This window comes from Variovorax sp. dw_954, assembly GCF_018449755.1.
GTDB lineage: Bacteria > Pseudomonadota > Gammaproteobacteria > Burkholderiales > Burkholderiaceae_C > Variovorax.
In genome coordinates, this window is record NZ_JAAVVD010000026.1 from 54,964 (window position 1) to 112,634 (window position 57,671).

Here is a 57,671-nt window from a genome sequence, read left to right on the forward strand (position 1 = left end):
GCCGGCGGCACCACCGATGCGGCCACGGCCCGCATCTGGCAGTGGACCATCAGCAAGTGGAAGAACATGGGCCTGAACTCGGCGCAGGCCGAGGCGCAGGCCGCCGACGACAACGAGCGCGTGATCGCGCGGATCATGGCCCGCTACGAGGAGCGGCTGGCGGCCTACCAGAGCGTCGACTTCGACGACCTCATCGGCATGCCGCTGAAGTTGCTGAAGGACCACGACGACGTGCGCGCCAAGTGGCAGGCCGCGCTGGGCCACGTGCTGGTCGACGAATACCAGGACACCAACGCCACGCAGTACGAGGTGCTGAAGGCGCTGGTCGGCGAGCGCGGCCGCTTCACCGCCGTGGGCGACGACGACCAGTCGATCTACGGCTGGCGCGGCGCGACACTCGACAACCTCAAGAAGCTGCCGGTCGACTTCCCCAACCTGAAGGTCATCAAGCTCGAGCAGAACTACCGCAGCACCAGCGCCATCCTTCGCGCGGCCAACAACGTGATCGGGCCGAACCCCAAGCTGTTCCCCAAGACGCTGTTCAGCGAACTGGGCGAAGGCGAGCCGGTGCGCATCGTCGATGCCGACAGCGAGGCGCACGAGGCCGAGCGCGCCGTGGCCCGCATCCAGGGCCTGCGCGAGACTTCGCAGCACAAGGAGTTCCGCGACTTCGCGATCCTCTACCGCGCCAACCACCAGGCCCGCGTATTCGAGCAGGCGCTGCGCAAGGCGCAGATTCCGTACAAGGTGTCGGGCGGGCAGAGCTTCTTCGACCGTGCCGAGATCAAGGACCTGTGCGGCTGGTTCCGCCTCTGGGTGAACCAGGACGACGACCCGGCCTTCCTGCGCGCCGTGACCACGCCCAAGCGCGGCATCGGCCACCAGACACTGCAGGCGCTGGGCGTGTTCGCGTCGCAATACAAGATCAGCCTGTTCGAGGCGCTGTTCAGTTCCTCGCTGCCGAGCGTGATGGCGAAGCGCGCGCTCGAAGGCCTGCATGAGTTCGGCCGCTACATCAACGAGCTCGAGTACAAGGCCCGCCACACGCACGGCGCCGAGGACTCTCGCGCCTTCATGATGGAGTGGCTGAAGGAGATCGACTACGAGAAGCATCTCTACGACGGCGAGGACAGCGAACAGGCCGCTGCCGCGCGCTGGACCAACGTGCTGGAGTTCGTCGACTGGATGACGCAGCGTGCCGGTGGCACCATCGACGACAGCAGCGGCGCCAATGTCGTGAGCGAGCGCAAGAGCCTGCTGGAAGTGGCGCAGACGATCTCGCTGCTGTCGACCATCAGCGAGCGCGAGCAGGACCAGAACGTGGTCACGCTGTCCACGCTGCATGCGTCCAAGGGTCTCGAATGGCCGCACGTGATGCTGATCGGCGTGACCGAAGGGCTGCTGCCCTTCAAGCTCGACGACGACAACGGCCGGCAGGAAAAGATCAGCGACGACACGTTGACACGGCTTCAGGAAGAACGCCGCCTCATGTACGTGGGCATCACGCGCGCACAGCGCACGCTGGCCGTAAGCTGGACCAAGAAGCGCAAGAAGGGCCGCGAGATGGTGCAGGCCATCCCGAGCCGCTTCATCGCCGAGATGGCGCTCGACAAGACCACCGCCAAGGAAGACCCGCGGGAAAAGCTCAAGGCCCTGCGCGCCGAATTCGCCAAGCGCGCGGCGGATGGCGCCGCAGCGTCGGCTGCCGCCGCCGCGCCATGACCGGCGTGCGTTGGTTGGCGATCCTCGCGATCGCCTGCGCTGGATGGACCGGCGCGGCGGCACAGGTCGATGCGCCGATGCCGTCGGCACCCATTCCCCCCATGTGTCCCCCGGACACGCAATCACTGCCGCTCGAAGCCCTGTTCGGCCGCTGGGAGCTGAGTATCGACGGCCAGCCCGGCACAGCCATCGTCGAGATGGCGCGGCACCCCGACTACGCCGGCGTACGCGGAACCGTCACGCGCGAAGGCAACCCGACGCTGTCGCAGATCGCCGGCGACATCGACGACGAGGGCATCCTGAGCATCGACCAGTCAGACGATGGCCACACCATCAACGCGGTGTGGTCCGGCAGCATGAAGCCCGGGTCGTGTGGGAAAGTGTTCGAAGGGACGTGGCGCAAGTCCGCCGACGAGAGCAGCACGCATTTCGTGCTGCGCAAGCTTTCATCCGCGCGTGGCAACACGTCGCCTTCGACTCAACAATGACCAAGCCTTCAATGGCCCTGCCCGCGTTCTTCGCGGTGCTGGGCCTCAGCTCTATTTCATCGCAGGCCGCAGAGCAACCGCCCAGCCCCCTGTCTGAATCGCAATTGACCTGGCAGGCCTGCCAGCGCCTGGCCAACAACAACGACGCGCGCCTGGCCTGCTTCGACCGCTGGGCCCAGCAGCAGACGCTGCCGGCCGCGGCCGTGCCCGCCGCGCCACCGGTGCTCGAGGCCACGCAGCCCGCGCCGGTCGATGCCAGCGTGCCGGCCACCCGCGTGGTCAGCGTGTCCTCCGAGGAAGGCTGTCGCGACCGGCAGTACTCGACCTTGTCGCGCTTCTGGGAACTGGAGAAGGGCTCGGATTGCGGCACCTTCACCTTTCGCGGCTACCGGCCGCTCGATGTGTCCTTGGCCATCGCCGACGGCAAGCCCAAGATTCCCACATCGCCGGCCGAGGGCCACACCGGCACCTTCGTCCCCTACCAGGCGCAGGAAATGCGCATCGGCCTGTCGATGCGGACCAAGCTGGCGCAGGGCCTGCTCACCGGCAACGATCCCGAGAAGAAGGACTCGCTGTGGTTCGCCTACTCGCAGCAGTCGACCTGGCAGGTGTTCAATGCCGACATCTCGCGCCCCTTCCGCACCACCGACCACGAGCCCGAGATGATGTACGTCTATCCCACCGACGTGGCCTTGCCCGGCGGCTGGCGCTGGCGCTATGCGGGGCTGGGCCTCGCGCACAACTCGAACGGCCAGAGCCTGCCCCTGTCGCGCAGCTGGAACCGCTACTACCTGATGGCGGGCGTGGAGCTGGACCAACGCTTCACCCTCACCGGCCGCATCTGGAAGCGCATCAACGAAAGCGTCGCCACCGACGACAACCCTGACATCGAGGACTACATCGGCCGCGCCGAGCTCACTGGCAGCTGGAACATCAACCGCGACAACCTGGTGTCGGCCACGCTGCGCAACAACCTGCGCAGCGACGGCAAGGGCTCGATCCGGCTCGAATGGTTCAAGGTGATCGGCGACCCGGCCAAGAGCAACCTGCGCTTCCATACGCAACTGTTCCACGGCTATGGCGACACGCTGGTGGACTACAACCGCAAGCGCACGGTGTTGAGCGTGGGGTTGAGCCTGGTGGATTTCTAGGTGTAGGGGGCTCGCCTTTCGGTCTACCCTCCGCAGGGGACGCTACGCTTTTCGGCAAATTGCCAAGTGCCGGGGGGCCCGCTAACGTGGCGTCGCCAGACGAGGGAGGCCAACCCGGTCCCGGAGGGTCCCATGCCCCTGTTTCTCATCGAGCGCAACTTCGCCGAGCAGCTCGAACTCGACGTCGATGGCGTCACCGCGATCACCAAGATCAATGGCGAGGAAGGCGTGAACTGGCTGTTCTCGTTCCTGAGCGCGGACAAGCGCAAGTCCTATTGCCTGTACGAGGCCACCAGTCCGGAAGCGATCCGTGATGCGGCGCGGCGCGCGAACGTGCCCGCCGACGTGATCATCGAGGTCTCGCAATTCCATCCGGAGCGGATGCTCGCGGCAGCGGCCTGAGCAGTCCGATAGTTCGCTCGACCGCCCCCGGTGGTCAGAACTGACTATTCCGGCGCTGCGGCGTGATGCGTACAACGGGAGCGTGGTCCAGCGTTCAGACGAACGCGCCATCTACCGGAGAAACATCATGCTCAACCCCGAGTCCATCGCCCAGTTTTCCGCCACGCTGCGCGGACGCGTCGTGCAGGCCGGCGACGCCGACTATGACGAATCGCGCAAGGTCTACAACGCGATGATCGATCGCACCCCGCGCCTGATCGTGCAATGCCGCGATGTGGCGGATGTCATCCACAGCGTCAACTTCGCGCGCGACCATGCGCTGCTGCTGGCGGTGCGCGGCGGCGCGCACAACGGCGGCGGGCTCGGCACCTGCGACGACGGGCTGGTCATCGACCTGTCGGGGCTCAAGGGCATCCGCGTCGATCCGCAGGCGCGCACCGTGCGCGTCGAAGGCGGCTGCACCTGGGGCGACGTGGACCATGCGACGCACGCCTTCGGCATGGCCACGCCCTGCGGGATCATCAGCACGACCGGCGTCGGCGGGCTCACGCTGGGCGGCGGCATCGGGCACCTGTCGCGCAAGTGCGGGCTCACCATCGACAACCTGCTCGAGGCCGACGTGGTGCTGGCCGACGGCTCGCTGGTCACGGCCAACGCCGAATCGCATCCCGACCTGTACTGGGCGCTGCGCGGCGGCGGCGGCAACTTCGGCGTGGTGACCTCCTTCGTGTTCCGGCTGCATCCGGTGTCGATGGTGGTCGCGGGGCCGACCTTCTGGGACCTGGACAAATCGGCCGAAGTGCTGCGCTGGTATCGGGACTTCATCACAAAGGCGCCGGAAGACCTCAACGGGTTCTTTGCCTTCACCTCGGTGCCGCCGGTCCCGCCATTCCCCGAGGCGTTGCACGGGCGGCCGGTGTGCGGCGTGATCTGGTGCTACACCGGTCCGCTCGAACAGGCCGACGCGGTGTTCAAGCCGGTGGCCGAGTTCAATTCCCCCTTGCTACACGGCGTGCAACCGATGCCCTTCCCCGCATTGAACGGCGCCTTCGACGGGCTCTATCCGCCAGGCCACCAGTGGTACTGGCGCGCCGACTTCGTCAACGAGCTGTCGGACGCGGCCATTGCCGAGCATGCGCGTTGGGGCGCGCAGATGCCTACGGGACAGTCGACCATGCACCTCTACCCGATCGACGGCGCGGCGCATCGGGCAAAGTCGTCGGACACGCCCTTCGCCTACCGCCATGCCAACTGGGCCGAGGTGGTCGTCGGCGTCAGCCCCGACCCGCAGGACGCGCCGAAGATCACCGCCTGGACCAAGAACTACTTCGACGCGCTGCATCCCTACTCGGCCGGCGGCGCCTACGTGAACATGATGATGGACGAGGGCGACGAGCGCATCCGCGCGGCCTACCGCGACAACTATCCGCGGCTGGCGCAGATCAAGCGCCGCTATGACCCGGAGAACCTGTTCCGGGTGAACCAGAACATCCATCCCGCCGAGGAGGCCGTGGCCGAGGCTACTCATTGAGCAAGCCCTCCCGACGCGCAAACGCAGCCGCCTCCGTCCGGTTGGCCGTATAGGTCTTCTCGAGGATGCTGCGCACATGGTTGGCCACGGTGTTCGGGCTGATCTGCAGCACCTGGCCGATCTCGCGGTTGTTGCGGCCCATGGCGATCAGCCGCAGTACGCCGACCTCGCGTTCGGTCAGGCCGCAGGGCAAGGTGGGCGGCGGCGCGGCGATGGTGGCCGCCAATGCTGCAATGCGCTGCTTCAGCGCCTGCATGCCGAGCACGGTGGTCTCGGCCTGTGCCTCAGCCAGCAGCGCGAGGGCGCGGTCGGTGTCGCCGGCCAGCGCCCGCCGGTGCAGCATGACCGCGTACGCAAAGCGGCTGTGCGCGAGCCAGGTGCGCGAGCCGGTCTGGCTGTCCATCGCCAGCGCGGCCTCGAAGTGGCGCTGCGCCACCACCCATTGCCGCATCACCATGGCCAGCCCGCCGAGCAGGCGGTCGGCCGAGCCGAGGCAGGGCCCGCCCGAGTCGGCCACCAGGTTGGCGCCGGCATAGCCCTTCAACACCGGGTACAGCACCGCGGCGCGCGCGGCGTCGCCGAGGTAGACGCACACCTCGGCCGCGAACATCATCACCGTCATCGTGCTGGCATCGATCGCACTCGTCAGCGCGCGGTCCCAGGGCAGGCTTTCGAACTGCGCCTCGCATTCGGCGCGCATGTCGAGCTCGGCATACAGCACGGCCAGGCCGGGCACCCAGGTCTGCGCCTGGGGCGTGGTGCGCACGAAGTGCTGCAACAGCGGCAAGGTCTCGCGCAGGCGGCCTTGCTCGCGGCGCAGGCAGAACATCTGCATCCCGTAGACGCCGACTGCCAGTGCCTCGTTGGCGCGGCGGCCGATCGCCAGCGCCTTGCCGGCCCAGGCTTCGGCATCGGCAAAGCGCCCTTCGCTGATGGCGATCACGCCTTCGACGTAGTTGCAGATCGCCTGCTCGTGCAGCGCCCCCGTTGCCTGCGCCCTGCGCAGGCCATGCGCCCGCACGCGGGCCAGCGTTGCCACGTCGCCGATGCGGATGAGGTCCATCAGGAAGTACGGCAGAAGGCGCAGCAGGTGGCGCGGCAGGTTCAGGCTGTCGGCGATGCCCCAGGCCTCGCTGGCAGCGGCCAGGTGTTCGCGCAACTGGTCGGGCCAATAGACGCCCGCGGCGATCGAGGTCAGGGCCAGGCACAGGCCCTGCCGGTCGCCGATCTGCCGCGCGAGCGCCACGGCGCGGCGGTGCGCGTCTTTGGCCTCGTCGGCGAGGTTGCAGTAGACGTAGGCGCGGCACAGGTGCGCCAGCAGTTCGACGCGCAGGGGGTCGTCGGCACGGTGCAGCGCGAGCGCCTCCAGCAGCAGCGTTACCGACAGTTCGCCCGATCGCGCGGACTCGACGTTGCTGAGCTCGAAGCCCATGGCCGCCTGCGCGAACAGCGTGGCGAGGCCATGGCCGCGCGCCAGGCCGGCGGCCTCCAGGCAGGCGGCACGCGCGGGCTCGCCGGCGCCGAGCAGCATCTCGACCTCCGCCAGCTTCAGCAACAGGCCGCAACGCTCGGCCGCGTCCTTGCCGAAGTGCTGCTGTTGCAGGTGAAGGGCCAGCCGGTAGAGGCGAGCGGCTTCCTCGAAGGCGAGCAGCTGCGCCGCATGTTCGGCCGACTGCCGGGCATAGGCGAGCGCCTTTGCGGCGGCGCCCGGTCCGGCTTCGCTGAAGTGGTAGGCCAGTTGCGGCAACACCGCCGGGCGGTCGGCGCCGTCCCGCGCTTCCAGGATCTCCGCGATGCGCAGGTGCAGCCGCGCACGGCGCAGGCCGAGCATCTCGTCGTAGATGCATTCGCGGATCAGGGCATGGCTGAAGCGGAACCGCCGGGACTGCGGCACCGGCTCGATGAGGTGCACGGCCAGGGCCTCTTCCAACGCCACGAGCACCTCGTCCTCGGACTTGTCGGTGTCGAGTCCGGCCAGCAGGTCGAGTTCGAAGACGCGGCCAATGCAGGCGGCGATGGAGAGCAGCCTGGATGCCGGCACGCTGAGGCGGTTCAGGCGCTTGCCGATCACCTCCCGCACGCCGGTGGGAATCTTCTGCAGCAGCTCGGCCATCGACCCGGGGGCATGCGGCGTGCGCGTCTCGGTCATGAAGCGCATCGTCTCTTCGAGAAACAGCGGATGCCCCTCGGTGCGCGCGTGGATGGCGTCCGCCAGCTGCGCGCCGGCCAGGCCGCCGCTCGCCGCCGCGATGAACTCCTGCGTCTCGCGCTCGCTCAGGCCGGCCAGCTCGATGCGGCGCAGCACCGGCGAGCGCGTGAGTTCCCCGAGCGTGTCGAACAGCGGATGCTGGCGCGACAGCTCGGTGTCGCGGTAAGTGCCGATCAGCAGCAGCGCGCTGTCCTCCAGTTCCGCCGCGAGGAAGGCGAACAGGCGCAGCGAGGTCGCATCGGCCCAGTGCAGGTCCTCGAAGATCAGCACCTGCGGCATGCGCCGGGCCGCGCGCCGCCAGAAGCCGGCCACGGCGTCGAACAGCTGGAAGCGCGACTGCGCGGTGTCGAGCGCCTCGGCATGGGCCGCGGCGGGCCGCAACGGCACGGACTCGGCCACTTCCGGCACGATGCTGACGATGTCGGGCAGGCCGGCGCCGAGCGTCTCGGCCGGGCGCGGATCGCCGCCGGCGCGCAGGTAGCCACGGATCAACTGGCGCCAGGGCCAGTACGGCGGCGCGCCGGGCTCCTCGAGGCAGCGCCCCCACAGCACCGACACGCCCTGCGCTTCCGCGCGCGCGGCCATCTCCTGCGCCAGGCGCGTCTTGCCCATGCCGCCGGAGCCGGCCAGCAGCACCACCTGCCCCTGTCCGCGGCGCGCGCTGTCGAGCGCCTTGGCAAGCTGCGCGATTTCCTGGCTGCGGCCCACGAACAGGGCGGCGGCGCGGGGCGGCGGGCGCTGCGCAAGCGGTGGCGCTTCCCCGGCTGCGACCCGGGCCGGGTCCGCAGCGGCATCGACCGTTCCCAGCGCGACGGCATACGCATGGACCGGCATGGCGATGTTCTTGAGCTGCTGCTCCCCCCGGTCCCTGAAGCGCGCATCGACCCGACCCAGCACCACCCCACGCACGGCCTCCGACACCGTGATGCCGCCAGGGTCCGCCAGCGCCTGCAGCCGCGCGGCGACGTTGACGCCGTCGCCATAGACCGTTCCGTCCGCCTTCTCGACCACGTCGCCCAGGTGCACGCCGATGCGAAAGCGCATGCGCCGGTCTTCCGCCACAGGCTGCGTCGCCAGCGCCAGCGCCTGCTGCACTGCCAGCGCGGCATCGACCGCGGCGGTGGCCGCATCGAACACCGCGAGCACCGAGTCGCCCGCCATGTCGACGACGCGCCCATGGTGCGCGCCGACGTGCTGCCGGAACAGCGCGCGTGCCGCATCGAGTGCCGCGACGGTGGCGCCCTCGTCCATCGCCATCAGGCGCGAGAACCCCACGGCGTCGGCCGCGAGGATGGCTGTGAGCCTGTGCTTGACGGGGGGATCGGTCATGGCATCGGCGGCGACTCCGCATTGGCATGGCCATGGGATAGGTCCGGGTGCGGGCGCAGGGCCAGTATCAGCATCCACACCCTCACGGTCAAACGTCCGCCTGTGGCACATTTGAAGTGCTCAACGAGGAACTCGCATGGCCATGCCTGACCTGTACGCGCTTGCCACCAATAGCCTGGAGACCGCGCTCGCCACCACCTCGGGCACCATCGCGCTCTTCGCGGCGGGCATCGCCGGGCTGCTGGTGGTGGTCAGCTCCTTCGTGAAAACCATGATCCCGCTGCGCTACCTGGCCGTGGCGGGTAATGTCGGCTTCCTGGTCTACGGGGCGCTGCACCCGGCCTTCATCATGATCCTGCTGCACGGCGCGTTGCTGCCGATCAACATCTGGCGCCTCGCTGAAATGGCGCGGCTCACGCGGCAGGTGACGAAGGCGGCCGAGCAGAGCGACCTCTCTGGCGTCTGGCTGCGGCCCTACATGCGCAAGCAGCGCCTGCGCGCGGGACAGGTGCTGTTCCGCAAGGGCGACGAGGCCTCGCACCTGTACTTTCTGGCCGACGGCCGCATGGAGTTCGTCGAGATCCGTCAGGAGATGGAGCCCGGCCGGCTGTTCGGCGAGATCGCCTTCTTCGCGCCCGACAAGCGCCGCACGCTGACGGCGCGCTGCGTCACCAAGTGCACGGTGCTGCGCATCGACGAGCACACCTTCCGGGAGCTGTACTTCCAGAACCCGGCCTTCGGCTTCCAGGTCGTGTCGCTGGTGGCCGGCCGCCTGATCGCCGACCGGCAGCGGCTGGAAGCGATGGTCGCGGCCAGCACCCGGCCGGCGGGGCTGGCGGCGGAAGGCAGCGTGCAGTGAGCGAGCTCAGTGCAGCAGCGTGCGTGCCGCCTCGATGATGGACTCTTCCGACGACAGCTTGCCGATGCCGGCCAGCCCTTCGTCCTGGCACTCGATGCAGGCCCAGCGCACGATGCCCTCGCGGTCGATCATGAACAGCGCCTTCAGTTGCGGCCATTGCCGATCGACATCGCTCTGGTCGCTCGGCGTGGGGACGTAGCCGTCGATCCGGTCCATCGCCTTGGCGGCAGCCACGATGGGCATCGGCTCGGGAAGGTCGCCAAAGGGATTGACGATGATCTGCTCCAGCGCTTCCAGCATCTCCGGGCTCGGCTCGGGCTTGGGCACGCCGAAGGCGCGGTGCGTCGACAGGAAGGGGTCGGACGCGAGGCGCAGCCTGGTGGGCCGGAACTTGAAGTACATGCGCGCGTTTTCGGGGTCGGTGGCGACGACGGCCAGGCTTTCGACGCCCAGCGCCTTCAGCTTGCCTTCGTAGCCGCTGATCTGGGCCAGTTGTCGTCGGCAGAACGGGCACCACAGGCCGACCATGAGCGCGAGGAACACCGGGCTGCGCCCACGGTAGTCGGCCAGTGAAATGGTGTCGGAGCCGGCCACTGCCGGGAGCGAGAAATCGGGCGCCGGCTGGCCCGGCCCCACGGGATGCGTCATTGCAGCAGTCATGTCGACTCCTTTGGCAAATTCGGCAGAGAAATGTCAGCAGAGGAACGGAAGCACCATCAGCGCGTCGGGCTCCAGGCCGGCGCGTTCGCAGACCGCCTGGGCCTTCTGGAACCAGCCCTCGGCCTGGGCCGGGCGTCCCGCGTCGAGGTACAGGGTAGCCAATCCATCGTAGCAAGGGAAGAGCAATTGCGGCTCGTCGATCTGCTCGGCCAATTGCAACGCTTCCGTATAAGACGTGAACGCCTTCGCCGAGTCGCCGTGGCACTGGTAGATCTGGCCCAGCACGATCAGCGGAACGGCCAGGTGGTCGAGCAGGCCGAGGCGGCGGTCCAGGCTGGCGGCGGCGCGCGCGGCCTCGATGCCCTCGTCCTCGCAGCGGTTGGTCAGCGCGCAATAGGCGACGGCCAAGTTGGCATACAGGCGCGACTGGAAGCCGAGGTCGCCGACCTTCTTCGCGGTCGCGAGGCCGCGCAGGCAGGTGTCGATGCTGCGCTGCGGGTCCAGCGTCGCATAGAGCACGCCGAGGTTGGTGTAGCCGCGGCAGGCGGCCTGCAGCAGGTTGTGGGCCTCCGCCTGCGCGACGCTGAGCTCGATCTGTTCCACGGCTTCCGCCTGCCGGCCGAGCCGCGCGAGCGTGACGCCCAGCGTATTGCAGGCCGCGGCACGGACCACGATCGCTTCGCGCGTGCGGCCCGCGCCGTCGGTGTCGGCGTCGGCGGGAACCTCGCCCAGCGCGCGTTGCGCGAGCGTGAGGGCGGTGGCGTTGTCGCCGGCGCGGAAGGCGAGGCGGCCCATCTCCTGGAACAGGTGAGCGCGCTCGATGGGGTCGCCGCCCTCGCCCAGGCGCGCCAGGCCGGCGCTGAAACAGGCGCCGGCGCGTTCGCGTTCGCCGGCCTCCCAGTGCAGGCCGCCGATCTTGCGCAGGACGCGCGCAGTGCGCACGGGTTCATCGTGTGCCTCGATGGCCAGCCTGACCGCGTCGTAGTGCGCCAGCCCTTCGCTGCGCCGGCCCTGCAGGCCGAACAGGTCGCCCAGGCGTTCGCGCGCATCGAGCTGGGCGGCCTCGATCTCCGCGATGGCCTGCGGCGTTTCCGGCAGCGCATCGGCGAGGGTGGACAAGGCGCGCTCGTAGTGGCGCAGCGCATCGTCGTTGGCATACACGCCGCGCGCCCAGTCGCCCGCCGCCAGCAGGTAGTGCGCGCCGCGGGCCTTGTCCGGCGACAGGCTCCAGTGATGGCCGAGCGCCTCCAGTTCGGCGAGCCGGCGCGGGCTGCTGCTGCGTGCTTCATCACGGGCGCCCGTCGTGGCATCGGCGTCTTGTTCCGCCGCGATGCGGGTCTCGGCTTCGAGCGCGCGGCCGGCGCGGTGATGCAGTTCGGTGCGCCGCGTGAGCAAGAGGTTCTGATAGGCCACGTCATGCAGCAGCGCGTGGGTGAAGCGCCAGTCCGCGGCCTCCGTCGCGCCGGCGCGGACCAGGTCGGCGGCGGCGAGCCGGGCCAGCGCCGCATCGATGAACGCCGGTTCGCTGGCGATGTGCCGCAACAGCGCGGGGCTGAACCGGGCGCCCAGCACTGCGGCCTCCTGCAAGGCGTGGCGATCTTCCGCGCCGAGCCGGTCGATGCGCGACAGCAGCAGGCCGTAGAGCGTCTGCGGCACGTCGACCGCCTCGTGCGCCGCCTCGCAGACCCACCGGTCGCCCTGGCGCGCCAGCACGCCAGCACCGGCCAGGCTGCGGACGATCTCCTCGACAAACAGCGGATTGCCACCAGCGCGCGCCGCGACCAGCTCGCGCACCGCCGCCAGGTCGTCGCCCGCCGGGGCGCCGAGCAGATGGTTCACCAGTTCGCGCGCCTCGTCGTCGCGCAGCGGGCCGAGTTCGACCGCTGATGGCTCGGCCCGCACGGCATGCAGCGCTCGCGCGTCGGGGCGCTGCGCGACCAGCAGCATCAGCGGCCGGTCGACGAAGTGGTCCACGACTTCGCGCAGCAGGCCGAGCGATGCGGCATCGGCCCATTGCAGGTCGTCGATCACGAGCAGGAGCGGCTGCGCCGACAGCCGCCGTTCGATCAAGGCGCGCGCGGCCAGCGAGATCTGGCGCTGCAACTGCTCGGGCTCGATGTCGGGCGGGCGGCCTTCCTGGATGCCGAGCAGGTAATGGATGACCTGCGCGACTGCTGCGGCCTCGTCGGCATCGGCGCCGAGGGCCAGCAAGCCTTCCTGCAGCTTGCGCCGGGCCACGTCCAGCGAATCGCCGGCCTCCACGCGGTAGGCATCGCGGAACAATGCGCCAAAGGCGCCGTAGGTCGGTTCGCCCAGTGGCGAGCAGGTGGTTCGGCGCACACCTGTGGCGGCCAGGCGCGGGTCATCCGCGAGCCGCGCGAACAGTTCGGCGAGCAGTCGGGACTTGCCGGCCCCCGCCTCACCGGTGAGCGTCACCAGTTGCGCCCGGCCCTGCTGCATGCGGTCGAACGCGGCCAGCAGGCCTTCGATGGCATCGCCGCGCCCGACCATCGGCGCGGCCAGGCCCAGGTCGGCCAGGCCGCGTGCGGAGGCCTCGTCCTTGCGCAGGCCGACCAGTCGATACACCCGCATCGGCTGCGCCTTGCCGCGCAGCGCCAGTTCGGCGGGCGCGTCGAAGTCGAAGCGGTGCCGCACCATGGCTTGCGTCGCCTCCGACACCAGCACCGTACCGGGCTCCGCGGCCGTGAGCAGGCGCGATGCGGTGTTGACCGTGTCGCCGGTCACGGCATAGGTGCCGCCCGCACCGCTGCCCAGGCTGCCGGCGACCACGGCGCCGGTGTGCACGCCGATGTGCAGCGTCACGCCACGGCCCAGTCGCGCGGCCCAGCGCTGGCTCAGGCGCTCCACCCCCTGCAGCATTTCCTGCGCGGCCTCGATGGCGCGCAGCGGGTCGTCCTCGTGCGCGCGCGGCGCGCCGAACACGGCCATCACCGCATCGCCGACGAACTTCTCGACGAAGCCGTCGTAGTGGGCGATGGCCTGGGCCATCGTCTCGAACAAGGCGTTCTGGAAGCTGCGCACGGTCTCGGGGTCGAGCCGCTCGGCCAGGGAGGTGAAGCCGGTGAGGTCGGCAAAGAGGATGGTGACCTGGCGGCGGTCGGCCTCGTGGTCGGCGGTCTCGGTCGCTGGCGCTGCTGCGGGCGTTGTCGTAATTGCTGCTGGCGATGGCGGTGGTGCGACCAGCGGCGCGGCGTTGGACTCGCGTCGCGCACCGCAGCGCGGACAGAACGCGAAGTCCGGGTCGCATGCGCAACCGCACGCCGGGCACAGACACGCCAGCCGACGGCCGCAGCGCGGGCAGAAGGAAGCGTCAGGCGGCGCCTGGGCACCGCAGCCGGTACAGGTCTGGGTCATCGTGCGTTCGTGCCCCGATGCTGCGCCGTTTCCGCCAGCCGCGCCATGGGGCCGGCCGCCAGCCAACAGACGCCAACGTCGCGCGCAAGGGGTTCCGCTGCGCCGGTGCGCGGTTTACATTCGGTCATGCAGCCCGGCGCCTACCTCTCCCAATTGCTGAAGACGCAATTGCAAGCAGGGGCAGCGGAACAGACCTCCTGGCGCGAAGCATTCCCCGCCGTGGTCCTGCTGGTCGACATCGCCGGGTCGTCGCCGCTGACCGAGCGCTTCGAGGCGGAGGGCCCGCATGGCGCCGAGCGCCTCAACACCGTGCTCGATCGCTACTTCGGCGAGGTCTTCGACATCGTGGCCGCGTACGGCGGCGACGTGGTGCAGGTCGAAGGCGATGCGGTGCTGGCCGTCTGGCGCGATGACCCAGTGTCGGACGACCCTGCGAGCCGGGCGGCCCGCGCGGCGATCGCGCTACGGGACGCGTTCGACGGACGGCCGCTCATGTTCGATGTGGTGCTGCGTCACCGCATCGCGCTGGCGGCGGGGCCGATCACGGCCATCGGCTTCCAGAACCAGGGCGAGCGCGGCTTCCTCCTGGTCACCGGCGCGCCGATCCACGAGCTCGCGACGCTCGCGCATGCCGGCGACCCCGGCGAAATCGTCATGACCGAGGGCTTTGCCGAGCGCGTCGGCCCGATCGCGAGCACCGAAAGGAAGGGGAATACGTTCCGGCGTCTCGTCTCGTTGCGAAACGCCGTGGCGACGATTGGCATGCCGTCCGCCGGTTGCGACGAGCCGGTGGACGCACGCGCCCACCGCTACGTGCCGCGCGTCGTCATGGAGCGCGCCGCCGCTTCCGAAGCAGGCTGGATGGCGGAGTTCCGCATGCTCAGCATCGTCTATACGCATCTGAGCGACCTGGACCTGGGCGCCGAAGACTTCGCCGACCGCATTCGCCAGGCGATCGACGCGATGCAGTCCGCCATCGACCCGCTGCGGGCCGGGGTGTTCGAGCTGGCCGTCGGCGACAAGGGCGTGATCGTGCTGGTCGCCTGCGGATTGCCCGGGCAGGCACGCGAGAACGATGCCTCACGTGCGCTCGAAGTCGCGCGCCGCATCCACGACGGCCTGCACGCGCAGGGCCACGCATCATCGATCGGCGTTTCCACGGGGCGCGCCTTCTGCGGCGACGTGGGCAGCCGCACGCGGCGGCACTTCCTGGTCAACGGACCCTTGATGTATCGCGGCGCGCGGCTCATGCAGGGCGCCCAGGGCGGCATCTTGGTCGACGACGCGACCGTGCGTGCGGCCGCCTCCGCCTCGCACTTCCGCTTCGCCACGCCGCTGCCCGTCGTCATCAAGGGCATGCGCGAACCACTGATGGCGCACCGTTTCAACCCAGGCCCCGATGCGGGCGCACCGCAAGCGCGCGGACCGAAGTGGCTGCATGGCCGCGACAGCGAGGTCCATGCCTTCGACCGGGCGCTCGATGGCTTGGCGCAAGGCCAGGGCGCCGTAGTCGCGATCGAGGCGGAGTCCGGTGGCGGCAAGTCGCACCTCCTGCGACAGGTTGAAATGGCTGCGCGCGCGCGTGGCTTCAACGTCATCCTCGCGACGGCCTCGGCGTTCCAGACGCTCGAGGCGTACGCGGCGTGCCGCGCCCTGGTGAAACGCCTTTTATGGAAGCAGGGCGACCCACCCGATGCGCCGCCTGTGCTGCTGCAGGAGCGGCTGGCCGAGGCGCTGCGCGGCGACCCCTCGGAAGCCAGAGTCGCGCTGATGGAAGACATCCTGCCGCTGCATTTCGAGGACGACGGACTGGCGGCCCATATCAGCGGCCAGGCCCGGCTCGCCGGCCTGGAGGACCTGCTCGCCGCGCTCCTGCTCCGCGCAGCGGCCGACGCCCCGCTCGTGCTGGCCGTCGATGACCTGCACTGGATCGACCAGCCCTCGGCGCAATTGATGCTCGGCTTGTGCAAGCGCTTGCCCCAACTGCTGTGGGTCCTGGCATCGCGTCCGCTGGATGGCAGCGCCGCACCGCACGGCGTGCAACTGTTCGAGCTCGCGCGCCCGCGGCTTTCGCTCTCGCGACTGCCGATGGATTCGATCCAGGCCATCGTCGCCGACCTGCTCGGCGTGCCCGTGGTCGCGAAGCGGCTCGTCGAGTTCATCCACCGGCGTTGCGAGGGCCTGCCTTTCCACGCGGTGCAGCTGACGCTGGCCTTGCTGGAGCGCGGCGTGCTGGCGGTCAGGGACGGCAAGATCCGGATCGTGGAGTCGGACCTCGAATCGGACATCGTTCCGACGAACGTGCGGGACCTGGTCGTCAGCCGGCTCGACGGCCTGGCCCCCTCCCACCTGATGACGGCCAAGGTCGCCAGCGTCATCGGCCGCTCGGTGTCGGTCGAGGTGGTGCGGGCGATCTATCCGCTTCCGGTAGAGGACGCCGGGATCGACGCCATGCTGAAGGACCTGGTGACGGCCGCCATCCTCGAACCCGACGCGCAGTCCGTCGGCGCCTATGTCTTCCACCACGCCATCATCCAGGAGGTCACCTACGACCTGCTGACCCTGCGGCAACGCCAGCCGCTGCACCGGCAACTGGCCGAGTTCATCGAGCAACGCCATGCCGGCGAACTCCCACCGCATTTCGCCGAACTGGCCCACCACTGGGAGCACGCCACCCAGTTCGACACGGCCATCCGCTACCGCCAGCTGGCGGCCACCTTCGCCATCGAGCGCAGCGCCAACCATGATGCGTTGAACCACGTCGGCCACCTGCAGCGCGTGGCCGCGCAGGCCCGCATCGTCCTGCCGGCGCAGCAGGAGGCCGAGCTCGCGCGACTGCAGGGCGACGCCTGCCACGAACTCTCGCGCTTCGAGGAGGCCCACAGCTGGTTCGGCGTGTGCGCAACGCTCAACGAGATCCGCGTGCCTGCCAGTCGCGCGGCCGTGACGGCCAGCCTGGCCGTGGAAGCCACGCGCCAGTTGCTCCATCGCTCGGGCCTGATGCGGCGACACAAGGACGAGGAGGCCCGCGCACGAGACCGGCTGAGCGCGCACATCTTCACCCGTCGCGCCGAACGCGCCTACTTCCGGGGCGATGCGATCGGCCTGCTGCACGACACCCTGACATCGCTGAACCGTGCCGAGCGAGCGGCATCGGTCGGCGAGATGGTCGAGGGATTCGGCGGACTGGCCATCGGCTTCGGCACCGCCGGGTTCCACCGCGTCGCCGGCTTCTACGGGCGGAGGTCCATCGCACTCGCGGAACAGGCCGGGTCGCTGCACGACCAGGGCTTCGCGCACCTGCTGTCCGCGGTCTATACCTTCCAGGCCGGGCATTGGGCAGAGATGGATCGTCACTGCGACGCGGGTGCGTCGATCTACCAACGCATCGGCGACCGCTTCCGCTTCCAGTCGTGCCGCGTCATCCAGGCATACAGCGACCTGCTGCGCGGTGACTATGCGAAGGCGGCGGCGACGCTGCGCTCCTTCGGCGAAGAGGCCGAGCAGGTCGAGAACGTGCCGGTGCGCGCCTGGGTGCTGTGCGGAGTGGCATTGATCGACATGCTGTCCGGCAGCGATCCGGTCCAGGCCCTGCGCCGCATCGCGCTGGTGCGCGACGAGGCCCTGCATCGCGCCGAACGACTGCTGTGCGATGGCATCGAGGCCGCAGCGCACCTGCAGGCCGGCAATGCCGTGCAGGCCCTGCGCGCCGCCACGACGGCGCTCGACAACATGCTGGAGAGCGCGCCGACGATGGGCATCGCCCTGCTCAGCGTGGCGGCCGTGGCCGAGGTCCACCTGGCATTGGCCCAGGGCCCGGCGCAAGCCCACGTTGCCTTGAACACGCGCATGGACCCGGCACGCATCGCCTGCCGCGCGGCTTCTCGCTTCGCCAGCAAGATCGTGATCTTCAAGCCCCGCGAAAGGCTGCTGCGGGGCCGCCTGGCGCTCGCGTCGGGGCAGCCGGACGAGGCGGCCGCGCACTGGCACAAGGGCATCCGCGAGGCCGTCGATTTCTCGCTGCCGCTGGAGGAAGCGCTGTGCCGCCTGGCGCTGGCCGGCGTGGAGAAATCGCCGACGCAGCAGCGCGAACACCAGCAACGCGGCGGGGCAATCCTGGAGAGGCTGGGCGCCAACCCCTGGACGCTCGGGCCGCTGCTGCCGGCGTCAAACGACGGCAAGACCTCCGCACTGCGCGGCGCACTCGAATCGCAAACTCAACCACAAGGGCATGCATGACGACCCCGAAGAAGATTGCCATCCTCGGAGGCGGCATGGCCGGCCTCAGCGCCGCGTGGGAACTCACGCGCACGCCTGAATTGCGTGGTCTCCACGAGGTCACGCTGTACCAGATGGGCTGGCGGCTGGGCGGCAAGGCGGCCAGCGGGCGCGACGCGCTCGGCCGCAATCTCGAGCACGGCCTGCACGTCTGGTTCGGCTGCTATGCCAACGTCTTCCACATGGTCCAGGAGATCTACGCGAACCGCACGCCGCCGCCGGGTTGCCCGCTGCAGCATTGGACCGACGTGGCCAAGCCGCAGCTCTACACGCCGATCGGCGTCAGGACCGCGAGCGGCTTCAGCTACTTTCCGCTGACCTGGCCGACCAACCAGGGCACGCCGGGCCAGGGCGGTGTCGACATGACGCCGGCCGAAGCCTGGACCACGATGTGGAACCTGTTCGTGCTGGTCGTGAAGAATGTGATCCACGGCCTCGGGGCTGCGCCTGTCGCCGCAGCGCCTGTTGCTGCAGCGCCCGCCACCGCAGCGCCTGCAGGGCCGGCCGCGCAGCCACTGCCGAGCGGCTTTGCCGCATCGACGCTCGCGCAACTGGCCGGAACCGAGTTGGAACGCGCGAAGGAACTGTTCTTCGGCTCGCATGCGGCGGGGATGGCGCTGCATGAACTCGTCGATGCCGGCAACCTGTGGATGAAAGCGCTGCTCGCCGAGCCGGCGCTGGTCGATGCACGGCAGGTCGCGGACCTGCTGGACCTGCACCGCCAGATGCAGGCAAGCTTCCACGACGCCGTCGTGCGCGCCGGCCCCGCCGTGGCTGGCAGCGCGTCGGCGATCGAACGGCAGGTGGTCGAGGAACTGATCGACATCGCGATTGCCGCTGCGGCCGGGTACTTCATCGACCTGGTGCTGCCCGACCGGCCCTTCGAATCCCTCGACGAAGTCGACTTCCGTGCCTGGCTCATCCAGCATGGCGCCAACCCGGGCATCGTGGCGACTTCGACGGTCACCCGCATCGTCTACGACACCCTGTTCCAGTACGCCGATGGCGACGTGCAGCGCCCGTCCTATGCGGCCGGCACGGCCCTCGGCGTCTGCGCCCGGCTCATCGGCACCTTCAAGGGCTCGATGATGTGGGACATCCAGACCGGCATGGGCGAGGCAGTCGTGGCGCCGCTCTACGAGGCCCTGGTGGCGGCCGGCGTCAAGGTTGAGTTCTTCCACAAGGTGACCAAGCTCGAACTCTCGGCCGATGGCCAGCAGATCGAGACGGTGCGCATGGCCCGCCAGGCGGACATGGCCCAAGGCGACTACCGCCCGACCTTCGTCCTCGAGAACCTGGTCTGCTGGCCCAGCGAGCCGGACTGGGACCAACTCGTCGACGGCGCGAAGATGAAGGCCGCCGGTGTCGACTTCGAAAGCCACTGGTGCAACTGGCCGCCCGTGGGCCAGGAAGTCGTGCTCAACCGTGGCAGCGAATTCGATACCGTCGTGCTCGCGATCTCGATGGGCGCCTACAAGCCGCTCAACGACGAGCCGACCATGTGCGATGCACTGCTCCAGCGGGGCGGCCGGTTCGCGGACTTCGTCAACAACATCGGCATCGTCCCGACCCAGGGCTTGCAGCTCTGGTCCAACCAGACGCTCGATGAACTCGGCTGGACCAGCGGCAAGCCGGCCACCGTGTCGGGGCCCGAGTACCTGAACATCTGGGCCGACATGACGCAGGTGCTTGCGGTCGAGCCTGCCGTCGGCTTCCCGAAGCCGAAGTCGCTGCACTACCTGTGCGGCACCTGGTCGACGACGCTCTACCGGCAGCCGTCGACCCAGGCCGGCGTCCCGGCGCAGGCGTGGAACGAACTGCGCTCGCAGGCAGTGGACTGGCTCAACGACGCCTCGGCCTGCATCTGGCCCGCGGCCCGCACGCCCGAGGGCAAGTTCCGCTTCGAGGTCCTCTCCGATTTCAGCGGCGCGACCGGCGGCCCACCCAGCGGCACGCCGCGCTTCGACCAGCAGTTCCTTCGCGCCAACATCGACCCGACCGAATGCTGCGTGCTCTCCGCTGCGGGCACCACGAAGTACCGCTTGCACCCGGCCGAAAGCGGCTTTGCCAACCTGATCCTCGCCGGCGAGGCCACGCGCCACGGCTTCAACACGACAGCGATCGAAGGCGCGGTGATGTCCGGCATGGCCGCGTCGCGCGCCATCTGCGGCCAGCCAGCGACGATCGTCGGCTACGACTTCCTGCAACGCAAGCCTTCGCAAAAAAGCTGAACCACCATGGCCACCCTTCCTCCCTTCATCTCCTGGATCGGGCACGGAGCGGCAAGCCTCGCGCAGCCGGCAGTGTTCACCGGCGCCAGGAGCTTTGCGTTCGGCTTCAAGACCCAGGTCGCCGCGACCCAGCAACTGGTCGATGCCTTGTTGAACCCGGTGGGCGGCAGCCGCGTGCACTACCGGGTGTTGGCCGGGCTCTCGATGATCAGCTTCATGACGGTCGATCGCTGCACCTCGCAGGTCGATGCGATCGGCTGGGAACCGGGGCGCGAGTGCGCGCTCTGGGTGCCGCTGCTCGAAACCAACCATGAGCGCGGCACGCTGCGCATCGTCCTGTGGACGCCCTACATCTTCATCAACTACACGATCGGCCTGCTGACCGGGCGCGACGTCTGGGGTTGGCCCAAGGTGTGGGCGCGCATCGCGGTGCCGGCGGATTCACCGCACGGGGCCGGCGCTTTCACCTGCTCGACGACGGTGTTCGATACCCTCGGTGCCAATACCGAGGCGCAGATCCGTCCGCTGTTGACGGTGACGAGCCGATCGGCACTGCCGGCCGCCGGCGCGACCATGCAATGGACCGATGGCCACGATGCGGCCCGGGCGATCGCCCAAAGCCTGCTGGGGGGCTTCGCTGGCGAGCACCTCGAGGCACTCATCGCCGGCCCCACCATACCGACGGTGCAGATGAAGCAGTTGCGCGATTCGCTCGACCCGGGCCTCGCCTGCTTCCAGGCCATCGTCGATTCACCGGCGCAGCTGACCGGCTTCCATGGCGGCGGGCTGTTGCATGCGTCCGACTTTGCGCTCGAGATCGCGACTTGCGAGAGCCACCAGGTCGTGCGCGACCTGTTGGGCACCGAACCGACGCCCGGGCAGACGACGCTCCCCATAGAGTTCGCCGCCTGGCTGGCATTCGACTTCACGGCGCAGCCGGGCGCGGTCGTGGTGTCGACGACTTGACGACTTTGCAATCAAACGCATGACCGCGTTGGACCGCCTTGTCCTGCGCTTGACTGCGAGTCGTATCAGGGGTTCTGCGCGGCGATCGCGGCCGCGGCCAGCGACCCCGACTCGATGGCCGATTCGAAGCAGCCGCCGCTGAACCGAGTCAGCGTCCAGTCGCCCGCGAGGTACAGGTTGCCGAACTGCGCGGGCCCCGGTGGCAGCCGGTACTGCACGCTGCCCGCCGGCGTCTGCACATAGCGCTCGAAGCCCTCCCGGTTGGCGCGGCAGTAGCGCGACATTTCCGTGCCGGGCTTCATCGGGCCGCCTGGCACGGCGACCGAGGGCCACAGGCCTGCGATCGACGCATCGAGCCAGGCCTGCGCGTCCTGGCAGGGGTCCGCGGGCGGGGCATCCTCGGGCATGCAGCCGCAGAAATACTCGATCGCTTGTGGCGCACCGGCTGCCGGCCAGTCCTCGAGTGGCAACTGTTGCGACATGTCGGCCCACGAGTCGAAGCGCTCCGCATAGGCCGACACGATGGTCGCATCCGATGTCCATCCGAGCTTGTCCAGACCCGGCGCAAGCCAGAGCTGAAAGGCCTCGGTGGCCACCGAGATGCTTTGCGCGACCATGCTCGACCATCGTGCATTCGCGGCCGCAAGCTGCGGTGCGACAGCCTCGATCACATCGGGTGGCACGGCCAGCACGACCATGTCGAAATCCGTGCCGAGCAACAGCTCGACCTGCCCCGCCGATGTCGTATCGCTGCTCGATTCGAAATTGACACCGTCCGCGCGCAGTCGAGCGCCGTTCACGAGCTGCTCCCACAGCGGCTGGTCCGGCCAGCAGTCGAGGCCTTTCACGACCACGAAGGGCTGATAGCTGCCGCCGACGACTTCGGCCTGCTGGTCGATCTGGATGGCGCCGATCTTCGACTTGTCGGCGCTCAACGCGATGCCGGTCACGCGATGGAAGAAATCGATCTTCACGCCGCGCGCTGCCAGGACCTGGTAGAGCGGCGTGAACAACGCGTCGCCGGTGCCGGCGTTCATCTTCCAGAACGGCGCGTGGCGATAGCCCAAGGCCAGGTCCATCACGAAGCGAAAGGTCACTCCGGCGGCCATCGAGCCGTTGGCGAGCGTCGTGGCGTCTCCGTTGCGATAGGCGAAGGTCAGGTCGTAGAGCGCACGGATCGGCGCCGAGTCCAGCGCCGCCTGCGTCGCGCCATGGCCGCCCAGCCAGTCGCGGAAGTCCTGCGCGTTCAACGTGTCGTAGGCAGAAGGCCCGCGCCCGCACAGGTCGAAAAGCCAGCCGAGCCCGACTGACATCGCCAGGTCGGCCAGGATCAGGACGTGGGTCACCAGCACGGGAAGGCTCGCCGCCGTCGCAGCCGACGTGGCGCGGTCGCTCCTGTCGGGGCAGCCCGCAAGCTGCGCGCGGACGCGTTCAGCCGCCTCCTGCAGTTCGACGCGGGTGGCATCGATGCCCGCGGTGGGGCCGTCCTGCAAGACCGGGGAGGACGCGAGCCGGCGCAGCAGGGCCAGCGCCGGTCCGTAGTTCAACTGTGCGGCCAAGGCCGGATCGAGGTTCTCATCGAGCAGCGCCTGCACCGATTCGGCCATGACGCCCACCAGGGCCTCGGTAGCGGCCGGGGAGACGGGGTCCCCGGGCAGACCGGCGCGCTCGGGCAGCGTAAAGGTCCAGGGTGCCCACAACGGCGGCGTAACGCCGGTCGCCTGCTCCTCGGCCGCTGCCTTCCACTGCGGGGTCACGGCGTCGGTCCAGGCCTTGAAGGGACTGGACGCGCGTGGCGTCCACTCGGCATAGCATGCGCGAATCGTCTGGAACGCTGTCTGATAGCAACCCATGAGGATGTGCAGGCCATGCTCCTCGATGCGCCCGTGGACAGCCATGTTGCGCCCGCTCGCGCACTTGCCACCGAGTCGCCAGCCCAGCGTATGCACGGTGACCTCATAGCGCGCCCGCAGTGCGGGCGTCGCACTCAGCCAGAACGCCGCCGAGATGCCGCCGGGGCCGCCGCCAAGAACCGCGACCTTGATCCTTGCGCCAGACGCGGTGTCCTGCGCTGCCGATTGCTGCATGGGAAGTCCCTCCTCATGGCAGCGTACAGCAGCGGGGTGTTTGCGACGAAGAGAAATTGCGTCGCTGCGCCGGCAAGCCCTACCAGGCCGACGGCAGCTTGCGCAAGATCACCAGCCGCCCGTTGCGCTGCGTCACGTAGCCGCCCGCCGTGAGCTCCTTCATCACGCGATTCACCATCTCGCGCGACGCGCCGACGCGGTCGGCGATGTCCTGCTGCGTGAGCTTCTGCCGCAGCACGCGCTCGTGCCCGATCTGCTCTGACAGTTCATTGAGCACGCGCACCATGCGGCCATAGACGTCCTCCGTCGCGATGCTGCGCACCTGCTCGGTCAGGCGCCGCACCATGCGGATCAGCTTGCGCGTGAGGTGCATCGCGAAGTCGGGATAGTCGATCAGCAACTGGCGCATCTCCGAGCCCTGCACGACGCGGCAGGTGCAGGGCTCCATGGCCTTGATCGACGCGGAACGCTTGGCGCCGTCGAGCGAGAGTTCGCCGAAGTACTCGCCCGGTCCGTATTCGGTGAGCACCACGTCCCGCCCCTCGTCGGAGCTGGCATAGACCTTCACGCGCCCGCTCAGCATGATGTAGAGCGAATCCGTGGCGTCGCCTTCGTTGATCAGGATGGTCTGCGCCGGGAATGCGCGCGTGGCGCCGCGCAGCGCGATGGCTTGCAGCAAGGCTGGCGGCAGTTGATCGCTCACTCCCTCGTCGTCGGGACTCATCGGGCACTCCGTTTTTTTCTGGCATGGCGCGCAACCCGGGGCCACGCGCGACGTTCGTGCGTGGCCCTTGTTGCCGTGCAGCAAATTATCTGGTCTTGTCTGGCTGTGATCAATGTCACATCCGCGATGCGCATTGGACACTCGTGCGTGGGCGCCCGACTGTCTAGAGTAGCGCGAACCTCCCACAACCGCACCCTTTTGGAGCCTCTCGATGTCCGCGTTGCCGAAGCAGCTGGTCCGCCTGATCGCCCTTTGCCTCGGCATCGTGCTGTCCGCGCTGATGACCGGGTGCGCCAGCCTGCCGGGCGACGTGACGCGCCTGCCTTCGCAGAGCCTGGATGGCGCGACGCCGCTGACGGCGGTCGCGAGTGCCTCGCTGCCCGCGAACGAGGACGTCTCCGGTCTTCGCCTGCTGCCCGACGGCGGCCAGGCACTGGAAGCGCGCATGGCGCTGGCCCACGCCGCCGCGCGCACCATCGACGCGCAGTACTACCAGATCGCCAACGACGCCTCCGGCCGCGAGTTCCTGCATGCGCTGGCCCGCGCGGCCGATCGCGGCGTGCGTGTCCGCCTGCTGATCGACGACCTGCACGCTGGCGGCGAGGATGAACTCTTGGCCGGCCTGGCCGCCGGGCCCAACGTCGAGGTGCGCATGTTCAACCCGCTGGCGGTGCGCGGCGGCGCCGTGCCCTCGCGCGTGCTGCGCTCGCTCAACGAATTTGCGCGGGTCAACCGGCGCATGCACAACAAGCTCTTCATCGTCGACAACGCTTTCGCGATCAGCGGCGGGCGCAACATCGGCGACGCGTACTTCGGCCGCAGCCAGCCGGCCAACTTCATCGACATGGACGTGCTGGCCGCAGGCAAGGTGGTGCGGGAGCAATCGGCGGTGTTCGATGCCTACTGGAACAGCGAGCACGCCTATCCGATCCAGAGCCTGGTGGCGACGGAGCGCTTGCCCCAGGTCGCCCGCGCGCAGTTCGATGCATGGGCACAGGGTGGCTCCGACGCCGGTGCGCAGGCGCTGGCCGGGCAGGACCTGCTCGGGCAAGGTCCGGTCGGCGCGGAGCTGGCCAGCGGCCGGGTCGAACTGCACCTGGCCACGGTTCGCGTGATGGCCGATGCGCCGGTGAAGGCGACGCACGAGCAGAGCCTGGCCGATGGCGCGGTCATGAGCGGCAACCTGGAACTGCTGCAATCGGCCCGCTTCGACGTGCTGGTGACATCGCCCTACTTCATTCCGGACACGCGCATGCTGGACATCCTGCAGGCCTCGACCGCCAGGAAGGTGCGTGTGGCGGTGCTGACCAATTCGCTCGCCACCACCGACGAGCCGCTGGTGCACGTCGGCTACTCACGCTACCGCGACGAGCTGCTCGACATGGGCGTGGCGCTCTACGAGATGATGCCCGGCGTGGATGCGCCGCAAGCCGCCGAATCCCTCTCGCAGGGTTCGCACGGCTCGGTGGGCCGCCTGCATGCCAAGCTTGCTGTGGTCGACCATCGCTGGCTGTCCATCGGCTCGATGAACATGGACCGCCGCTCGGCGCACTCCAACACCGAGATGGGCCTGGTCATCGACAGCCCCGAGCTGGCGATGCAGGTCGCGACGCTGCTGCAGCGCGAGCAGTTGCCGCGCAGCTACCAGTTGCGGATGCAGCCCGGGACCGGGCGGCCGCGGCTGCAATGGGTCGCGCCGTCGGACACCACGCAGCCGCTGGTGTTCAGCGCGGAGCCGAGCCGCAACTGGCGGCGGCAGCTGGGGATGTCGTTCACTTCGTTCTTTGTGAGTGAACAGTTGCTGTGAGGGCATCGCGTCGGCCCACCGCGTGAGATGCGACTGGGATGCGTGCCGAGGGCATCGGGTATTCCCCTCCGCGAATGTCCCCCGCCTTCGGCTCCTCCTTTATTTCGCTGCGGGGAACACCCGATGCCCTCGGCACGTGGAAGGGTCCGTTGTGTTCCGAAGAGCGTCGAGCAACGACGGCGCGTCATGATCACGTCGATGGTGTGCTCTGCGCAGCGAAATAAAGGAGGAGGCCGAAGGCCGGGGGACATTCGCGGAGCAGAGTACGCCGTCGGCGTGATCCCGCCCCGGATACGGGCCCGCGATCTCGCAATCTCGCAATCGTCAGCGGAGGTCGTGCCTGGAGACCGGACGCTACGCCCGCTTCGACACCAGCGTCAGGATGTCATAGCTCGCCACCACCTCGTCAAGCTGGTTGGTGACCTCCACATCCCACGCGACCACGCCTTGACCGACGCCGTTGGCGTCCTTCTTGTTGCGGTCGATCTTGCGCTTGGCGGTGAGGCGCGCGCGGATCGTGTCGCCGATGCCGACCGGCTTGACGAAGCGCAGCGTGTCCAGCCCGTAGTTGGCCAACACCGGGCCCGGCGCGGGCGAGACGAACAGCCCGGCCGCGGCCGACAGCACGAAGTAGCCGTGCGCGATGCGCTTGCCGAAGGGAGATTCCTTGGCCGCCACCTCGTCGAAGTGCATGTAGAAGTAGTCGCCGGAGATGCCGCCGAAGGCCACGATGTCGGCCTCGCCCACCGTGCGCCGATGGGTCAGCAGCGAGTCGCCGATCTGCAGGTCCTCGAAGTGTTTGCGGAAGGGATGCGATTCGCTTTCCTGCCGCGCGGCACCGCGCATGTATTCACCCGTGATGGCCGCGATCATCGTCGGCGAGCCTTGCACGGCCGTGCGTTGCAGGTAGTGCTTCACGGCACGGATGCCGCCGAGTTCCTCGCCGCCACCAGCCCGGCCCGGGCCGCCGTGCTTGAGCTGGGGCAGCGGCGAACCATGGCCGGTCGATTCAACGGCGGCCTCGCGGTCGAGCACGAGGAAACGGCCATGCAAGGCGGCCACCGCAGGAATGACGCGCGCCGCGATCTTCGGGTCGCGCGTGACCAGCGTGCCGACCAGGCTGCCGCGTCCGCGTGCGGCCAGCGCCATCGCCTCGTCGATGCCGTCATAGGCCATCAAGGTGCTGACCGGGCCGAAGGCTTCGATGTCATGCACCGCGTCGTGCTGCAGCGGCTTGCGGCTCAGCAGCAGCGTCGGCGAGAAGAACGCACCGTTGGCCACACCCTCGCCCACGGGCGCGAAACCGTCGCGCTCGCCGTAGACCAGTTCCGCGCCCTGCATCAGCATCGCGACGCGTTCCGACACGTCGTCGAACTGCGCACGCGATGCCAGCGCGCCCATGCGCACGTCCTCGCGCGACGGGTCGCCGATGACGGTCTTGGCCAGCCTCGCGCGCAGCTTCTCGGCCACCGCATCGACATGCTGCCGCGGCACGATGGCGCGGCGGATGGCGGTGCACTTCTGGCCGGCCTTGGTCGTCATCTCGCGCGCGACCTCCTTCACGAACAGGTCGAACTCCTCGTCGTCGGGCGTCACGTCGGGCGCGAGGATTGCGCAGTTCAGCGAGTCGGCCTCGGCGTTGAACGGGATCGAGTTGCGCACGATGTTCGGATGCACGCGCAGCTTGGCCGCGGTGTCGGCCGAGCCGGTGAAGGTGACGAAGTCGGAGCCGTCCAGCCGGTCCAGCAGGTCGCCCGTGCCGCCGATGATGAGCTGCAGCGCGCCTTCCGGCATCAGGCCCGATTCGTTGACGAGGCGCACCAGCGCTTCAGTCAGGTAGCTGGTGGCGGTGGCGGGCTTGCCGATGCAGGGCATGCCGGCGAGGAAGCTGGGCGCGAACTTCTCGAGCAGGCCCCACACCGGGAAGTTGAAGGCATTGATGTGCACCGCCACGCCATGGCGCGGCACCAGGATGTGCGTGCCTGCGAAGCCGCCCTTCCTGCCGAGCGGCATCGCGGGACCTTCATGCACCAGGTTGCCGGAAGGCAGTTCGTTGCTGCCCATGCTGGCATAGGCCATCAAGGTGCCGGCGCCGCCTTCGATGTCGATCCAGCCGTCGGCACGCGTGGCGCCGGTGTGGGCCGAGATGGCGTAGAGCTTTTCCTTGTGCTGGGCGAGGTACTTGCCCAGCGCCTTGAGGCATTCGGCGCGCTGCTGGAAATCCATCGCGAGCAAGGCGGGCAGGCCGACCTTGCGTGCATGCGCGACGGCCTCGCCGAAGTCGAGCGCCTCGGCATGCGTGCTGGCCACCGGCTGGCCGTTGATGGCGCTGTTCAATGTCTGCGCGGCCTGGTTGCCGACCCAGCGGCCGGCGATGTAACTCTGGAGAACGGTGGTCACTTGCAATGTCCCAAGTTGTGTGTGTGAAAGAGGATCAGGCGTGGGCCGGCGCGGCATCGTCGCGCTTCGCATTCCCGATGCCGAGATAGGTGTCGATGATTCGCCGGTCGTGCAGCAGGTCGCTGGCCGCGCCGGAGAGCGCGACGGCGCCGGTCTCCAGCACGTAGCCGCGGTCGGCCACTTGCAGCGCGGCGCGTGCGTTCTGCTCGACCAGCAGCACCGAGACGCCGTGATTGCGCAGCGATGAAACCACCTGCAAGACTTCGCGCACGATCAGCGGCGCGAGGCCGAGCGAGGGTTCGTCGAGCATCAGCAGGCGCGGACGCGCCATCAGCGCGCGGCCGATGGCCAGCATCTGGCGCTCGCCGCCGGAGAGCGTGGACGACATCTGCTCGCGCCGCTCGCGCATGCGCGGGAAGATCTGGAAGACCTCCTCCATGCGCGCCTTCTGGTCGCGCTGGCCCTTGCGCCAGCGGTAGAAGCCGCCGAGCAGCAGGTTGTCCTCCACCGACATCTCGCCGAACAGCTCGCGCTTCTCAGGCACCAGCGCGACGCCGCGCGCGACCATGGCTTCGACTGTGGGACGCGCGATGCGCTCGCCGGCCAGCGTGAGCGAGCCGCTCGACGGCAGCAGGCCCATCGCCGCACAGAGCAACGTGGTCTTGCCGGCGCCGTTGGGGCCGATGACGGTGACGATCTCGCCTTCGTTGACGTCGAGCTGCACGCTGTGCAAGGCCTCGACGCTGCCGTAGGCGACGCTGAAGGCATCGAGTTCGAGTAGCTTGTTCATTTCATGTTTCCGATGCGCGGCGAACTCATTCCGCACCGCCCAGGTAGGCATCGAGCACGCGCGGGTTGGACTGCACCTCCGCCGGCGTCCCCTCCGCAATGACGGTGCCGAACTCCAGCACCGTGATGCGGTCGGCGAGGTTCATGACGAACTCCATGTCGTGCTCGACCACGAGGATGCCCAGGCCTTCGGCGCGAAGTTGCGAGAGCAGTTCGGCCAGTGCGCGTTTCTCCAGATGGCGCAGACCGGCCGCCGGCTCGTCGAGCAACAGCACGGCTGGCTGGCTGGCCAGCGCGCGCGCGATCTCGACCACGCGTTGCTGCCCCAATGCCAGCGAGGCGGCGGGCGTGTCGGCATGCGCGCCGAGTCCGCAACGTTCGATCTGGTGCCGCGCTTCTGCCAGCAATGCTGCCTCTTCGCCGCGGTCCAGCCGCAACATCGATGCGACCCAGCCGCGCTTGGCGCGCAGGTGCGCGCCCAGCGCCACGTTCTCGATCACGCTGCGCTGCCCCAGCAGGCGCACGTGCTGGAAGGTGCGGCTCAGACCCAGCGAGGCGAAGTCACGCGCGGGCAGTTCGTGCATGGGCTTGTCCATCAGGCGAACCTCGCCTTCGGTCGGGTCGTCCACGCCGGAGATCATGTTGAAGAAGGTGCTCTTGCCCGCGCCGTTCGGTCCGATCAGCGCATGGATCTCGCCGGCCTTGACGTTCATCGTCACGTCGTTGTTGGCGACCAGTCCGCCGAAGCGCTTGGTCACGCTGGACGACTGCAGCAGCACCGTGCCGCGCGCCGGCAACACGCGCCGCGCCAGCGTCGCCATGCCGCGTGGTGCGCGTGCCGCTTCGGCGCGCAGGAAGCGCTGCCCCAGGCGCTCCAGCGCCGGCCACAAGCCTTCCGCGAAGCGCTGCAGCACCAGCAGCATCAGCAAGCCGAACACGATCACCTCGAAGTTGCCGCTGGTCCCCAGCAGCCCCGGCAGGATGTCCTGCAGCTTCTCCTTCAACAAGGTGATCAGCGCCGCGCCCAGCACCGCGCCCCACAGGTGTCCCGCACCGCCGACCACCGCCATGAACAGGTATTCGATGCCGATGTTGAGATTGAAGGGCGTCGGGTTCACGAAGCGCTGCATGTGCGCGTAGAGCCAGCCGGAAATCGCCGCCAGCAACGCGGCCAGCACGAACAGCTTGATGCGGTAGCGGGCCGTGTCCACGCCCATCGACTCGGCCATGAGCCGGCCGTTCTTGAGCGCACGCACCGCGCGGCCTTCGCGCGAATCGAGCAGGTTGTGCAGCAGCCACAAGCCGATCAGCAGCACAGCCCAGATCACCACGCCGAGCGCGCGCGGCGATGCCAGCGACCAGCCCGCGATGACCAGCGCCGGCACGCCGGTGATGCCGGTCTGCCCGCCGAGGAACTCCATGTTGCCGAACAGATAGTAAAGGCTCAGGCCCCACGCAATGGTGCACAGCGGCAGGTAGTGGCCCTGCAGCTTGACCGTGACTGCGCCCAGCATCCAGGCCAGCGCGAAGGTCAGCACCAGGCCGAGCACCAGTCCGACCCAGGGCAGCAAGCCGGTGCCCACCACCGCGCCGATCGTCGAGGCGGCCGTCGGCGAGGTACAGGTCCACGCCGTCGCATAGGCGCCCATGCCGACGAACGCAGCCTGCCCGAAGGAGGTCATCCCGCCGACCCCGGTCAGCATGGCCAGGCCCACCGCGACGATCGCGTAAAGGCCGATGTAGCTCATCACCACGACGGTGAATTCAGGGAGCCAGTTCCAGACCACTGCGAGCACCACGATCGCGGCGAGCGTGAGATGGCGCCGCGTGAGAAAGCCGCCAGAGCTTGGCGCTGGCATCGGCGTGTTGTTTGTCGATGCGCTCATACGTTTGCCTCGATGCAAATGTGGAAGCCGAACGCAGAAGTCGCAGAGGTTTCGCAGAGGTCGCAAAAGAAAACCATCAAAGAATTCGTTGGATTCTTCTGCGACTTCTGCGTACCTTTTGTATTCCTTCTGCGTTCTGCACCCGAACCCGTTCCCGCTCCCGATCCCGTATTCATGCGCTTCATTCCTCTTCCTCCACGTGATGGCTGCGCAAGGAGCGCCACCACAGCACCGGGATGATCAGCGTGAACACCAGCACCTCCTTGAAGGCGCTGGCCCAGAAGGAAGAGAACGATTCGAGTTGACCCACCAGCAGCGCGCCGAGCAGCGCGGCAGGATAGCTCGCCAGCCCGCCGACGATGGCGGCCACGAAGCCCTTGAGACCGATGAGAAAACCCGTGTCGTAGTAGACCGTGGTCAGCGGTGCGATCAGCAGCCCTGACACGGCGCCGATGAGCGCGGCCAACGCAAAGCTCACGTCGCCTGCCAACTCGGTCGGGATGCCCATCAGCCGCGCGCCGACGCGGTTCATCGCGGTGGCGCGCAGCGCCTTGCCGACCATCGAACGGCCGAAGAACTGGAACATCAGCACGACGAGCACGAAGGTCACGCCGATGACGACGAGCGACTGCCCGCTCACCTGCAAGCCGCCCACTTCGTAGCGCGCTTCCGAGAACGCCGGCGTGCGCGATCCCTCCGCGCCGAAGAACAGCAGGCCGAGCCCGACCAGCACGCCATGCAGCGCGACCGAGACGATCAGGAGGGTCAGCACCGTGGCATTGACCATCGGCCTGAACGCGAGCCGATAGAGCAACGGCCCGAGCGGCATGACCAGCACCAGCGTGGTGAAGGCCTGCGCCGCGACGCCCGTGGGCCGCCATGCCAGTGCGAGCGCGCAGGCAAGCACCGGGAACGCGACGCACCAGAGCAAGGCCGATGTCCACTCCACGGTCGCGCCGCGCTTCCAGCGCCATGCTTCGACGATCAGCGCCGCCGCCGCCAGCACCAGCAGCAACCACAGCGTCGGAGGCACGCGGCCGGCCTGCATCATGGCCATCGACAACGCGCCAAAGGCGACGAACTCGCCCTGCGGGATGAAGATGACGCGCGTGACCGAAAACACCAGCACCAGGGCCAGCGCCATCAGTCCGTACACCGCGCCATTGACGAGGCCGTCCTGCGCAAGCAGCAGGGCGATCTGTGCGTCCATAAATAGGTTCCTGTAGGGAGAAGGTCAGAAGATTTCGCAGCGAGCACCGAGCTCGGGCCGAAGTGCAGCGCCGTATTCAAGGACGGCGTCATTGCCGTTGGGCGCAGGCCGACAAGTGCGCGGAGCGCTTGCCATGCCGCACTCGACATCGAAGGCCCGGGATCGCTGCGCGCAGCAGAAGATCCCTAGCTTCTCAAGGCTGGTATTTCCAGGCGCCGCCTTCGATCTTGACCATCACGCGTGCGCGCTGGTCCAGGCCCAGGTGGTCGGTCGGCGACATCGTGAAGATGCCGTGCGCGCCCGGCACTTCCTTGATCTGCTCCAGCGCATCTCGCAACGCGGCACGGAACTCCGGCGTGCCGGGTTGCGCCTTCTTCAGCGCCACCGGAACGGCGGTCGCCATCAGCAGGCCCGCATCCCATGCATGGCCGCCGAACGTCGAGACGCTGCCCTTGCCGTTCGCCGCTTCATAGGCCGCGATATAGGCCATCGCGCTCTTCTTCACCGGGTTGGCGGCGGGCAACTGGTCGGCGACGAGCACCGGGCCCGAGGGCAGGAAAGTGCCTTCCACATCCTTGCCGCCCACGCGAAGGAAGTCGCCGTTCGCCACGCCGTGGGTCTGGTACATCTTGCCCGCATAGCCGCGTTCCTTCAGCGTCTTCTGCGGCAGCGCGGCGGGCGTGCCCGAGCCGGCGACCAGCACCGCGTCGGGCTTGGCCGACATGATCTTCAGTGCCTGGCCGGTGACCGAGGTGTCGCTGCGGCTGAAGCGCTCGTTGGCGACGATGGTCAGGCCCTTGAGGCCCGCGGCCTTGCCGAACTCCTGGAACCAGCCCTCGCCGTACGCGTCGGAGAAACCGATGAAGCCCACCGTCTTCACGCCCGCCTTCTGCATGTGCTCGGCAATGGCGAGCGACATCATGATGTCGTTCTGCGGCGTCTTGAAGACCCACTTGCGCTTGTCGTCCATCGGCTCCACGATGCGCGCCGAAGCGGCCATCGAGATCATCGGCGTCTTGGCTTCGGAGATCACGTCGATCATCGCCAGCGATGCCGGCGTCACGGTCGAGCCCAGCACCACGTCGACCTTGCTTTCCGTGATGAGCTTGCGCGTGTTGGCCACCGCCGCGGTCGTGTCGGACGCATCGTCGAGCACGATGTAGTTGACCTTCTGCCCGCCGATGGTCTTGGGCATCAGCGCGATGGTGTTCTTCTCCGGAATGCCGAGCGACGCCGCCGGGCCAGTGGCCGACAGCGTGACGCCGACGTTGATGTCGGCCTGTGCGGCCAGCGCTGCGCCGAGCAGGGCGATCAGCAGCAGGGGTTTGAACGATTTCATGGTCTTCTCCGGAGTGGATGTGGGAAAGGAATATGCGAAAAAATTGCGGCAAGACGCCGGGCGTTAGTGGACGGTGTCCATAGGCTCACCGTCATCGGGATGTACCCGCGCGCCCGGATGCGCCACTAGCGTTCGTCGAAGGAGAGGACGACCCGCTCGGTCAGCGGGTGCGCCTGGCAGGTCAGGATGAACCCGCTGGCCACTTCCTTCTTGTCCAGGGCGAAGTTGCGCTCCATGCGGACCTCGCCTTCGATCAGCTTGGCGCGGCAGGTGCCGCACACGCCGGAGGTGCAGGAGTACGGCACCTCCAGCCCCGCGGCCGATGCGGCATCGAGGATGCTCGGCTGGTTCTTCGTGAACGATATCTCGCGGCGCAAGCCGTCGCGCACGATGACGATGCGCGCCGTTTCGGCATCGCCGGGCTTGGCCTCGTGCACCACCGCGCCGACCGGGCCGGTCGACGGCAGGGCGACGCCGAAGCGCTCGATGTGGATGCGCTCCTCGGGCACGCCGGCGTCGAGCAGCGCGGCCTCGGCCTCGTCGTTCATCTGGAACGGCCCGCACACGAACACATGGTCGATGCCGCCGGCAGGCACCACGCTCTTCAGGAATTCGCCGATCTTCACGCGGTCCATCACGCCATGGTTGAGCGGTGCGTCGGTGTGCTCGTCGGAGAACACCATCTGCAGCGACAGCCGCGTCATGTAGCGGTTCTTGAGGTCTTCGATCTCTTCCTTGAACATCGTCGACTGCAGCAGGCGGTTGCCGTAGATCAACGTGAAGCGGCTCTTCGGTTCGCGCGCCAGCACCGTCTTCATGATCGACAGGATCGGCGTGATGCCGCTGCCGCCGGCAATGCCGACGTGATGGCGTTGCGATGCCGGGTCGAGCGGCACGAAGAAGCGGCCTTGCGGCGCCATGACCTGCACGGTATGACCGGGCTGCAGGTGCTCGTTGATCCAGTTGGAGAACACGCCGCCGCGCACCTTGCGCACGCCCACGCGCAGTTCGCCGTCGTCGACGCCGGCGCAGATCGAGTACGAGCGGCGCAGGTCCTGCCCGTCGATGTCGGTGCGCAGGGTGAGGTACTGGCCCTGCGTGAAGCCGAACACTTCGCGCAGGTCGGACGGCACGTCGAAGGAGACGATGACGGCCTCTTGCGTGTCGGGCTCGATGGCGCGGACACGCAGTGGATGGAACATGACGCTCATGGTGGGGTGTTCTCGATCAGATCGGCTTGAAGTGCTCGAAGGGTTCCTTGCAGGCCAGGCAACGGTAGATCGCCTTGCATGCGGTGGAACCGAAGGCGGCGAGCCGCTCGGTGTGGAAGCTGCCGCAACGCGGGCAGGCGAGTTTCTGAGCCTCGCTGTGGCGGCCGAAGAAACGGATGGGCACGGCTTCGTTCGATGTCGCCGGGCCGGGTGGCGCGATGCCGTATTCGGTGAGCTTGCGACGGCCCTCGGCGCTGATCCAGTCGGTGGTCCAGGCGGGCGCGCGGCGCAGGCTCACGCGGGCCGGGCCGAGGCCTGCGGCATCGATGGCCGCGAGGACGTCGTGCTCGATCACCTCGGTCGCCGGGCAGCCGGAGTAGGTCGGCGTCAGCACGATCTCGAGGCCGTCGTCATTCTCGATCACGTCGCGCACGATGCCGAGGTCACGCACCGACACGGCGGGCACCTCGGGGTCCAGCACCGTCGCGAGCACGTCCCAGGCCGCGCGCACGCGCTCGCCCTGCTCCGATGCCACGCACAACGCCACCGTCACCACACGCCTCCGGGAAAGGCGCGTTGCAGGTACTGCATGTCGGTCAGGATGAAGCCCATGTGCTCGCTGTGCAGGCCGCGCTTGCCTTCGCTGCGGAAGGTGGAATCGGCGGGCAGCGCGAGGCCGGCTTCCTCGAGGATGGCCTGGATCTCCGCCGTCCACGGCGCCTTCAGCTCGGACCACAGCGGGCCCATGCCGGCGGCATGCGCCTGCTCGTCGACGGCATCGGTGTCGAACAGCTCCGCGGCATAGCGCCACAGGTGTTCCAGCGCGGCCTTCATGCGGTTGCGCGACTCGTCGGTGCCGTCGCCCAGGCGCACCACCCAGTCGCCCGAATGCTGCTGGTGGTAGCGCGCTTCCTTCAACGCCTTGCCGGCGATGGCCTGGACTTCCGCGTCGCTGGAATTCGCGAGCCGCTCCCACAGCAACTTGAGCCAGGTCGAGACCATGGTGTTGCGCAGCACGCTGACCGCGAAGTCGCCGCGCGGCAGCTCGACCAACGTGAGGTTGAAGTAGTCGCGCTCCTTGCGCAGGAAGGCCAACTGGTCTTCGTCGTGCTGCCGGCCTTCGATCTCGCCGGCGCGCGTCAGCAAGGCCCGCGCCTGGCCGATGAGGTCGAGCGCGATGTTCGACATGGCGATGTCTTCCTCGAGGATGGGCGCGTGGCCGCACCATTCGCCGAGGCGCTGGGCCAGGATCAGGCAGGTATCGCCGATGCGCAGCAGGTACTGCGTGGAAGGCGTGAGCTGGAGTTCGATGGAGGCTTGCATGTCAGAACCCGGTCACATGTGGTCCACGGCTTTTGGAAGCTCGTAGAAGGTCGGATGACGGTAGACCTTGTCCTCGGCCGGATCGAAGTACATGTCCTTCTCGCCGGGGTCGCTCGCCACGATCTGCTCGGAGCGCACCACCCACACGCTGCAGCCTTCCTGGCGGCGCGTGTAGACATCGCGCGCCATCTGGATCGCCATCTTCGAGTCGGCGGCATGCAGGCTGCCGCAATGCTTGTGGTCCAGGCCCGCCTTGGAGCGGACGAACACTTCCCACAATGGCCATTCGTTTTCCGTGCTCATGCTGCTTCCTTCAATTTGGTTTGCTTGTTGGCGTGTGCGAGCGCGGCTTCGCGCACCCATGCCCCGTCTTCCCATGCCTTGACGCGCGTCGCAAGGCGCTCGCGGTTGCATGGCCCGTCACCGGCGATCACGCGCCAGAACTCGCTCCAGTCGATCGTGCCGTGGTCGTGCGCCTGGCGCTCCTCGTTCCACTTGAGGTCCGGGTCGGGCAGGGTCACGCCGAGGATGCGGGCCTGCTCGACGGCCGCATCGATGAACTTCTGGCGCAGGTCGTCGTTGCTGAAGCGCTTGATGCCCCAGCGCATCGACTGCGCGCTGTTGGGCGACTGGTCGTCCGGCGGGCCGAACATCATGATCGACGGCCACCACCAGCGATTGACCGCGTCCTGCACCATCGCCTTCTGCGCATCGGTGCCCTTGGTCATCATGGTGAGCAGCGCTTCATAGCCCTGCCGTTGGTGAAAGCTCTCCTCGCGGCAGATGCGGATCATGGCGCGCGCATACGGCGCATAGGAGCACCTGCAGATCGGCACCTGGTTCATGATGGCCGCACCGTCCACCAGCCAGCCGATGGTGCCGATGTCGGCCCAGGTCAGCGTCGGGTAGTTGAAGATCGAGCTGTACTTGGCCTTGCCGCTGTGCAGCGCGTCGAACATCTGGTCGCGCGAGGTGCCGAGCGTCTCGGCCGCGGCGTAGAGGTAGAGGCCGTGGCCGCCTTCGTCCTGCACCTTGGCCAGCAGGATGGCCTTGCGCTTCAAGGTCGGTGCGCGCGAGATCCAGTTGCCCTCGGGCAGCATGCCGACGATCTCCGAATGCGCATGCTGGCTGATCTGCCGCACCAGCGTCTTGCGGTAGTGATCGGGCATCCAGTCCTTCGCCTCGATGAAGTCGCCGCCGTCGATGTGCGCGTCGAAGTTCTCTTCGAGACGCATCTCGTCGGCGGAGCGCACGGCCTTCCTGCCGTCGCCGGGCTCCTTGCCCATCGTGTCCATGGCTTGTGTGTACATGAGGTGTTCTCCTTGTTCAGCGGGGACGTTTGTCGACCACACGGCGGGCCTTGCCGGTCTGCGTGCGCTCGATCGTGTTCGGGTCGAACACTCGGACTTCGGTCGAGATGCCGACCAGCGTCTTGATGCGATGCTGCACCCATTTCGCCACCGCGCCGCGATCGCTTTCTGAAATGACGCTGCCGGGCTGCAGCTCGCAATGCACCTCGACCTGGTCGAGCAGCCCTTCGCGGCTGATGAGCATCTGGTAGAGGCCGGTGAGCGCCTCGTGCGCGAGCACGATCTCCTCGACCTGCGTGGGGAACACGTTGACGCCGCGGATGATCATCATGTCGTCGCTGCGGCCGACGATCTTGCCCATGCGGCGGAACGAGCGTGAGGTCGGCGGCAGCAGTCGCGTGAGGTCGCGCGTGCGGTAGCGGACGACCGGCATGGCTTCCTTGGTCAACGAGGTGAAGACCAGCTCGCCCTCCTCGCCGTCGGGCATGAGCTCGCCGGTGATGGGGTCGATGATCTCGGGATAGAAGTGGTCTTCCCAGATCACCGGGCCGTCCTTGCTCTCGATGCATTCGCTGGCCACGCCCGGGCCCATCACTTCGGAAAGGCCGTAGATGTCGACCGCATCGATGCCGGCCTTTTGCTCGATGTCGTGGCGCATCGCCTCGGTCCAGGGCTCGGCGCCGAAGATGCCGAGCTTCAGCGAGCTTTCGCGTGCATCGATGCCCTGCCGCGCAAACTCCTCGATCACCACCTGCATGTAGCTGGGCGTGACCATGATGATGGAGGGCTGGAAGTCCTGGATCAGCTGCACCTGCTTCTCGGTCTGCCCGCCACCCATCGGCACCACGGTGCAGCCGGCGCGTTCGGCGCCGTAGTGCGCGCCGAGGCCCCCGGTGAACAGGCCGTAGCCATAGGCGATGTGGATCAGGTCGCCCGGGCGTCCGCCTGCGGCGCGTATCGATCGCGCGACGAGATCGGCCCAGGTGTCGATGTCCTTTTTCGTGTAGCCGACCACGGTCGGCTTGCCGGTCGTGCCCGACGACGCATGCAGGCGCGAGAGCTGCTCGCGCGGCACCGCGAACAGGCCGAAGGGGTAGTTGTCGCGCAGGTCGGACTTCACCAGGAACGGGAACTTCGACAGGTCGCTCAACTGCTTCAGGTCGCCCGGCTTCACGCCCCTGGCGTCGAAGGACTTGCGGTAGTGCGGCACGTTGTCGTAGGCGCGCTGCAGTGTCTCCTTCATGCGCGCCAGTTGCAGCGCGGCGATCTCGTCGCGGCTGGCCGTCTCGATGGCCGACAGGTCGCCGGGGGCGGGTTGTTTCACGGGCATGTTCTTGTCTCCTCTGGGGTCTCGCAGGGTTCAGGCGGGCGTACAGGCGTCACGCAAGCGTGACGGCCGGCTTGCCCCTGGCGGTGTACGAGCGGCCGCGGAACACCGCCAGGCGCTCGCCCCGCTGGTTGGTGACTTCCGTGTCGTAGACACCGGTACGCCCGGCCTTCGAAACCTCTTCGCAACGCGCATTGAGCACATCCCCGAGCTTCGCCGGCGCAATGAAGTCGATGCCGAACCCTGAAGCGACGGTGAGTTCGTTGTACGAGTTGCACGCGAAGGCGAAGGCCGAATCAGCCAGCGTGGCGATGAAGCCGCCGTGGCATGTGTCGTGGCCGTTGAGCATGTCTTCGCGCACCTGCATGCAGAGCGTTGCGCTGCCGGGCGCGATCTCGAGCACGCGCATGCCGAGCGCGCGCGTCGCGCGGTCGTTGCGCAGCATGCCTTCGCGGACGTATTCGGCGGTTTGTTGTGGAGATGAGAGTTCGGTCATGTGGATTGGCGCGGGCTGCAAGTGCTCAGCGATCGGTGAAGGTCGGCGCGCGCTTGTTGCGGAACGCATCGACGCCTTCGAGATAGTCGTGCGCGCTGCCGAGTTCGGATTGGAGCGCGGCCTCCTGCTGCAGGGCCTGGCGCATGTCCATACCCTGCGCCGAGGTCAGTGCCTGCCGCGTGGCCACCAGCGCGCGCGTCGGCATGCCGGCCAGCCGAGTGGCCAGGGCGTTGGCGGTATCGAGCAGCGCGGCGTCGTCGACGCACTGCCAGATCATTCCCATCTGCGCCGCGTCGGCCGCAGGCACCTTGTCGCCCAGCATCGCCAGCCCGAGGGCGCGCGCCGAACCCACCAGCCGCGGCAGCAGCCACGTGCCACCTGTGTCGACCACCAGTCCGATCTTCGAGAAGGCCTGGATGAAGGAGGCGGACCGCGCGGCGATCACCAGGTCGCAGCACAGCGCGAGATTGGCGCCTGCGCCCGCGGCCACGCCGTTGACGGCCGCGATCACAGGCACCGGCATCGAGCGCACGCGCTCGACCAGCGGCGCGTAGTTGGCCTCGATCAGCTTGCCCAGGTCCTGCCCCGGCGCGGCAGCCGGATCGCTCAAGTCCTGGCCCGCGCAGAAGCCGCGTCCGGCGCCCGTGATGATCACGCAGCGCACCGATGCATCGGCCGCGGCGCCGTTCAGCGCGGCCAGCAACTCCGCATGCATCGCGCTGGTGAAGCTGTTCATCGCCGTGGGGCGGTTGAGCGTGAGCGTGGTGACGCTACCCGTCTGCGCAACCGAAATCGTGGGTTCTGACATTGTTCTTGTCTCTCAAAACATTATTGACCGACCGTTCGGTAGAGTTTATTATTTCCCGACTTCGCCGCGCAAGATGTTTGGCCTAGTGCAAACCCTTAGTCAAAAGAAAAGAGGACGAGACATGCCCTGCTACTCCATCGAAGGCGTCGTGCCGGTGGTCGACCCGAGCGCCTACGTGCATCCCACCGCCGTACTTATCGGCGACGTGATCGTCGGCCCCGACTGCTACATCGGTCCCAACGCCAGCCTGCGCGGCGACTTCGGCCGCATCGTGCTCCACGCCGGCGCCAATGTGCAAGACACCTGTGTGATGCATGGCTTTCCGCTGCAGGACACGCTCATCGAGGAGAACGGCCACGTCGGCCACGGCGCGGTGCTGCACGGCTGCATCGTGCGGCGCGATGCCCTGGTCGGCATGAACGCAGTGGTAATGGACGAGGCAGAGATCGGCGCGAGTTCCTTCGTCGCGGCCTGCGCCTTCGTGCCGGCCGGCATGAAGGTGCCGCCGCGCAGCCTCGCCGCGGGCATGCCTGCCAAGGTCAAGCGCGAACTCAGCGACCAGGAGATCGCCTGGAAGCTCGACGGCACCCTCACCTACCAGGAGCTCACGCGGCGCTGCCTTGCCAGCCTGGTCGAGGTCGCGCCGCTCGCGGCCGTCGAGGCAGACCGGCCGCGCGTGCAGCATTCGCCGGTGCGCACGCTGATCGCCACCAAGCGCGACGACGAATAAGGCAGGAACAGTTCGACATGCCGCGCGGACGAGCTGCCACCTACGAAGACCAGCGGGAGATGATCCTGTCCCGCGCCGCCGCGCTGTTCGCCCGGCGGGGCTATGCATCGGCGTCGATGAACCAGGTGGCGGAGGCCTGCGGGCTGTCGAAGGCCTCCCTCTATCACTACTACAAGGACAAGTACAGCCTGCTCGTCAGCATTGCCGAAGGGCACGTGTCGCGCCTGCAGGCCCTGATCGACGACGAGGCCTCCGCCCACTTGAACGGCGAGGCCAGGCTGCGCCACCTGATCCACCGCATCGTGGCCGAGTACGCCAACGCACAGGACGCGCACCGGGTGCTGACCGAGGACGTCAAGTTCCTTGAGCCCGAAGACCGCGAGCGCGTGCTCGACAAGGAGCGCCACGTCGTCGCCGGCTTTGCGCGGGCGGTGTCGGAAATGCGCGAAGGCCAGCCCAGCGCGCACCTGTCCAAGCCATTGACCATGCTGCTGTTCGGCATGATCAACTGGATGTTCACCTGGATGAAGCCCGACGGCGAACTGGACTACGACGCGATGGCGCCGATCGTCGCGGACCTGTTCCTGGGCGGGATTGCGAAGGTGCGGTTGCCGTAAGGGGCGGACGCGCCGACCGTGCACAACGACACGTCGGCCGCGCGCTGATCCAGGCGCCAGGCACAGCGGCCTCGGCGTCGCCCGGGACGCACCGGCCCTTGGCGCTGGCATCAGCTTGCGCATGACTGCCCCCGTCACTCCGCGAGCACCTGGTTCAAACCGAAGCTCGCGGTCCTCTGCCTCGGCGGGAAGTCCTTGAAGGTCGACGAGGAACTCACCGACGCTGCCTGCGCCGGTGGCTGCAGGTAGATGTCGCGGAACATCCAGTCGCAAAAGGCGTACGACGTGATCTGCGCGCGCTCGTACGAGTCCGATCCGGAGGTTGAAGATGCGGGGCACGCCCAGCACCAGACGTCAAAAAGCCCCTGATTTCGCAAAGAATCAGGGGCTTGGAAGACTGGTGGCCTGGGGCGGAATCGAACCACCGACACGCGGATTTTCAATCCGCTGCTCTACCAACTGAGCTACCGGGCCTTGGTATGGAGCCTTCGATTATACAGCGCTTCTGCGCCCTCTCGAAAGATCGACGCCCAATTGTTTGAGTTTGCGATAAAGATGGGTGCGTTCCAGGCCGGTTTTCTCGGCCACGCGGGTCATGGAGCCGTTCTCCATTGCCAGGTGGAACTCGAAGTACGCCTTCTCGAAACCATCGCGTGCATCACGCAGCGGCCGGTCCAGGTCGAAGGTCTGGTTGGCGCGCGGGCCGGCCTCGACGACCAGCGCCGCCGTCGGCAGCGGCATCAGGCCGTGGTCGCCGGTGGTGGTCACCGCGGCGGCGAAGTGGCTGGTGGTCGGCACCACGCTGGCGGCGGCGCGGCGGGCGCTCTCGCGGGCCAGGCCCTGCTCCACCGCTTTCAGCAGCTTCTGCAACGTGATGGGTTTCTCAAGGAAGGCGAAGGCGCCGATGCGCGTGGCGTCGACTGCGGTGTCGATGGTCGCGTGCCCGCTCATCATGATGACGGGCATGCTCAACAAGCCAGCGGTCGACCACTCCTTGAGGAGCGTGACGCCATCGGTGTCGGGCATCCATATGTCCAGCAGGACGAGGTCGGGCCGCGCACGTTGTCTGGCCGCGCGCGCTTCCGCGGCGTTTTCGGCCAGCTCGACGTTGTGGCCTTCGTCGTTAAGGATCTCGAATAGCAGGTCTCTGATACCCAGCTCGTCGTCGACGACAAGAATGTTTGCCATGAATGCTTCGGTGTGCGCGCTCAGGCGGCAGTGGTAGGCGAATGTTCGTCGGGTGTTGCGGGAGTGGCTGGCAGATCTGCCGCCAGCGCGAATGATAGCGAGACTTGCGCCCCCACTACAGCCCCATCGATGACACGATTGGAAAGTTCGACGCGTGCACCGTGCTCGTCGGCAATCTTCTTCACCACCGCAAGCCCCAGTCCGGTGCCCTTGGACTTGGTGGTGACGTAGGGCTCGAAGGCGCGCTTGAGGATGTTCTCCGCAAAGCCATGGCCGCTGTCCTGCATCGTCAGTCGCACGCGTTTGCCCGCGTCGTCCAGGCGAGTGCGAACGATGACTTCTCCACTGCCCTTGCCGCCCTGGGCCGTCTCGGTGGCGTCCTGCGCGTTCTGCAGCAGGTTGTGGATGACCTGCCTCAACTGCTGCGCGTCACCGCGTATCGGCGGGCAGCGCGCATCGAGTTCGGTGTGCACCGGCACCGCTGCGGCCTCGGTCTCGTAGAGGCTCAGCACGTCGATCACGACCGCGTTGAGGTCGACCGGCTTGAGCTCTGCCGCCGGCAGGCGCGCATAGTCCCGGAATTCGTTGACCAGCCGCTTCATCGCATCGACCTGGTCGACGATGGTCTTCACCGACTTGTTGAGGATCGCCTGCTCCGGCGGCTCGACCTTGCCGTTGAGTTTCATCTGCAGGCGCTCGGCGGAAAGCTGGATCGGCGTGAGCGGGTTCTTGATCTCATGCGCGAGCCGCCGCGCCACTTCGCCCCAGGCCTGCGCGCGCTGGGCCGAGACGATCTCGGAGATGTCGTCGAACACCAGCAGCCGCGCGCTGCCCGGCAGCTGCGCGCCGCGGGCGACGATGTTGATGGTGTCCTGCGCCATGCCGCCGCCGGGCGGGTGCAGTTCGAAGGCATGCTGCCAGTGGTCGAGACCATGCTGCAGGTGCTCGACCTGGAAGTCGTCGAACTGCTGCTGTACGTCCTGCGCAAAATCCGTGAGCCCCGGCACCGCCACCAGTCGCTGGCCCTCGAAGGCCGCCAGAGGCGCCCGCAGCACGCGCGTGGCGCCGGGGTTGGTCTGCAGCACCGTGCCGGCCGCGTCCAGCACGATCACGCCGGAGGTGAGGTTGTCGAGGATGGTCTGCAGGTTGCCGCGCGCGGCATCGAGTTCACCCATGGTCTTCTCGACCGCGCCGCGCGCATCGGCCAGTTGCTGGGTCATGACCGCGAAGGAGCGCGTCAGCCCGCCCAATTCATCGCGGGTCTGCAGCACGGTGGTGGGCCGCAGGTCGCCGCCGGCCACCTGCCGCACACCATCGGCCAGCACCAGCAGCGGTCGGGCCAGCTGGTTGCCGAACAGCACCGCCAGCAGCACCGCGCCGAACACCGCGAGGAACAGGCACAGCGTGAGCGTGCCGATGTACATGCGCCGCAGCCCGCCACGCGCCAAAGCGCGCTCCTGGTATTCGCGATTGGCCTCCTGCACCGCCAGCGCGTTGGCCACCAGGGCGGGCGGGATCGGGCGCGTCACCTGCAGGAAGCGCGGATCGGTGCTGAACTCGAAGCCTGTCCGCTGCACGATGTTGAGCGCATGCACGGTCGCAGGCGGCGGCGTCAGGCCCGGCGGGGATGCCTCGTCCAGCCCCTCGATGTGCGCTACGCCGCGCTCGGTGCGCGCCTGGCGGAACTGCAGCGGGGTCGGCCGCTCCGGATTGAGCTGGAAGCGCGAGGTGCCCGCGCTGGCCACGAGCTGGCCGCTGCCGGTCCAGAGCACCGCGTCGCTCGCGCCGAGCTGGTCGCGGATGCGCTCGAGCACGAGGCCTGCGCTGGTATCCGGCACTTCGGCCAGTTGCACGCTGGCCGCACGCGCCTTGCTGGACAGGTCCTCGGTCAGCGAATCGAGTGTCGCGCGGCCGAGGTTGAGGCCGGCGTCCAGCGCGCCCTCGACCTTGACGTCGAACCAGCTCTCGATGGAGCGCGACATGAAGTTGTACGACACCACGTAGATCAGCGCCCCCGGCACCACGCCGACCAGCGCGAAGATGGCCGCCAGCTTGATCAGCAGGCGGCTGCCGAACTTGCCGAGCCGCAGGCGCTGGATGAGGCGGAACGCGACCCAGACCAGCACCAGCAACAGGAAGATCGCGACCACGACGTTGATGCCGAACAGCAGCGCGTAGTTGCGTTCGTAGAGCGCGCGGTTGTTGGTGGCCTGCGCCAGCAGGAACATCATCACCAGCCCGATGGCGGTGATCGCCGCGGCGCCAACGCCCATCGCCCAACGTACGGCCTTTGTGCGGCGCGTGTGGTGCGTGTGGGGCGGGTTGCGGCGGTCGCCGTGCGGCGCCTGGCCCGGGCCGGGGGTCACGGCGGCTTCCCTACTGTCAGCTTGGCGGCGCGTTCCGCTGCGATGTTCCAGTCGGTCTGGCCGGCCAGGCCGATCTGGAAGGGCCGCGGCAGTTGCGAGGTGTCGAGGCGGAACCGGAACTGGACCGGATGCACGGCGTCGTCGGAGATGTCGCTGGAATCGCCCATGCGCATCCGGCCGACGCGCTTGACCGCATCCAGCGCATCGGAGAGCGTGTCGAAGTTCTGGTTCAGGGTCGCGCCGAAGCCGGCGTTGGTGATGGGCACGGGTGACACGTTGAGGCGCCAGCGGCGTGTGAGGGGCTGGTAGGCCAAGCGCATGTAGCGTGCCACCTGGGCGATGCGGGCGTCCGTCCAGTACCAGCGCTCGCGGTAGAGCTCCGCCTCCGCGACGAAATAGACAGCAATGCCCTTGTCGAGCACCTCTTCCACGAGTGTTGGCAGTTCAAATTGCACGGCAGCCGTGAGATACACGGCATCCCCGCTGCGTTCCAGCTTCATCTGCGTGACCTCGGCCGCCTCCGCCGCCGCCGGGGTTGGCAGCCATGCCGCCAGGAACACCAGCCATAACGCGCCGATCCAGGCTGCGATCGGCCAGCCGCGCCGGCTAGCGGGCTGGTTTTTCAAGCAAGGCGTAGAAGAAACCGTCGTGTTCACCCAGCCCATTGTCCGGGACGCCGCGCACGTTGCCGCCGCTTTGGGGCAGCAAATGGCCGGGCGAAGGCCGCAAACGGGCATGGGTGTTGTGCGCAAGAAACGCCTCGATCTGGTGCGCGCCTTCCTGCCTGAACACCGAACAGGTGCAATAGAGAAGGCGCCCTCCGGGCCGCACCAGCGGCCACAGCGCCGCCAGCAGCATGGCTTGCTGGAGGGCCAACTGCTCGATGTCGCTTTCGCGCCGCAACCAGCGCACGTCGGGATGGCGCCGCACGATGCCCGACGCGGTGCACGGCGCATCGAGCAGGATGGCGTCGAAGAGCCGGCCGTCCCACCACTGCTCCGGGCGGACGGCATCGGCCACCAGCACGTCGGCACTCAGGCCGAGGCGCGCCAATGTCTCGCCGATACGCTTGCTGCGGCCGGCGTCGATCTCCAGCGCCGTGACCTCGATGGGCATGTCGCCGGCATATTCCAGCAGATGTGCGGTCTTGCCGCCGGGCGCGGCGCAGGCGTCGAGCACGCGCAGGGGTACCGAGCCCCCAGGCCCAGGCTTCGCCCGGTCCGCCCCCCGAGGGGGATCAAGTCGAGATGGCAAAGCCACATCGACTTGAGATTCGCCCGGACGCAGCCCGTCGAGCAGCAAGGGCGCGGCGAGTTGCGCGGCGCTGTCCTGCACCGAGAACTCGCCTTCGGCAAAGCCCGGCAACTGCGTGACGGGGCGCGCCCGCGCGAGCTGGACACCGCTCGCCGCCACCGGGGTGGCCGCCATGCCTGCGGCCGACAGCGTCTGCAGGTAGAGGCCCTGGGAGGTCTTGCGCGTGTTCACGCGCAGCGTGAGCGGCGGTTGCTGGTTGTTGGTCTCCAGCACGCGCTGCCAGTCGCGCGGATGATCGCGCCGCAGCCGTTCGATCCACCAGCGCGGATGGTTCCATTGCGCCACCGGCTCGTGATCGGTCGCGGCGACCAGGTCGTCGCGCTCGCGCAGGAAGCGGCGCAGGCAGGCGTTGATGAAACTGCCTTGCGCCCGCGTCGCCGGGTCGCGCTTGGCGGCCTCGACCGCCTGGTCGACCAGTGTGAAAGGCTCATAGGGCGCACGCGCGGCATCCCATCCCAACGCCAGGGCGGTGCAGAGCAAGGCATCGGCGCCGGGCGGCGGCGTGCGCTTGGCAAGCTGGCGCCGCAGCGCCTCGGCACGGCCCAGCCAGCGCAGCGCCTGGAAGCCGAGCGCCTGCACGCCCGGCCGCAGCGCGGGCTCCACCGCTTCAAAGGCGGCACTGCCCGAGGTCCCGGCGCGAATCGCCGCGATGGCCTGCGCAGTCAACTGCAACTGGCGCCACAGCGGAGGCCCCAGATGGGGCGGTGTCGAACTGGAAGGGGGGGCGGTGAGGTCTCGCAAGCGGTTGATGGTAACAACCCGAAGCACCGCCGAACGCTTCCCTGCGGCTTCTTTTCAGATCAGCGGCATTGCGCGGCGCATGCCGAAGATGAACGCCATCAGCATCGCCGGAAACTGGGCGATGGCCGCGTTGTAGTTCAGCACCGCCTGGTTGAACTGGCCACGCGCGATCTCCGGTGCGGCCGACGCTTCGGGCCAAGCGATCGGCACGGCGACCGAAGCGACGGCAGGATCGTCGCCGTCGCTGCCCAGGGGCGCGGGCCGCGAGAGCGTGCCGTCGGCCTCGAACACCATCGCCGGGTCACCATGCTGTCGCTGCCAGGCCGCCAGCATCGCGTGCAGCGCGGTCCCCAGCGCCGCCATCGGCTGCGGATCCAGCGGGCGCTTGCGCGTGGCGCCCAGCATGTTGCCGAATTGCCGGGCCGCCGCGCGCAGCGATGCCGCGCTGGTCAGCTCACCCGGGCCGAAGGCGCCCGGCTCGGTCTGTATCACATGGTTCTGCACGAAATCGAGTTGACGCATCAAGGCGGCGTCGAGCGCACCATAGGCCTGCAGCGCCGTCGAACGCAGGCGCACCAGCCGGTTGTGCGCGCCAATGAACCAGAACAGCGCCACCGCGCCGGCGATCCACCAGGGCCAGCCTTCAGGCAGGAGATTCATGGGGTTTGTCTCTGAGGCATGAAAAACGCCCCCGATCCGCGCGAGCGAAAAGGGGGCGTCTGGTTCCGGTCATGGGGTCATGGCCGGGTTGCGCGGGCGATCACTCGCTGGCGGCAGCGGCTCCTTCGCCGGCATCGGCGGTGGCCGTTGCCGGCTCGTCGGCGCTGGCAGCCGCGCTGTCGCCGGCCAGCTCTGCGGCTTCGGACTCGGCGATGGCGCGGCGCTCGGCCTCGTCCATCTGGTCCTTCACCTTGCGGGCCTGGTGGTACGCCATGCCGGTGCCTGCGGGGATCAGGCGGCCGACGATGACGTTTTCCTTCAGGCCGCGCAGCTCGTCGCGCTTGCCCATGATCGCGGCTTCGGTCAGCACGCGCGTCGTTTCCTGGAACGATGCGGCGGAGATGAACGAGTCCGTCGACAGCGAGGCCTTCGTGATACCGAGCAGCAGGTTGGTGAACGTCGCGGGGATCTTGCCAGCGGCGCGCAGGGCGTCGTTGGTGTTGAGCATTTCGCTGCGTTCGACCTGTTCACCCGAGATGTAGTTCGTGTCGCCGATGTTGTCGACCACGACGCGACGCAGCATCTGGCGAACGATCACCTCGATGTGCTTGTCGTTGATCTTCACGCCTTGCAAGCGGTACACGTCCTGCACTTCGTCCACGATGTAGCGCGCCAGTTCTTCCGAACCCAGCAGGCGCAGGATGTCCTGCGGATCGGCCGGACCGTCGACGACGCTTTCGCCCTTGTTCACCACCTGGCCTTCGTGCACCAGGATGTTCTTTTCCTTGAGCACGAGTTCCTCGTGGACCGTGCCTTCCGGATCGGTGATCTGCAGGCGGACCTTGCCCTTCGTTTCCTTGCCGAACGACACGGTACCGGTCATCTCGGCCAGCGTGCCCTTGTCCTTCGGCGAACGGGCTTCGAACAGCTCGGCCACACGCGGCAGACCGCCGGTGATGTCGCGCGTCTTCTGGCCTTCGACCGGGATGCGGGCCAGCACTTCGCCGGGGCCCACGTCCTGGCCGTCGCGGATCTGCACCAGCGAGCCGATCGGGAAGCCGATCGTCACCGAGTGGTCGGTGCCGGGGATCTTCACTTCGGCGCCGGAGGCGTCGATGAGCTTCACCTGCGGACGAACCACCTTGGCGGCACCGCGGCGCTTCGGGTCGATCACGACCAGGGTCGACAGGCCCGTCACTTCATCGACCTGCTTCGCGACGGTGAGGCCTTCTTCGACGTTCTCGAAGTGGGTCTTGCCGGCGAACTCGGTGATGATGGGTCGGGTCAGCGGGTCCCAGTTGGCAAGCACGTGGCCGGCCTTGATCGTCTGGTCGGCCTTCACCGCCAGCGTCGCGCCGTACGGCACCTTGTGACGCTCACGCTCGCGGCCATGCTCGTCGTGGATGATGATTTCGCCGGAACGCGAGATCACCACCAACTCCTGCTTGGAATTGGTCACGTAGCGCATCGTGGCGTTGAAGCCGATCGAACCGTTCGACTTGGCTTCCACGCTGGACGCGATGGCAGCGCGCGAAGCGGCGCCACCGATGTGGAAGGTCCGCATCGTCAGCTGCGTACCGGGTTCGCCGATCGACTGCGCGGCGATCACACCGACGGCTTCGCCGATGTTGATCAGGCCGCCGCGACCCAGGTCACGGCCGTAGCAGGTCGCGCAGATGCCGAAGCGCGTGTCGCAGGTCAGCGCGGTGCGGACCTTGACTTCGTCGACGCCTTGCGCTTCGAGCTCCTCGATGTTGTCTTCGTCGAACATCTGGCCGGCATTCAGCAGCACCGAACGGTTTTCCGGATGCAGCACGTCTTCCGCAGCCGAGCGGCCGAGGATACGGTCGCGCAGCGACTCGATCACTTCACCGCCTTCGACAATCGCGCGCATCAGGTAGCCGCCGTGCGTGCCGCAATCCTGCTCGGTCACGACCAGATCCTGCGTCACGTCGACCAGACGACGGGTCAGGTAACCCGAGTTCGCCGTCTTCAGTGCCGTGTCGGCCAGACCCTTACGGGCACCGTGGGTGGAGATGAAGTACTCCAGCACGTTCAGGCCTTCGCGGAAATTCGCGGTGATCGGCGTCTCGATGATGGAGCCGTCAGGCTTGGCCATCAGGCCCCGCATGCCGGCGACCTGGCGGATCTGCGCGGCGGAACCGCGAGCGCCCGAGTCGGCCATCATGTAGATCGAGTTGAACGATTCCTGCTCGACTTCCTTGCCGTGGCGATCAATGACGCGCTGCTTCGACAGCTTGGCCATCATGACCTTCGACACTTCGTCGCCGGCCTTGCCCCAGATGTCCACCACCTTGTTGTAGCGTTCGCCGGAGGTGACCAGACCGGACACGTACTGCTGCTCGATCTCCTTCACTTCTTTGGCCGAGCGCTCGATGATGCCGTGCTTTTCGGCGGGCACCAGCATGTCGTCGATGGCGATCGAGATACCGGCCTTGGTCGCCAGGCGGAAGCCGTTCTGCAACAGCTTGTCGGCGAACACGACGGTCTCTTTCAGGCCGCACTTGCGGAACGAGACGTTGATGAGCTTGGAGATTTCCTTCTTCTTCAGCGCCTTGTTGATGTTCGAGAACGGCAGGCCCTTCGGCAGGATCTCGGACAGCAGCGCGCGGCCCACGGTCGTATCGACGAGCGAGGTCGACGCGGTGAACACGCCGGTTTCCTTGTCCTTCGAATACTCGGTGATGCGCACGGCGACCTTGGCGGTCAGCTCGACCACGTTGGCGTCAAGCGCGCGCTGGACTTCGCCGATGTCGGAGAAGATCAGGCCTTCGCCCTTGGCGTTGATGCGGTCGCGGGTCGTGTAGTACAGGCCCAGCACCACGTCTTGCGACGGAACGATCGACGGTTCGCCCGACGCCGGGAACAGCACGTTGTTGGAGGCCAGCATCAGCGTGCGGGCTTCCATCTGTGCTTCCACCGACAGCGGTACGTGGACAGCCATCTGGTCACCGTCGAAGTCGGCGTTGAAGGCCGCGCAGACGAGTGGGTGCAGCTGGATGGCCTTGCCTTCGATCAGGATCGGCTCGAAGGCCTGGATGCCCAATCGGTGCAGCGTTGGCGCACGGTTCAGCATGACCGGGTGTTCCTTGATGACTTCCTCAAGGATGTCCCAGACCACCGGCGTACCCGATTCGACTTCCTTCTTGGCAGCCTTGATCGTGGTCGCGATGCCCATGGCTTCGAGGCGCGAGAAGATGAAGGGCTTGAACAGTTCAAGCGCCATCAGCTTCGGCAAGCCGCACTGGTGCAGCTTGAGCGTCGGGCCCACCACGATGACCGAACGGCCCGAGTAGTCCACGCGCTTGCCCAGCAAGTTCTGGCGGAAACGACCGCTCTTGCCCTTGATCATGTCGGCCAAGGACTTAAGCGCACGCTTGTTGGCGCCCGTCATGGCCTTGCCGCGACGGCCGTTGTCCAGCAGCGAGTCAACCGCTTCCTGCAGCATCCGCTTTTCGTTGCGCGCGATGATTTCCGGAGCCTTCAGCTCCAGCAAGCGGCGCAGGCGCGAGTTGCGGTTGATGACGCGACGGTAGAGGTCGTTCAGGTCGGAGGTCGCGAAGCGGCCGCCGTCCAGCGGCACCAGCGGACGCAGGTCCGGCGGCAGCACGGGCAGCACTTCCAGCACCATCCAGTTGGGCTTGATGCCCGACTTGCGGAAGGCTTCCAACACCTTCAGGCGCTTGGAGTTCTTCTTGACCTTGACTTCGGAACCGGTCAGGTCGCCGCGCAGGCGCTCGATCTCGCTGTCGAGTTCGATGCCTTCGAGCAGGTCCTTGATGCCTTCGGCGCCCATCTTGGCAACGAATTCATCGCCGTATTCCTTGCGCTTCGCGTCGTAGTCGTCCTCGGACATGATGTCGCGCTTCTTCAGCGGGGTCATGCCGGGGTCGGTGATCACGTAGGCTTCGAAGTACAGCACGCGTTCGATGTCGCGCAGCGTCATGTCGAGCACCAGGCCCAGGCGCGACGGCAGCGACTTCAGGAACCAGATGTGCGCGCACGGTGCGGCCAGGTCGATGTGACCCATGCGCTCGCGGCGAACCTTGGTCTGCGTGACTTCGACGCCGCACTTCTCGCAGATGACACCGCGGTGCTTGAGGCGCTTGTACTTGCCGCACAGGCATTCGTAGTCCTTGATGGGCCCGAAGATCTTGGCGCAGAACAGGCCGTCACGCTCAGGCTTGAAGGTGCGGTAGTTGATCGTCTCGGGCTTCTTCACTTCGCCGAAAGACCACGAACGGATCTTCTCGGGCGAAGCCATGCCGATCTTGATGGCATCGAAATGCTCATCCGGCGTGAATTGCTTGAACAGGTCGAGTAATGACTTCATGTGACTCTTTCCTTGTCTGCTTATGAGCGTTCGAGTTCGATGTCCAGGCCCAGGGAACGGATTTCCTTGACCAGCACATTGAACGATTCCGGCATGCCGGCTTCGATGGAGTGTTCGCCCTTGACGATCGACTCGTAGACCTTGGTGCGGCCGACCACGTCGTCGGACTTCACCGTCAGCATTTCCTGCAGCACGTAGGCGGCGCCGTAGGCTTCCAGTGCCCACACTTCCATTTCACCGAAGCGCTGGCCACCGAACTGGGCCTTGCCGCCCAGCGGTTGCTGCGTGACGAGCGAGTACGGACCGGTGGAACGGGCGTGCATCTTGTCGTCGACCAGGTGGTGCAGCTTCAGGAAGTGCATGTAGCCGACGGTGACGGGACGCTCGAACTGGTCGCCGGTGCGGCCGTCGTACAGGTACGCCTGGGTGCGCGTATCGGTCAGGCCCTTGAGCTTGGCGATGTCGTCCGGAAAGGCGAGCTTCAGCATGCCGCGGATTTCCTCTTCCGAGGCACCGTCGAACACCGGGGTCGCGAAGGTCGCGCCGTTTTGCAGGTTCTGCGCCATCTCGAGCACGTCGCCATCGCTCAGCTGGCTCAGGTCTTCCTTGCGGCCCGAGCCGTTGTAGAGCTGTTCCATGAACTTGCGCAGCTCGGCCACCTTGGCTTCTTGCTGCAGCAGGTCGCCGATGCGCTGGCCGATGCCCTTGCCGGCCCAGCCCAAGTGCACTTCCAGCACCTGGCCCACGTTCATCCGCGAAGGCACGCCCAGCGGGTTCAGGCAGATGTCGCACGGCGTACCGTCGGCCATGTGCGGCATGTCTTCGACCGGAACGATCTTGGACACCACACCCTTGTTGCCGTGACGGCCGGCCATCTTGTCGCCGGGTTGCAGGCGGCGCTTGACGGCCAGGTAGACCTTGACCATCTTGAGCACGCCCGCGGGCAGTTCGTCGCCTTGCGTGAGCTTCTTGCGCTTCTCTTCGAATGACAGGTCGAAGCTGTGGCGCGTCTGCTCCAGCGAGTTCTTGATCGACTCGAGCTGCGAGGCCACATCATCTTCCGCCGGGCGGATGTCGAACCAGTGGAACTTCTCGACCGAGTCGAGGTAGGCCTTGTCGATCTTCGTGCCCTTGGCCAGCTTGTTCGGGCCGCCGTTGGCGGCACGGCCGTTCAGCAGCTTGGCGATACGGTCGAACGCGTCGGCTTCGACGATGCGAAGCTGGTCGTTCAAATCAAGGCGGAAGCGCTTGAGTTCGTCGTCGATGATCTGCTGGGCGCGCTTGTCGCGCGTGATGCCTTCGCGGGTGAACACCTGCACGTCGATCACGGTGCCTTGCGAGCCCTGGTCCACACGCAGCGAGGTGTCCTTCACGTCGGAAGCCTTCTCGCCGAAGATCGCGCGCAGCAGCTTCTCTTCCGGCGTCAGCGTGGTCTCGCCCTTCGGCGTGACCTTGCCCACCAGCGTGTCGCCGGGTTGCACTTCGGCGCCGACGTAGATGATGCCGGACTCGTCCAGGCGGTTGAGCTGCTGCTCGGCCAGGTTCGGGATGTCGCGGGTGATTTCTTCTGCGCCCAGCTTGGTGTCGCGGGCCATCACCACCAGTTCCTCGATATGGATCGAGGTGTAGCGGTCTTCTGCCACGACGCGTTCGCTGATCAGGATCGAGTCTTCGAAGTTGTAGCCATTCCACGGCATGAAGCCGATGAGCATGTTCTGGCCCAGGGCGAGTTCGCCCAGGTCGGTCGATGCGCCGTCGGCCACCACGTCACCCTTGGCGATCTTGTCGCCGCGCTTGACGATCGGACGCTGGTGGATGTTGGTGTTCTGGTTCGAACGCTGGTACTTGATCAGGTTGTAGATGTCCACGCCGACTTCGCCGGCTTGCGCTTCGGCATCGTTCACGCGCACCACGATGCGGGTCGCGTCGACGTAATCGACGATACCGCCACGGGTGGCCGTGACCACGGTGCCCGAGTCGACCGCGGAGACGCGCTCGATGCCGGTGCCGACCATCGGCTTTTCAGGACGCAGCACAGGCACGGCCTGGCGCTGCATGTTGGCGCCCATCAATGCGCGGTTCGCATCGTCGTGCTCCAGGAAGGGCACGAGCGAGGCAGCCACCGACACGATCTGCGCAGGCGACACGTCCATGTACTGGATGCGTTCGGCACCGACCAGGATCGATTCGCCGGCTTCACGCGCCGAGACCAGGTCGCCGGTCAGCACACCGTCCTTGTCCAGGACCGCATTGGCCTGGGCGATGACGTACTTGCCTTCCTCGATGGCCGACAGGTAGTCGATGTCCATCGTGACCTTGCTGTCGACCACGCGGCGATATGGCGTCTCGATGAAGCCGTATTCGTTCAGGCGGGCATACAGGGCCAGCGAGTTGATCAGGCCGATGTTCGGGCCTTCAGGCGTTTCGATCGGGCAGACGCGGCCGTAGTGGGTCACGTGCACGTCGCGCACTTCGAAGCCGGCACGTTCACGCGTCAAACCGCCCGGGCCAAGAGCCGACACGCGGCGCTTGTGGGTGATCTCAGACAGCGGGTTGGTCTGGTCCATGAACTGCGACAGCTGCGAGGCACCGAAGAATTCCTTCAGCGCGGCCGAGATCGGCTTGCTGTTGATCAGGTCGTGCGGCATCAGCGGCTCTTGTTCCGCTTGACCCAGACGTTCCTTCACGGCCTTCTCGATGCGGGCCAGGCCGGTGCGGTACTGGTTTTCGGCCAGTTCACCGACGCAGCGCACGCGGCGATTGCCGAGGTGGTCGATGTCGTCCACTTCGCCATTGCCGTTGCGCAGGTCCACGAGGATCTTGACCACGGCCAGGATGTCTTCGTTGGTCAGCACCATCGGGCCGGTCGATTCGTCGCGGCCGACCTTGGCGTTGAACTTCATGCGGCCGACGCGCGACAGGTCGTAGGTGTCCGGGTTGTAGAACAGGCGCTGGAACAGCGCTTGCACCGCGTCTTCCGTCGGCGGCTCGCCGGGGCGCATCATGCGGTAGATGGCGACACGTGCAGCGAACTCGTCGACAGTTTCGTCGATGCGCAGGGTCTGCGAGATGTACGCACCCTGGTCGAGTTCGTTGGTGTAGATCACCTGGATGTCCTGCACGCCAGCCGTGCGCAGCTTCTTCAGCAGCGCTTCGGTCAGCTCGTCGTTGGCCTTGGCGAGGATTTCACCCGAGTCGGCGTCGACGATGTTGCGGGCGATCACGCGGCCCACGAGGAAGTCTTCCGGCACGCTGATGTGCGTGGTTTCCGACTGCTCGAGTTCACGCGTGTGGCGCGCGGTGACGCGCTTGTCCTTGGCGACCACGACCTTGCCGGCCTTGTCGGTGATGTCGAAGCGCGCCACTTCGCCGCGCAGGCGCTCGGCGACGAATTCCATCTGCGCGCCGCTGTCCATCAGGCGGAAGTTGTCGTTCACGAAGAAGTTCGCGAGGATCGATTCCGGGTTCAGGCCGATGGCCTTCAGCAGGATCGTCACCGGCATCTTGCGGCGACGGTCGACGCGGAAGTACAGCATGTCCTTCGGGTCGAATTCGAAGTCGAGCCACGAGCCGCGGTAGGGAATCACGCGGGCCGAGAACAGCAGCTTGCCGCTGGAGTGGGTCTTGCCCTTGTCGTGTTCGAAGAACACGCCCGGCGAGCGGTGCAGCTGCGACACGATCACGCGTTCCGTGCCGTTGATGATGAAGGAACCCTTCTCGGTCATCAGGGGCACTTCGCCCATGTAGACCTCTTGTTCCTTCACTTCCTTGACCACCTTCGACTGCGATGTCGACGACTCACGGTCATAGATGATCAGCTGCACCTTGGCGCGCACGGCCGAGGCAAACGTGAGGCCGCGGGTCTGGCACTCGCGCACGTCGAAGGCGGGTTTCGCGAGGTTGTACTCGAGAAACTTCATCTCGACGAAACCGTTGTGCGAGACGATCGGGAAGGCCGCGTCGAATGCGGCCTGCAGGCCTTCGACGGTGCGTTTTTGCGGGGCGATGCCGGCTTGCAGGAACGCGGTGTACGCGTCTTTCTGCATCTGCAGCAGGTACGGGATTTCAACGACGCTGTCGCGGTTGCCGAAACTTTTTCGGATGCGCTTGCGTTCTGTGTATGAGTAGGCCATGAGAGCTCCGGAGCTTGAGATCTTCAGCGACTTGGTTCGGATGCAAAATGCACCACTCCTTGGCGGCTGGCCACTACCAGCCGTTGGCGGACGGTGATGCATTGCACATCACCCGAACCAAGGGGTCTTCTGCAGTCGGGGTCAGAAAACACTCGAAAAACGCCTTGCAGATCGGCTTGCAAGGGCCCTTTTCGGGTGCGCTCTGAAAGCGCGAAAGGCTGGAGGGCCTTTCCAGGCGCCTCCAGCCCTTAGAGGGACTGAATTACTTCAGTTCCACCTTGGCGCCGGCATCTTCCAGCTTCTTCTTGGCGGCTTCAGCGTCAGCCTTCGACAGGCCTTCCTTGACAGCCTTGGGAGCGGCTTCGACCAGGTCCTTGGCTTCCTTGAGGCCCAGGCCGGTGATTTCGCGAACTGCCTTGATCGCCGAAACCTTGTTCGCGCCAGCTTCCATCAGCATGACGTTGAACTCGGTCTTCTCTTCGACGACAGCGGCAGCGGCGCCACCACCAGCGGCGGGAGCCGACATTGCAGCGGCGCTCACGCCGAACTTCTCTTCGATGGCCTTGACCAGGTCGTTGAGTTCCAGGACCGTCATGCTGTCCAGCGCGGTCAGAAATGCGTCTTTATCGAATGCCATTTTTGTTTCCTAACAATTGGGTTGAATGTTTCAACACAAGCGCTTCAAGCGGCTTGTGCTTCGGCCGGAGCCGCTTCTTCTGCAGGTGCTTCGCCACCACCACGCTTTTCCGCGAGTGCCGCGAGGACGCGGGCGGTGCGGGAAATGGGGGATTGCATCAAGCCCAGCAATTGCGCCAGCAGCACTTCCTTGGAAGGGATGTTGGCCAGTTGCTTCACGCCTTCGACGTCCAGGGCCTTGCCACCGAATGCGCCACCGCGGATGACCAACTTGGCGTTGGTCTTCGCGAAATCGGCCACCACTTTCGCGGCAGCCACAGCGTCTTCGGAGAAGCCATAGATCAACGGACCGGTCATCTGGTCGCCGACGATCTCAAACGGGCTACCAGCAACAGCACGGCGTGCCAACGTGTTCTTCAACACGTTGAGGGTCACACCCTTGCTGCGTGCTTCGGCGCGCAGTTTGGTCATATCGGCCACCGTGATGCCACGGTATTCCGCCATCACGAGCGTTTGAGCTTTTGCGGCGAGGCTGGTCACATCACTGATGACCGCTTCTTTCTCACTGCGATTCAGACTCAAGGTCTACTCCTTTTAATGCAACCTTCGGCCAGGGCCTCGGATTGCGCTACATGCAGCGACCAACCGTTCAGGAAACAAAATCCTTTGCGGCGGGATCGCCATCTGCGCTGATCGCCTCTTGCACGGAGGAGGCAATTAAGAGCAGGCTGCCCTGCTCACCAGCGGTCTTGGATGGCCCGCAGCGACCTTTGACGGTTGCTGCGACCCACCACATCGCCCTGCCGTTTGACCGGCGGGGCAAATTACTTGCCGTCTCAGGCCGAGATGGTTTGCGTGTCCACGCGGACACCCACACCCATCGTCGACGACACAGCCACCTTGCGCAGGTACACACCCTTGCTCGATGCCGGCTTGGCCTTGACCAGCGCTTCGATCAGCGCAGCCAGGTTGCCTTGCAGCTTGTCGGTGTCGAACGAGCGACGGCCGATCGTG

41 protein-coding genes and 1 tRNA gene (2 of these 42 only partly in view) are annotated in these 57,671 nt (G+C 67.2%); 12 read left to right on the forward strand and 30 right to left on the reverse strand.

Going from position 1 to position 57,671, the window contains the following annotated elements; translation table 11 throughout:
• The 5 genes from HB681_RS30240 to HB681_RS30260 form a co-directional block, all read left to right on the forward strand.
• A protein-coding gene (locus HB681_RS30240) for a UvrD-helicase domain-containing protein (RefSeq protein WP_213958582.1) crosses the window boundary here: on the forward strand, positions 1–1,722 show its 3' portion. The gene continues 357 nt to the left of window position 1, outside the view; only the last 1,722 of its 2,079 coding nucleotides appear in the window; its start codon lies off the left edge, out of view; it ends in the stop codon at positions 1,720–1,722.
• Positions 1,719–2,210: a hypothetical protein gene (locus tag HB681_RS30245; RefSeq protein WP_213958583.1), complete on the forward strand. Its 492-nt coding sequence runs from the start codon at positions 1,719–1,721 to the stop codon at positions 2,208–2,210. Before HB681_RS30240 ends, HB681_RS30245 begins: the two co-directional genes overlap by 4 nt.
• Positions 2,207–3,361 (forward strand): phospholipase A, encoded by a 1,155-nt coding sequence (locus HB681_RS30250; RefSeq protein ID WP_213958584.1) that lies wholly within the window; start codon positions 2,207–2,209, stop codon positions 3,359–3,361. The genes HB681_RS30245 and HB681_RS30250 overlap by 4 nt, the downstream gene beginning before the upstream one ends.
• Positions 3,362–3,493: 132 nt before the next feature.
• The gene (locus HB681_RS30255; protein WP_213958585.1) at positions 3,494–3,763 is read left to right on the forward strand and encodes a DUF4242 domain-containing protein; all 270 of its coding nucleotides are present in this window, start codon (positions 3,494–3,496) and stop codon (positions 3,761–3,763) included.
• 127 nt (positions 3,764–3,890) lie between these two features.
• On the forward strand, positions 3,891–5,294 hold the full coding sequence (locus tag HB681_RS30260) for an FAD-binding oxidoreductase (RefSeq protein ID WP_213958586.1): 1,404 nt from the start codon (positions 3,891–3,893) through the stop codon (positions 5,292–5,294).
• On the opposite strand, the gene HB681_RS30265 is transcribed toward HB681_RS30260, so the two are convergent.
• Entirely contained in the window at positions 5,284–8,832 is a 3,549-nt protein-coding gene (locus tag HB681_RS30265) for an AAA family ATPase (RefSeq protein WP_213958587.1), read from the reverse strand. The two genes, HB681_RS30260 and HB681_RS30265, sit on opposite strands and share 11 nt — an antisense overlap.
• Positions 8,833–8,968: 136 nt before the next feature.
• Here HB681_RS30265 and HB681_RS30270 point away from each other — a divergent pair, with 136 nt between their 5' ends.
• Entirely contained in the window at positions 8,969–9,691 is a 723-nt protein-coding gene (locus HB681_RS30270) for a cyclic nucleotide-binding domain-containing protein (RefSeq protein ID WP_213958588.1), read from the forward strand.
• 6 nt (positions 9,692–9,697) lie between these two features.
• Here the strand turns inward: HB681_RS30270 and HB681_RS30275 are convergent, their stop codons facing one another.
• Together HB681_RS30275 and HB681_RS30280 are read right to left on the reverse strand one after the other, a co-directional pair.
• On the reverse strand, positions 9,698–10,351 hold the full coding sequence (locus HB681_RS30275; protein WP_213958589.1) for a redoxin domain-containing protein: 654 nt from the start codon (positions 10,349–10,351) through the stop codon (positions 9,698–9,700).
• 33 nt (positions 10,352–10,384) lie between these two features.
• Positions 10,385–13,726, reverse strand: a complete 3,342-nt coding sequence (locus HB681_RS30280; RefSeq protein WP_213958590.1) for an adenylate/guanylate cyclase domain-containing protein — start codon at positions 13,724–13,726, stop codon at positions 10,385–10,387.
• A 126-nt stretch (positions 13,727–13,852) separates the two neighbouring features.
• Between HB681_RS30280 and HB681_RS30285 the strand changes: the two genes are divergently transcribed.
• From HB681_RS30285 to HB681_RS30295, 3 genes are read left to right on the forward strand one after another with little or no spacing between them, the layout of a single operon-like run.
• Entirely contained in the window at positions 13,853–17,965 is a 4,113-nt protein-coding gene (locus tag HB681_RS30285; protein WP_213958591.1) for an adenylate/guanylate cyclase domain-containing protein, read from the forward strand.
• Positions 17,962–20,235, forward strand: coding sequence for an FAD-dependent oxidoreductase (locus HB681_RS30290; RefSeq protein ID WP_213958592.1), 2,274 nt, complete (start codon positions 17,962–17,964; stop codon positions 20,233–20,235). Before HB681_RS30285 ends, HB681_RS30290 begins: the two co-directional genes overlap by 4 nt.
• A 6-nt stretch (positions 20,236–20,241) precedes the next feature.
• On the forward strand, positions 20,242–21,201 hold the full coding sequence (locus HB681_RS30295; protein ID WP_213958593.1) for an acetoacetate decarboxylase family protein: 960 nt from the start codon (positions 20,242–20,244) through the stop codon (positions 21,199–21,201).
• Positions 21,202–21,266: 65 nt separating this feature from the next.
• On the opposite strand, the gene HB681_RS30300 is transcribed toward HB681_RS30295, so the two are convergent.
• Complete coding sequence (locus tag HB681_RS30300) at positions 21,267–23,288, reverse strand: FAD-dependent oxidoreductase (protein WP_213958594.1); 2,022 nt, start codon at positions 23,286–23,288, stop codon at positions 21,267–21,269.
• Positions 23,289–23,367: 79 nt separating this feature from the next.
• Positions 23,368–24,012, reverse strand: a complete 645-nt coding sequence (locus tag HB681_RS30305) for a Crp/Fnr family transcriptional regulator (protein WP_213958595.1) — start codon at positions 24,010–24,012, stop codon at positions 23,368–23,370.
• A gap of 211 nt (positions 24,013–24,223) precedes the next feature.
• Between HB681_RS30305 and HB681_RS30310 the strand changes: the two genes are divergently transcribed.
• On the forward strand, positions 24,224–25,819 hold the full coding sequence (locus HB681_RS30310) for a phospholipase D family protein (protein WP_213958596.1): 1,596 nt from the start codon (positions 24,224–24,226) through the stop codon (positions 25,817–25,819).
• A gap of 354 nt (positions 25,820–26,173) precedes the next feature.
• On the opposite strand, the gene paaZ is transcribed toward HB681_RS30310, so the two are convergent.
• From paaZ to HB681_RS30375, 13 genes are all read right to left on the reverse strand, one after another.
• Positions 26,174–28,219, reverse strand: a complete 2,046-nt coding sequence (paaZ, locus tag HB681_RS30315) for a phenylacetic acid degradation bifunctional protein PaaZ (RefSeq protein WP_345944782.1) — start codon at positions 28,217–28,219, stop codon at positions 26,174–26,176.
• 34 nt (positions 28,220–28,253) lie between these two features.
• A complete protein-coding gene (locus HB681_RS30320; protein WP_213958598.1) occupies positions 28,254–29,009 on the reverse strand; it encodes an ABC transporter ATP-binding protein in 756 nt (251 codons plus the stop codon).
• Positions 29,010–29,034: 25 nt separating this feature from the next.
• Entirely contained in the window at positions 29,035–30,894 is a 1,860-nt protein-coding gene (locus HB681_RS30325; protein WP_213958599.1) for a branched-chain amino acid ABC transporter ATP-binding protein/permease, read from the reverse strand.
• A 181-nt stretch (positions 30,895–31,075) separates the two neighbouring features.
• Entirely contained in the window at positions 31,076–32,104 is a 1,029-nt protein-coding gene (locus tag HB681_RS30330) for a branched-chain amino acid ABC transporter permease (protein WP_213958600.1), read from the reverse strand.
• Between the two features lie 193 nt (positions 32,105–32,297).
• Positions 32,298–33,443 (reverse strand): ABC transporter substrate-binding protein, encoded by a 1,146-nt coding sequence (locus tag HB681_RS30335; protein WP_213958601.1) that lies wholly within the window; start codon positions 33,441–33,443, stop codon positions 32,298–32,300.
• Between the two features lie 125 nt (positions 33,444–33,568).
• Positions 33,569–34,654, reverse strand: coding sequence for a 1,2-phenylacetyl-CoA epoxidase subunit PaaE (gene paaE, locus HB681_RS30340; RefSeq protein WP_213958602.1), 1,086 nt, complete (start codon positions 34,652–34,654; stop codon positions 33,569–33,571).
• Positions 34,655–34,670: 16 nt separating this feature from the next.
• Complete coding sequence (gene paaD, locus HB681_RS30345; protein WP_345944783.1) at positions 34,671–35,207, reverse strand: 1,2-phenylacetyl-CoA epoxidase subunit PaaD; 537 nt, start codon at positions 35,205–35,207, stop codon at positions 34,671–34,673.
• Positions 35,204–35,977 (reverse strand): 1,2-phenylacetyl-CoA epoxidase subunit PaaC, encoded by a 774-nt coding sequence (paaC, locus tag HB681_RS30350; protein WP_213958603.1) that lies wholly within the window; start codon positions 35,975–35,977, stop codon positions 35,204–35,206. The genes paaD and paaC overlap by 4 nt, the downstream gene beginning before the upstream one ends.
• Positions 35,978–35,989: 12 nt before the next feature.
• The gene (gene paaB, locus HB681_RS30355) at positions 35,990–36,280 is read right to left on the reverse strand and encodes a 1,2-phenylacetyl-CoA epoxidase subunit PaaB (RefSeq protein WP_213958604.1); all 291 of its coding nucleotides are present in this window, start codon (positions 36,278–36,280) and stop codon (positions 35,990–35,992) included.
• Positions 36,277–37,287 (reverse strand): 1,2-phenylacetyl-CoA epoxidase subunit PaaA, encoded by a 1,011-nt coding sequence (gene paaA / locus HB681_RS30360; protein ID WP_213958605.1) that lies wholly within the window; start codon positions 37,285–37,287, stop codon positions 36,277–36,279. Before paaA ends, paaB begins: the two co-directional genes overlap by 4 nt.
• A 16-nt stretch (positions 37,288–37,303) precedes the next feature.
• Positions 37,304–38,617: a phenylacetate--CoA ligase PaaK gene (gene paaK / locus HB681_RS30365; RefSeq protein ID WP_213958606.1), complete on the reverse strand. Its 1,314-nt coding sequence runs from the start codon at positions 38,615–38,617 to the stop codon at positions 37,304–37,306.
• Positions 38,618–38,666: 49 nt separating this feature from the next.
• On the reverse strand, positions 38,667–39,110 hold the full coding sequence (gene paaI, locus HB681_RS30370) for a hydroxyphenylacetyl-CoA thioesterase PaaI (RefSeq protein ID WP_213958607.1): 444 nt from the start codon (positions 39,108–39,110) through the stop codon (positions 38,667–38,669).
• A gap of 25 nt (positions 39,111–39,135) precedes the next feature.
• The gene (locus tag HB681_RS30375) at positions 39,136–39,918 is read right to left on the reverse strand and encodes an enoyl-CoA hydratase-related protein (RefSeq protein ID WP_213958608.1); all 783 of its coding nucleotides are present in this window, start codon (positions 39,916–39,918) and stop codon (positions 39,136–39,138) included.
• Positions 39,919–40,039: 121 nt separating this feature from the next.
• Between HB681_RS30375 and HB681_RS30380 the strand changes: the two genes are divergently transcribed.
• Both HB681_RS30380 and HB681_RS30385 read left to right on the forward strand, forming a co-directional pair.
• Positions 40,040–40,648, forward strand: a complete 609-nt coding sequence (locus HB681_RS30380) for a phenylacetic acid degradation protein PaaY (RefSeq protein ID WP_213958609.1) — start codon at positions 40,040–40,042, stop codon at positions 40,646–40,648.
• A 17-nt stretch (positions 40,649–40,665) separates the two neighbouring features.
• A complete protein-coding gene (locus tag HB681_RS30385) occupies positions 40,666–41,265 on the forward strand; it encodes a TetR/AcrR family transcriptional regulator (RefSeq protein WP_213958610.1) in 600 nt (199 codons plus the stop codon).
• Positions 41,266–41,399: 134 nt separating this feature from the next.
• On the opposite strand, the gene HB681_RS38435 is transcribed toward HB681_RS30385, so the two are convergent.
• The 12 genes from HB681_RS38435 to rplA all read right to left on the reverse strand — a co-directional run.
• Positions 41,400–41,528, reverse strand: a complete 129-nt coding sequence (locus tag HB681_RS38435) for a hypothetical protein (protein ID WP_256735158.1) — start codon at positions 41,526–41,528, stop codon at positions 41,400–41,402.
• Positions 41,529–41,663: 135 nt separating this feature from the next.
• Positions 41,664–41,739, reverse strand: a tRNA-Phe gene (locus HB681_RS30390).
• Positions 41,740–41,757: 18 nt separating this feature from the next.
• Entirely contained in the window at positions 41,758–42,453 is a 696-nt protein-coding gene (locus HB681_RS30395) for a response regulator (RefSeq protein ID WP_213958611.1), read from the reverse strand.
• A 20-nt stretch (positions 42,454–42,473) separates the two neighbouring features.
• The gene (locus HB681_RS30400) at positions 42,474–44,726 is read right to left on the reverse strand and encodes an ATP-binding protein (protein ID WP_213958628.1); all 2,253 of its coding nucleotides are present in this window, start codon (positions 44,724–44,726) and stop codon (positions 42,474–42,476) included.
• Positions 44,727–44,815: 89 nt separating this feature from the next.
• Positions 44,816–45,382, reverse strand: coding sequence for a DUF4390 domain-containing protein (locus HB681_RS30405; RefSeq protein WP_256735160.1), 567 nt, complete (start codon positions 45,380–45,382; stop codon positions 44,816–44,818).
• A gap of 43 nt (positions 45,383–45,425) precedes the next feature.
• Positions 45,426–46,829, reverse strand: a complete 1,404-nt coding sequence (gene rsmB, locus HB681_RS30410) for a 16S rRNA (cytosine(967)-C(5))-methyltransferase RsmB (RefSeq protein WP_213958629.1) — start codon at positions 46,827–46,829, stop codon at positions 45,426–45,428.
• Between the two features lie 99 nt (positions 46,830–46,928).
• On the reverse strand, positions 46,929–47,534 hold the full coding sequence (locus HB681_RS30415) for a lema family protein (RefSeq protein WP_213958613.1): 606 nt from the start codon (positions 47,532–47,534) through the stop codon (positions 46,929–46,931).
• A 100-nt stretch (positions 47,535–47,634) separates the two neighbouring features.
• Entirely contained in the window at positions 47,635–51,888 is a 4,254-nt protein-coding gene (gene rpoC, locus HB681_RS30420; RefSeq protein ID WP_213958614.1) for a DNA-directed RNA polymerase subunit beta', read from the reverse strand.
• Positions 51,889–51,908: 20 nt separating this feature from the next.
• Positions 51,909–56,021, reverse strand: a complete 4,113-nt coding sequence (rpoB, locus tag HB681_RS30425) for a DNA-directed RNA polymerase subunit beta (protein WP_213958615.1) — start codon at positions 56,019–56,021, stop codon at positions 51,909–51,911.
• Between the two features lie 262 nt (positions 56,022–56,283).
• The gene (rplL, locus tag HB681_RS30430; RefSeq protein WP_213958616.1) at positions 56,284–56,658 is read right to left on the reverse strand and encodes a 50S ribosomal protein L7/L12; all 375 of its coding nucleotides are present in this window, start codon (positions 56,656–56,658) and stop codon (positions 56,284–56,286) included.
• 44 nt (positions 56,659–56,702) lie between these two features.
• Complete coding sequence (rplJ, locus tag HB681_RS30435; RefSeq protein ID WP_213958617.1) at positions 56,703–57,239, reverse strand: 50S ribosomal protein L10; 537 nt, start codon at positions 57,237–57,239, stop codon at positions 56,703–56,705.
• 254 nt (positions 57,240–57,493) lie between these two features.
• On the reverse strand, positions 57,494–57,671 hold the end of the coding sequence (gene rplA, locus HB681_RS30440) for a 50S ribosomal protein L1 (protein ID WP_213958618.1). Its footprint extends 518 nt past the window's final position; only the last 178 of its 696 coding nucleotides appear in the window; its start codon lies beyond the right edge, outside the window — the gene reads right to left on this strand; it ends in the stop codon at positions 57,494–57,496.

Excerpts from the sequence above, each read along its gene's own strand:
- HB681_RS38435 (WP_256735158.1), bottom strand. The coding sequence starts at position 41,528 with ATGTTCCGCGACATCTACCTGCAGCCACCGGCGCAGGCAGCGTCGGTG.
- HB681_RS30295 (WP_213958593.1), top strand. The coding sequence starts at position 20,242 with ATGGCCACCCTTCCTCCCTTCATCTCCTGGATCGGGCACGGAGCGGCA.
- rplL (WP_213958616.1), bottom strand. The coding sequence starts at position 56,658 with ATGGCATTCGATAAAGACGCATTTCTGACCGCGCTGGACAGCATGACG.
- HB681_RS30270 (WP_213958588.1), top strand. The coding sequence starts at position 8,969 with ATGGCCATGCCTGACCTGTACGCGCTTGCCACCAATAGCCTGGAGACC.
- rpoC (WP_213958614.1), bottom strand. The coding sequence starts at position 51,888 with ATGAAGTCATTACTCGACCTGTTCAAGCAATTCACGCCGGATGAGCAT.
- HB681_RS30275 (WP_213958589.1), bottom strand. The coding sequence starts at position 10,351 with ATGACTGCTGCAATGACGCATCCCGTGGGGCCGGGCCAGCCGGCGCCC.
- paaE (WP_213958602.1), bottom strand. The coding sequence starts at position 34,654 with ATGAGCGTCATGTTCCATCCACTGCGTGTCCGCGCCATCGAGCCCGAC.
- HB681_RS30320 (WP_213958598.1), bottom strand. The coding sequence starts at position 29,009 with ATGAACAAGCTACTCGAACTCGATGCCTTCAGCGTCGCCTACGGCAGC.
- HB681_RS30245 (WP_213958583.1), top strand. The coding sequence starts at position 1,719 with ATGACCGGCGTGCGTTGGTTGGCGATCCTCGCGATCGCCTGCGCTGGA.
- HB681_RS30265 (WP_213958587.1), bottom strand. The coding sequence starts at position 8,832 with ATGACCGATCCCCCCGTCAAGCACAGGCTCACAGCCATCCTCGCGGCC.
- HB681_RS30300 (WP_213958594.1), bottom strand. The coding sequence starts at position 23,288 with ATGCAGCAATCGGCAGCGCAGGACACCGCGTCTGGCGCAAGGATCAAG.
- paaB (WP_213958604.1), bottom strand. The coding sequence starts at position 36,280 with ATGAGCACGGAAAACGAATGGCCATTGTGGGAAGTGTTCGTCCGCTCC.
- HB681_RS30250 (WP_213958584.1), top strand. The coding sequence starts at position 2,207 with ATGACCAAGCCTTCAATGGCCCTGCCCGCGTTCTTCGCGGTGCTGGGC.
- HB681_RS30285 (WP_213958591.1), top strand. The coding sequence starts at position 13,853 with ATGCAGCCCGGCGCCTACCTCTCCCAATTGCTGAAGACGCAATTGCAA.
- HB681_RS30280 (WP_213958590.1), bottom strand. The coding sequence starts at position 13,726 with ATGACCCAGACCTGTACCGGCTGCGGTGCCCAGGCGCCGCCTGACGCT.
- HB681_RS30395 (WP_213958611.1), bottom strand. The coding sequence starts at position 42,453 with ATGGCAAACATTCTTGTCGTCGACGACGAGCTGGGTATCAGAGACCTG.
- paaK (WP_213958606.1), bottom strand. The coding sequence starts at position 38,617 with ATGCCCGTGAAACAACCCGCCCCCGGCGACCTGTCGGCCATCGAGACG.
- HB681_RS30380 (WP_213958609.1), top strand. The coding sequence starts at position 40,040 with ATGCCCTGCTACTCCATCGAAGGCGTCGTGCCGGTGGTCGACCCGAGC.
- HB681_RS30335 (WP_213958601.1), bottom strand. The coding sequence starts at position 33,443 with ATGAAATCGTTCAAACCCCTGCTGCTGATCGCCCTGCTCGGCGCAGCG.
- HB681_RS30330 (WP_213958600.1), bottom strand. The coding sequence starts at position 32,104 with ATGGACGCACAGATCGCCCTGCTGCTTGCGCAGGACGGCCTCGTCAAT.
- HB681_RS30375 (WP_213958608.1), bottom strand. The coding sequence starts at position 39,918 with ATGTCAGAACCCACGATTTCGGTTGCGCAGACGGGTAGCGTCACCACG.
- HB681_RS30290 (WP_213958592.1), top strand. The coding sequence starts at position 17,962 with ATGACGACCCCGAAGAAGATTGCCATCCTCGGAGGCGGCATGGCCGGC.
- HB681_RS30415 (WP_213958613.1), bottom strand. The coding sequence starts at position 47,534 with ATGAATCTCCTGCCTGAAGGCTGGCCCTGGTGGATCGCCGGCGCGGTG.
- HB681_RS30260 (WP_213958586.1), top strand. The coding sequence starts at position 3,891 with ATGCTCAACCCCGAGTCCATCGCCCAGTTTTCCGCCACGCTGCGCGGA.
- paaC (WP_213958603.1), bottom strand. The coding sequence starts at position 35,977 with ATGCAAGCCTCCATCGAACTCCAGCTCACGCCTTCCACGCAGTACCTG.
- paaI (WP_213958607.1), bottom strand. The coding sequence starts at position 39,110 with ATGACCGAACTCTCATCTCCACAACAAACCGCCGAATACGTCCGCGAA.
- HB681_RS30325 (WP_213958599.1), bottom strand. The coding sequence starts at position 30,894 with ATGAGCGCATCGACAAACAACACGCCGATGCCAGCGCCAAGCTCTGGC.
- paaA (WP_213958605.1), bottom strand. The coding sequence starts at position 37,287 with ATGTACACACAAGCCATGGACACGATGGGCAAGGAGCCCGGCGACGGC.
- HB681_RS30305 (WP_213958595.1), bottom strand. The coding sequence starts at position 24,012 with ATGAGTCCCGACGACGAGGGAGTGAGCGATCAACTGCCGCCAGCCTTG.
- HB681_RS30255 (WP_213958585.1), top strand. The coding sequence starts at position 3,494 with ATGCCCCTGTTTCTCATCGAGCGCAACTTCGCCGAGCAGCTCGAACTC.
- rpoB (WP_213958615.1), bottom strand. The coding sequence starts at position 56,021 with ATGGCCTACTCATACACAGAACGCAAGCGCATCCGAAAAAGTTTCGGC.
- HB681_RS30310 (WP_213958596.1), top strand. The coding sequence starts at position 24,224 with ATGTCCGCGTTGCCGAAGCAGCTGGTCCGCCTGATCGCCCTTTGCCTC.
- HB681_RS30385 (WP_213958610.1), top strand. The coding sequence starts at position 40,666 with ATGCCGCGCGGACGAGCTGCCACCTACGAAGACCAGCGGGAGATGATC.
- HB681_RS30400 (WP_213958628.1), bottom strand. The coding sequence starts at position 44,726 with ATGGGCGTTGGCGCCGCGGCGATCACCGCCATCGGGCTGGTGATGATG.